General features: G+C 71.6%; 50 protein-coding genes (2 of these 50 cut by a window edge). 26 read left to right on the top strand and 24 right to left on the bottom strand.

Features of this window, described 5'->3' with window-relative positions:
• The 4 genes from IE94_RS0121305 to IE94_RS0121290 all read left to right on the top strand — a co-directional run.
• Positions 1-1,414, top strand: the 3' portion of a protein-coding gene (locus tag IE94_RS0121305; protein ID WP_030186710.1) for a helix-turn-helix transcriptional regulator. Its footprint begins 1,379 nt before the window's first position; the window shows 1,414 of its 2,793 coding nt (coding positions 1,380-2,793); the start codon falls outside the window, past its left edge; the stop codon is at positions 1,412-1,414.
• A gap of 303 nt (positions 1,415-1,717) precedes the next feature.
• On the top strand, positions 1,718-2,794 hold the full coding sequence (locus IE94_RS0121300; RefSeq protein WP_030186708.1) for an alpha/beta fold hydrolase: 1,077 nt from the start codon (positions 1,718-1,720) through the stop codon (positions 2,792-2,794).
• A 94-nt stretch (positions 2,795-2,888) separates the two neighbouring features.
• Positions 2,889-3,674 carry a creatininase family protein gene (locus IE94_RS0121295; protein ID WP_030186704.1) on the top strand — a complete coding sequence of 262 codons (786 nt, stop codon included), beginning with the start codon at positions 2,889-2,891 and terminating at the stop codon, positions 3,672-3,674.
• Between the two features lie 214 nt (positions 3,675-3,888).
• Positions 3,889-4,740, top strand: a complete 852-nt coding sequence (locus IE94_RS0121290; protein ID WP_030186703.1) for an alpha/beta fold hydrolase — start codon at positions 3,889-3,891, stop codon at positions 4,738-4,740.
• A gap of 121 nt (positions 4,741-4,861) precedes the next feature.
• On the opposite strand, the gene IE94_RS41165 is transcribed toward IE94_RS0121290, so the two are convergent.
• A complete protein-coding gene (locus IE94_RS41165; protein WP_245235294.1) occupies positions 4,862-5,392 on the bottom strand; it encodes a hypothetical protein in 531 nt (176 codons plus the stop codon).
• A 175-nt stretch (positions 5,393-5,567) separates the two neighbouring features.
• The gene (locus tag IE94_RS0121280) at positions 5,568-5,954 is read right to left on the bottom strand and encodes a hypothetical protein (protein WP_030186699.1); all 387 of its coding nucleotides are present in this window, start codon (positions 5,952-5,954) and stop codon (positions 5,568-5,570) included.
• A 180-nt stretch (positions 5,955-6,134) separates the two neighbouring features.
• Between IE94_RS0121280 and IE94_RS0121275 the strand changes: the two genes are divergently transcribed.
• Positions 6,135-6,713 carry a TetR/AcrR family transcriptional regulator gene (locus tag IE94_RS0121275; protein ID WP_030186697.1) on the top strand — a complete coding sequence of 193 codons (579 nt, stop codon included), beginning with the start codon at positions 6,135-6,137 and terminating at the stop codon, positions 6,711-6,713.
• A 56-nt stretch (positions 6,714-6,769) separates the two neighbouring features.
• Here IE94_RS0121275 and IE94_RS0121270 read toward each other — a convergent pair whose 3' ends face one another.
• The 3 genes from IE94_RS0121270 to IE94_RS0121260 all read right to left on the bottom strand — a co-directional run bounded on the left by IE94_RS0121270 (position 6,770) and on the right by IE94_RS0121260 (position 10,157).
• Complete coding sequence (locus IE94_RS0121270; protein ID WP_030186693.1) at positions 6,770-7,657, bottom strand: Bax inhibitor-1/YccA family membrane protein; 888 nt, start codon at positions 7,655-7,657, stop codon at positions 6,770-6,772.
• Between the two features lie 166 nt (positions 7,658-7,823).
• Positions 7,824-8,462, bottom strand: coding sequence for a peptide deformylase (locus IE94_RS0121265; RefSeq protein ID WP_030186691.1), 639 nt, complete (start codon positions 8,460-8,462; stop codon positions 7,824-7,826).
• A 297-nt stretch (positions 8,463-8,759) separates the two neighbouring features.
• Positions 8,760-10,157, bottom strand: a complete 1,398-nt coding sequence (locus IE94_RS0121260) for an FAD-binding oxidoreductase (protein ID WP_037923121.1) — start codon at positions 10,155-10,157, stop codon at positions 8,760-8,762.
• Positions 10,158-10,639: 482 nt separating this feature from the next.
• On the opposite strand from IE94_RS0121260, the gene IE94_RS0121255 reads away from it, so the two are divergent.
• Together IE94_RS0121255 and IE94_RS0121250 are read left to right on the top strand one after the other, a co-directional pair.
• Positions 10,640-13,426 carry an ATP-binding protein gene (locus IE94_RS0121255; RefSeq protein WP_030186689.1) on the top strand — a complete coding sequence of 929 codons (2,787 nt, stop codon included), beginning with the start codon at positions 10,640-10,642 and terminating at the stop codon, positions 13,424-13,426.
• Between the two features lie 122 nt (positions 13,427-13,548).
• Positions 13,549-14,025, top strand: a complete 477-nt coding sequence (locus tag IE94_RS0121250; protein ID WP_030186688.1) for an SRPBCC family protein — start codon at positions 13,549-13,551, stop codon at positions 14,023-14,025.
• A gap of 110 nt (positions 14,026-14,135) precedes the next feature.
• On the opposite strand, the gene IE94_RS0121245 is transcribed toward IE94_RS0121250, so the two are convergent.
• Positions 14,136-15,725: an MDR family MFS transporter gene (locus tag IE94_RS0121245; RefSeq protein ID WP_483414646.1), complete on the bottom strand. Its 1,590-nt coding sequence runs from the start codon at positions 15,723-15,725 to the stop codon at positions 14,136-14,138.
• Between the two features lie 190 nt (positions 15,726-15,915).
• On the opposite strand from IE94_RS0121245, the gene IE94_RS0121240 reads away from it, so the two are divergent.
• A complete protein-coding gene (locus IE94_RS0121240; protein WP_030186682.1) occupies positions 15,916-16,404 on the top strand; it encodes a TetR family transcriptional regulator in 489 nt (162 codons plus the stop codon).
• A 115-nt stretch (positions 16,405-16,519) separates the two neighbouring features.
• On the opposite strand, the gene IE94_RS0121235 is transcribed toward IE94_RS0121240, so the two are convergent.
• From IE94_RS0121235 to IE94_RS0121215, 5 genes are all read right to left on the bottom strand, one after another.
• Positions 16,520-17,437 carry a TIGR03619 family F420-dependent LLM class oxidoreductase gene (locus tag IE94_RS0121235; RefSeq protein ID WP_030186680.1) on the bottom strand — a complete coding sequence of 306 codons (918 nt, stop codon included), beginning with the start codon at positions 17,435-17,437 and terminating at the stop codon, positions 16,520-16,522.
• 10 nt (positions 17,438-17,447) lie between these two features.
• Positions 17,448-18,098, bottom strand: a complete 651-nt coding sequence (locus IE94_RS0121230; protein ID WP_030186679.1) for an HAD-IA family hydrolase — start codon at positions 18,096-18,098, stop codon at positions 17,448-17,450.
• 309 nt (positions 18,099-18,407) lie between these two features.
• On the bottom strand, positions 18,408-19,244 hold the full coding sequence (locus IE94_RS0121225; protein WP_030186677.1) for a prephenate dehydratase: 837 nt from the start codon (positions 19,242-19,244) through the stop codon (positions 18,408-18,410).
• On the bottom strand, positions 19,219-20,211 hold the full coding sequence (locus tag IE94_RS0121220; RefSeq protein ID WP_030186676.1) for a hypothetical protein: 993 nt from the start codon (positions 20,209-20,211) through the stop codon (positions 19,219-19,221). The genes IE94_RS0121225 and IE94_RS0121220 overlap by 26 nt, the downstream gene beginning before the upstream one ends.
• Positions 20,212-20,213: 2 nt before the next feature.
• A complete protein-coding gene (locus IE94_RS0121215) occupies positions 20,214-21,185 on the bottom strand; it encodes a 2-hydroxyacid dehydrogenase (protein ID WP_030186674.1) in 972 nt (323 codons plus the stop codon).
• A gap of 188 nt (positions 21,186-21,373) precedes the next feature.
• Here IE94_RS0121215 and IE94_RS0121210 point away from each other — a divergent pair, with 188 nt between their 5' ends.
• Positions 21,374-22,792: an FAD-binding oxidoreductase gene (locus IE94_RS0121210; protein WP_030186672.1), complete on the top strand. Its 1,419-nt coding sequence runs from the start codon at positions 21,374-21,376 to the stop codon at positions 22,790-22,792.
• Positions 22,793-22,846: 54 nt separating this feature from the next.
• A complete protein-coding gene (locus IE94_RS0121205; protein ID WP_030186670.1) occupies positions 22,847-23,431 on the top strand; it encodes a TetR/AcrR family transcriptional regulator in 585 nt (194 codons plus the stop codon).
• A 40-nt stretch (positions 23,432-23,471) separates the two neighbouring features.
• On the opposite strand, the gene IE94_RS35880 is transcribed toward IE94_RS0121205, so the two are convergent.
• Positions 23,472-23,756 (bottom strand): WhiB family transcriptional regulator, encoded by a 285-nt coding sequence (locus IE94_RS35880; protein WP_037923116.1) that lies wholly within the window; start codon positions 23,754-23,756, stop codon positions 23,472-23,474.
• A gap of 452 nt (positions 23,757-24,208) precedes the next feature.
• Here IE94_RS35880 and IE94_RS0121195 point away from each other — a divergent pair, with 452 nt between their 5' ends.
• Positions 24,209-26,956, top strand: a complete 2,748-nt coding sequence (locus tag IE94_RS0121195; protein WP_030186665.1) for a helix-turn-helix transcriptional regulator — start codon at positions 24,209-24,211, stop codon at positions 26,954-26,956.
• A gap of 19 nt (positions 26,957-26,975) precedes the next feature.
• Here IE94_RS0121195 and IE94_RS0121190 read toward each other — a convergent pair whose 3' ends face one another.
• The gene (locus IE94_RS0121190; protein WP_030186663.1) at positions 26,976-27,782 is read right to left on the bottom strand and encodes an alpha/beta hydrolase; all 807 of its coding nucleotides are present in this window, start codon (positions 27,780-27,782) and stop codon (positions 26,976-26,978) included.
• A gap of 291 nt (positions 27,783-28,073) precedes the next feature.
• On the opposite strand from IE94_RS0121190, the gene IE94_RS0121185 reads away from it, so the two are divergent.
• A complete protein-coding gene (locus tag IE94_RS0121185; RefSeq protein WP_051777583.1) occupies positions 28,074-28,499 on the top strand; it encodes an SsgA family sporulation/cell division regulator in 426 nt (141 codons plus the stop codon).
• A gap of 3 nt (positions 28,500-28,502) precedes the next feature.
• Here the strand turns inward: IE94_RS0121185 and IE94_RS0121180 are convergent, their stop codons facing one another.
• Together IE94_RS0121180 and IE94_RS0121175 are read right to left on the bottom strand one after the other, a co-directional pair.
• On the bottom strand, positions 28,503-29,519 hold the full coding sequence (locus tag IE94_RS0121180) for a M28 family peptidase (RefSeq protein ID WP_245235293.1): 1,017 nt from the start codon (positions 29,517-29,519) through the stop codon (positions 28,503-28,505).
• A gap of 195 nt (positions 29,520-29,714) precedes the next feature.
• Positions 29,715-30,164 carry an acyl-CoA thioesterase gene (locus IE94_RS0121175; protein WP_051777582.1) on the bottom strand — a complete coding sequence of 150 codons (450 nt, stop codon included), beginning with the start codon at positions 30,162-30,164 and terminating at the stop codon, positions 29,715-29,717.
• Positions 30,165-30,431: 267 nt separating this feature from the next.
• Here IE94_RS0121175 and IE94_RS0121170 point away from each other — a divergent pair, with 267 nt between their 5' ends.
• Positions 30,432-31,385 carry an RNA polymerase sigma factor gene (locus IE94_RS0121170; RefSeq protein WP_030186656.1) on the top strand — a complete coding sequence of 318 codons (954 nt, stop codon included), beginning with the start codon at positions 30,432-30,434 and terminating at the stop codon, positions 31,383-31,385.
• Positions 31,386-31,470: 85 nt separating this feature from the next.
• Entirely contained in the window at positions 31,471-32,394 is a 924-nt protein-coding gene (locus IE94_RS0121165; protein WP_030186654.1) for an alpha/beta fold hydrolase, read from the top strand.
• Between the two features lie 126 nt (positions 32,395-32,520).
• Here IE94_RS0121165 and IE94_RS0121160 read toward each other — a convergent pair whose 3' ends face one another.
• The 3 genes from IE94_RS0121160 to IE94_RS0121150 form a co-directional block, all read right to left on the bottom strand.
• Positions 32,521-32,904: a DUF6009 family protein gene (locus IE94_RS0121160; RefSeq protein WP_030186651.1), complete on the bottom strand. Its 384-nt coding sequence runs from the start codon at positions 32,902-32,904 to the stop codon at positions 32,521-32,523.
• 201 nt (positions 32,905-33,105) lie between these two features.
• Positions 33,106-34,728 carry a phage/plasmid primase, P4 family gene (locus tag IE94_RS0121155; protein ID WP_030186649.1) on the bottom strand — a complete coding sequence of 541 codons (1,623 nt, stop codon included), beginning with the start codon at positions 34,726-34,728 and terminating at the stop codon, positions 33,106-33,108.
• Positions 34,725-35,759 (bottom strand): bifunctional DNA primase/polymerase, encoded by a 1,035-nt coding sequence (locus tag IE94_RS0121150; RefSeq protein ID WP_030186647.1) that lies wholly within the window; start codon positions 35,757-35,759, stop codon positions 34,725-34,727. The genes IE94_RS0121155 and IE94_RS0121150 overlap by 4 nt, the downstream gene beginning before the upstream one ends.
• Before the next feature lie 1,057 nt (positions 35,760-36,816).
• Here IE94_RS0121150 and IE94_RS0121145 point away from each other — a divergent pair.
• The 8 genes from IE94_RS0121145 (at position 36,817) to IE94_RS0121110 (ending at position 43,431) form a co-directional block, all read left to right on the top strand.
• Positions 36,817-37,179, top strand: coding sequence for a DUF1304 domain-containing protein (locus IE94_RS0121145; protein ID WP_030186645.1), 363 nt, complete (start codon positions 36,817-36,819; stop codon positions 37,177-37,179).
• A gap of 454 nt (positions 37,180-37,633) precedes the next feature.
• Positions 37,634-38,899: a ParA family protein gene (locus IE94_RS0121140; protein WP_030186643.1), complete on the top strand. Its 1,266-nt coding sequence runs from the start codon at positions 37,634-37,636 to the stop codon at positions 38,897-38,899.
• Entirely contained in the window at positions 38,896-40,083 is a 1,188-nt protein-coding gene (locus tag IE94_RS0121135; protein ID WP_030186641.1) for a ParB/RepB/Spo0J family partition protein, read from the top strand. The genes IE94_RS0121140 and IE94_RS0121135 overlap by 4 nt, the downstream gene beginning before the upstream one ends.
• A gap of 586 nt (positions 40,084-40,669) precedes the next feature.
• Positions 40,670-41,122, top strand: a complete 453-nt coding sequence (locus tag IE94_RS0121130; protein WP_030186640.1) for a MarR family transcriptional regulator — start codon at positions 40,670-40,672, stop codon at positions 41,120-41,122.
• Positions 41,119-41,430 (top strand): cyclic nucleotide-binding domain-containing protein, encoded by a 312-nt coding sequence (locus IE94_RS0121125; RefSeq protein ID WP_030186638.1) that lies wholly within the window; start codon positions 41,119-41,121, stop codon positions 41,428-41,430. Before IE94_RS0121130 ends, IE94_RS0121125 begins: the two co-directional genes overlap by 4 nt.
• Before the next feature lie 467 nt (positions 41,431-41,897).
• Complete coding sequence (locus IE94_RS0121120; protein WP_030186636.1) at positions 41,898-42,530, top strand: peptide deformylase; 633 nt, start codon at positions 41,898-41,900, stop codon at positions 42,528-42,530.
• 174 nt (positions 42,531-42,704) lie between these two features.
• On the top strand, positions 42,705-43,133 hold the full coding sequence (locus IE94_RS0121115; RefSeq protein ID WP_030186635.1) for an Ohr family peroxiredoxin: 429 nt from the start codon (positions 42,705-42,707) through the stop codon (positions 43,131-43,133).
• A 103-nt stretch (positions 43,134-43,236) separates the two neighbouring features.
• On the top strand, positions 43,237-43,431 hold the full coding sequence (locus IE94_RS0121110; RefSeq protein WP_030186634.1) for a hypothetical protein: 195 nt from the start codon (positions 43,237-43,239) through the stop codon (positions 43,429-43,431).
• A 58-nt stretch (positions 43,432-43,489) separates the two neighbouring features.
• Here IE94_RS0121110 and IE94_RS0121105 read toward each other — a convergent pair whose 3' ends face one another.
• On the bottom strand, positions 43,490-44,413 hold the full coding sequence (locus tag IE94_RS0121105; RefSeq protein WP_209441077.1) for an SGNH/GDSL hydrolase family protein: 924 nt from the start codon (positions 44,411-44,413) through the stop codon (positions 43,490-43,492).
• A gap of 251 nt (positions 44,414-44,664) precedes the next feature.
• On the opposite strand from IE94_RS0121105, the gene IE94_RS0121100 reads away from it, so the two are divergent.
• The 3 genes from IE94_RS0121100 to IE94_RS0121090 all read left to right on the top strand — a co-directional run bounded on the left by IE94_RS0121100 (position 44,665) and on the right by IE94_RS0121090 (position 47,292).
• Positions 44,665-45,111: a VOC family protein gene (locus IE94_RS0121100; RefSeq protein ID WP_030186630.1), complete on the top strand. Its 447-nt coding sequence runs from the start codon at positions 44,665-44,667 to the stop codon at positions 45,109-45,111.
• A 127-nt stretch (positions 45,112-45,238) separates the two neighbouring features.
• Positions 45,239-46,687, top strand: coding sequence for a dihydrolipoyl dehydrogenase family protein (locus IE94_RS0121095; RefSeq protein ID WP_030186627.1), 1,449 nt, complete (start codon positions 45,239-45,241; stop codon positions 46,685-46,687).
• A complete protein-coding gene (locus tag IE94_RS0121090) occupies positions 46,684-47,292 on the top strand; it encodes a GPP34 family phosphoprotein (RefSeq protein WP_030186625.1) in 609 nt (202 codons plus the stop codon). Before IE94_RS0121095 ends, IE94_RS0121090 begins: the two co-directional genes overlap by 4 nt.
• A 211-nt stretch (positions 47,293-47,503) precedes the next feature.
• Here IE94_RS0121090 and IE94_RS0121085 read toward each other — a convergent pair whose 3' ends face one another.
• The 4 genes from IE94_RS0121085 to IE94_RS0121070 form a co-directional block, all read right to left on the bottom strand.
• A complete protein-coding gene (locus IE94_RS0121085; RefSeq protein ID WP_030186623.1) occupies positions 47,504-48,034 on the bottom strand; it encodes a hypothetical protein in 531 nt (176 codons plus the stop codon).
• A 260-nt stretch (positions 48,035-48,294) separates the two neighbouring features.
• A complete protein-coding gene (locus IE94_RS0121080; RefSeq protein ID WP_030186622.1) occupies positions 48,295-49,065 on the bottom strand; it encodes an MBL fold metallo-hydrolase in 771 nt (256 codons plus the stop codon).
• Positions 49,066-49,213: 148 nt separating this feature from the next.
• On the bottom strand, positions 49,214-49,816 hold the full coding sequence (locus IE94_RS0121075; protein ID WP_030186620.1) for a YbaB/EbfC family nucleoid-associated protein: 603 nt from the start codon (positions 49,814-49,816) through the stop codon (positions 49,214-49,216).
• A gap of 270 nt (positions 49,817-50,086) precedes the next feature.
• A complete protein-coding gene (locus IE94_RS0121070; protein ID WP_030186617.1) occupies positions 50,087-54,181 on the bottom strand; it encodes a discoidin domain-containing protein in 4,095 nt (1,364 codons plus the stop codon).
• Positions 54,182-54,770: 589 nt separating this feature from the next.
• Here IE94_RS0121070 and IE94_RS0121065 point away from each other — a divergent pair.
• Positions 54,771-55,268 carry a sigma-70 family RNA polymerase sigma factor gene (locus IE94_RS0121065; protein ID WP_037923111.1) on the top strand — a complete coding sequence of 166 codons (498 nt, stop codon included), beginning with the start codon at positions 54,771-54,773 and terminating at the stop codon, positions 55,266-55,268.
• An 81-nt stretch (positions 55,269-55,349) separates the two neighbouring features.
• On the opposite strand, the gene IE94_RS35875 is transcribed toward IE94_RS0121065, so the two are convergent.
• On the bottom strand, positions 55,350-56,483 hold the 3' portion of the coding sequence (locus IE94_RS35875; RefSeq protein ID WP_245235291.1) for an AfsR/SARP family transcriptional regulator. It continues 969 nt past the right edge of the window; only the last 1,134 of its 2,103 coding nucleotides appear in the window; its start codon lies off the right edge, out of view; it ends in the stop codon at positions 55,350-55,352.

The raw sequence follows: 56,483 nt of genomic DNA, 5'->3' as shown, positions 1-56,483 counted from the left end.
GTACCGGGCGCTGTTCGAGGACGGCGACGTGCGGCACACCCACCGTCAGGTGTCGGCGACCATCGCGTGTGTGCGCGCCCGTGCGCCGCGGGAATCCTCCGACGTGCTGGTCCGGCTGGTGAACCTGCTGCTCGCCATCGACCAGTACGCCGGGGACGCCGCCCAGTGGGAGGAGACCCGCTCCCTGCTCGACTCCCTCGGCGAGAGCCTGCCGCCGCGCTCCCACGTCTACGGCGACGCGTGGGGCGACGTGGTCCGGCACGGAGCAGGGGTGCGCGAACGGGTCGAGGCCGAGTTCGCGGGCCTGGCCGACCTGGACCCCTGGGACATCAGCCGCCTGGGGGTGGCCGCCTACCACGTGGACACCCTCAGCCAGTACCGCCAGCACCTCCAGCACACCGTGGACCGCCATTCCGAGACGGGCTTCGTGCGCACCAGCATGACGACGCTGCACCTGGTGATGCTGGACCAGATGGCGGTCGGCGAGTGGGAGGAGGCCGAGCGCACCGGACAGCGCGACCTCGAACTGACGACCTCCCACGGATACGCGCTGCTGGCACACCACACCCGGGCCTACCTCGGCCTGCTGGCCGCGCTGCGCGGCGACACCGACCGGGCCCGCGAGCTCCAGGCCGCCGTCGACGCCTGGGCCCGGCCCCGCGGCGTCGGCTTCCTCACCCAGATCGCCGACGCCATCGGCACCACCGCGGACCTGGCCGCCGGCGACTACGAGGCGGCCTACCTGCACGCCATCGGCATCACACCGCCCGGCGTCTTCGAACCGTACGCGCACCAGGCCTCGCGCACCCTCCTGGACCTCGTGGAGGCGGCCCTGCACACCGGCCGCACCGAACAGGCCCGCACCCACGCCCTCGCCGCCCGGGAGGCGGGCCTGCCCGGCATCTCGCCGCGGCTCGCGCTGCTGACCTACGGCGCCCTCGCCATGACCGCGACGGACCCCGGCGAGGCCGACCGCTACCACGAGCGGGCCGAGCAAGCGCCCTCCGCCGCCCGCTTCCCCTTCGAACTCGCCCGGATCCGCCTCGCCCACGGCATCCGCCTGCGTCACACCCGGGGGCCCAAGGAGGCCCGCCCGCTGCTCCTGCGGGCGGCGGAGGCGTTCGAGCGGCTCGGTGCGCTCCCCTGGGCGGAACGGGCCCAGGGGGAACTGCGGGCGTCCGGAGTGGCCGCCCGCGCCCCGTCGGCGCAGCCCGGCGAACTGACCTGGCAGGAGCGCCGGATCGCCGACCTCGCCGCGATCGGGCTGACCAACAAGGAGATCGGCGAGCGGATGCGCCTGTCGCCGCGCACGGTCAGCTCCCACCTGTACCGGGTCTTCCCCAAACTCGGCATCACCTCCCGGGCCGCCCTGCACGACGCGCTGGCGCGGCTGGAGGAAGACGGCGACAGGTGACGCGGTGAGCCGCGGGCCGGACGGCTGCCTCAGTCGAATGACCGAGACAGCCGCAGGCGGTCGATTTCGTCTCTCCTATCCGTTTCGTGCCGTCATTTGACTGATGTGTCCGCCGACCCCCGGGGCCAGAGTATGGGCGTCGGCCCCGCCCCATCCCGATCAGTTCCGTCACCTGTTGGACAGGTGACGCCCTTCTGTGCAAGGGTCACCGTGCCCCCGCGGCCCGGTACTCCCGTACGGCAGGTGTGAGCGGCACCGCGGGCACGAGCCGGTCACCGGACAACGCATGACGGAAGGTTTGACATGATCAACAGGCGTACTTTCAGCAAGGCCGTCGGGCTGGGCACCGGCGCGGCCGCGGTCTCGCTGGCGGGCCTGGGGACCGACGCGTTCGCCTCCACCGCCTCGCACGGGCGGCCGGGCGGCGGCTCGCAGGCTCCCACCGTCCCGGCCATCACGCCGGGCACCCACACCTCCTTCGAAAAGCTCAAGCAGGTCAAGGCGGGTGTCCTGAACGTCGGTTACGCCGAGGCCGGCCCCTCCCACGGCCCGGTGGTCCTGCTGCTGCACGGCTGGCCGTACGACATCCACAGCTACGTCGACGTCGCCCCGCTCCTCGCCGACCTGGGCTACCGCGTCATCGTCCCGTACCTGCGCGGACACGGCAGCACCACCTTCCTGTCCCACCGCACCCCGCGCACGGCCGAGCAGTCCGCCATCGCGCTGGACGTCATCGCCCTGATGGACGCCCTGAAGATCGAGAAGGCCGTGCTGGCCGGCTTCGACTGGGGCTCGCGCACCGCCGACATCATCGCCGCCCTGTGGCCGGAGCGGGTCACGTCCATGGTCTCCACCAGCGGTTACCTCATCACCAATCGCAAGGCGCAGGTCGCACCCGCCGCCCCGGGCGTCGAGCACACGTGGTGGTACCAGTGGTACTTCGCCACCCCCCGGGGCAAGGCGGCCATGGAGGACGAGGACAGCCGCCTCGCGCTGTGCCGCTACGTGTGGACCCTGGTCTCCCCCAACTGGGACTTCGACGACGCCACCTACAACCGCACCGCCGAGGCGTTCAAGAACCCGGACTACGCGGCCGTCGTGCTCTTCAACTACCGCTGGCGCATCGGCCTGGTCGACACGGACCACCGGTACGCGCGCCAGGAGAAGCTGCTCGCCGCCCAGCCCTCCATCCACGTCCCCACCGTCACCCTCGACGCCGCCCTCGATCCCTTCACTCCGCCGCCCGGCGACGGTTCGAGCTACCGCAACCACTTCACCGGCCCCTACGCGCACCGCACCATCGCGAACATCGGCCACAACCTGCCGCAGGAGGCGCCCACCGCCTTCGCCCAGGCCGTGGTCGACGCCGACCACCTCTGAGTCCGCACCCGCACCCCCACCCGCACCACCCCCACCAGCCACCGGCCCGGGGACCCTCGTCCGTCGGGCCGTTCACTCCCAGGAGGAGTCCCCGATGAGCGAAGTCCAGTGGAACCGTCTGACCGCCGCCGAACTGCGCGCACTCGCGGCCCGGGACGCGGTGGTGCTGCTGCCGGTGGGGGCCACCGAGCAGCACGGCCCCCACCTGCCCACCGGCGTGGACGACCTCCTGGCCGCGGAGGTGTGCCGGCGCACGGCCCTGCGCGCGGCGGAGCACACCGCCACGGTGGTCGCGCCGTCGGTCCCGACCGGCCTGTCGGAGCATCACATGCCGTTCGGGGGGACCCTCACCCTCAGCCTGGCCACCCTGCACGCGCTGCTGCGGGACATCTGCCGGTCCGCGATCCGGGTCGGCTTCTCCCGCATCCTCATCGTCAACGGACACGGCGGCAACATGACCGCCCTGAACGCCCTGACGACCGAGCTGACCCTGGAACTCGCGACGCCGATCGCCTTCGCCAGCTACTTCGGCGCGGGACGGGCGGTCGTGCGCGACACCCTGGAGACCCAGGACGGCCTCATGCACGCCTGCGAGGGCGAGACGTCCATGATGATGGCCGCCCATCCCGACCTGATCCGCGCCGAGCACCTGCCCGAGGCGCACGGACCGCGGATCACCCTGCCCGCCGAGTCCGACGACCCGCTGTACATGGCGGTGACCTTCGACCGGATCACCGCGTCCGGCGTGGCCGGCGACGCCCGTTCGGCGAGCCGGGAGAAGGGCGAGCGGATGCTGGACGGCTGCGCCCAGGCGCTCGCCGACATCATCGCGGGCAACCCCTGGGCCAGGAAGGACGACGAGGCCCGGACCCGGCCGTGAGCCGGGCAGCACAGGGCACGACGCCCCCGGTCAGCGGCGTGTCCGCCGACCGGGGGGCTGCTCATGGAACACACATCGTGAAACACACACCGACTCGCGTCACCCCCTTGACAGGTGACGCAGCATCTGGCAGATTCGTCACCAGTCAAAGCGGTGACTTCGCCGGTGGAACCGGCTCGACACCGCTACTGGAACATGTGGAAGGAACAGAACCGTGGTGAGCATCAAGGGTGGACGCAAGCGAGTGGTGACGGGTGCGGTCTCGACGCTCACGGCGGGGCTCGCGCTCGGCGCGTTCGCCCTGAGCGGCACCGCCAACAGCGCCCCCGAGACCGTCGATTCGGCCCGGCACACCAAGCCGACCGTCGTCCTGGAGCACGGAGCCTTCGCCGACGGCTCCAGCTGGAACGGCGTCATCGAAGAACTGCGCGCCGACGGCTACCCCGTCGTCGCCGCCGCCAACCCGCTGCGCGGCCCGGCCTCCGACGCCGCGGCCCTGCGCACGGTCCTCGACCACATCAAGGGCCCGAAGATCCTCGTCGGCCACTCCTACGGCGGCAACGTCATCAGCGAGGCCGCCGCCGGCGACGACTCGGTCAAGGCCCTGGTCTACGTCGCCGCCTTCCTGCCGGCGCCCGGCGAGAGCGCCCTGGAGCTGACCAACAAGTACCCGGGCTCGACCCTCCCCGACGCCCTCGACCCGGTCACCTACACCCAGGCCGACGGCTCCACCGCCACCGACCTGTACATCCAGCAGGACAAGTTCCGCCACCAGTTCGCCGCCGACGTCCCGGCCCAGCAGGCCGCCCTCATGGCCGCCGCGCAGCGCCCGGTCGCCCAGTCGGCCCTGGAGGAGAAGGCCACGACGGCCGCCTGGAAGAACAAGCCCACCTGGGACATCGTCACCACCCGCGACCTGAACATCCCCGCGGCCGTGCAGCGCTTCATGGCCAAGCGCGCCCACGCCCACACCACCGAGGTCGCCGCCTCCCACTCGGTCGCCGTCTCCCACCCCCACCTGGTGGCCGGCGTCATCGAGCGCGCCGCCCACGCCACCGTCCGCTGACACCGGCTGCACCACGCACTTCGTCCGCGCACCGCCCCTTTGGGGGGTGGTACGCGGACGAAGTGCGTGGTGCGCCAGGTGGGGTGGACGGGGTCTTCTCGACCGACGTCCCGCGCCGGGGTCAGTCGGCCAGGCGGTCCAGGACCGCGGTCGCCAGGTGCAGCGCGGCGTGCAGTTCCGTCACCTCCGCGACGGTCGGCCGGACGACACCGGACCACTCACCGTCCAGACCGGGCCAGACGGCCAGCAGCACCTGCGCACCGGCGAGCCCCAGACGGGCGGTGACGTCCGCCCGGCCGTCGGCGGTGCGGGTCCAGGACAGCAGGACCCGGCCCGGCGGGACGCGGAACGGTCCGGCCGGCACCCAGGTGGCCATGACCCGGCCGCACGTCACCGCGACGAGCGCGCCGCGGACTCCGTCCGGCATGGGGCCGCGGGTCAGCAGGGCCAGGGCGACGGGTGTGCGACGGCCGCCGTCGGAGTCCCGTACCAGGGACAGGACGGGGGGCCGGTCCGCCTCACCGGCCCCGGCCCGCCGCCCGGCCGGGGCCGACCGGGTCGACGACTGCCTGATCGGCGACTGCCTGATCGACGACGGTCCGGCCGGCGAACGGTCATGGTCCGGTCGGCCGCACCCGGGATGTCTCGTCATGCTGTCCCCCTGTTCTTGCGTCAACGGTGCGAGCTTCGTGCCGCCGAGTCTTCCGCCCACGGCACGCGCACACATCCGTCATCTGACTGGCACAGTGGGACACGTCGGGACACGTCGGGCGACGGCGCACCGACATGACGACGTGGGGACATGGCGGTGTGGAGACGTGGCGCGGTCAGTGCCGGTCGCCGTCCGCGGCCCCGGACCGTGCCGCCCGCTCCAGCAGCCGCACCGCCTCGGCCAGGACGGACTCGGCCTCCGGCACCGGCTCCTCGGCCACCTCGCACGACTGCGTGAGCAGCCGGGCCAGCCGCCCCTCCCCCGTGTACGTCAGGGCGAGGCTTCCCTCCCACAGGGCCTCGCGCAGCCGGGGCGGGGTGAAGTGTCCGTCCCCGGCGCAGGCCAGCAGCAGGCGGGCCGCCAGCGTCCGCTCCAGCGGTCCCAGAACCCACCTGCCCCCGTCCAGGTCCCCGGCGAGGTCCGCCGTCAGCGCGGTGAGCCGCCCCACGGCCGAGAGGTGCCCTGCGGCAAAGGTGTGAGTGGCGACCGATCCCAGAGGCATAGGTGTGAGTATTCCTTCAGACAAGTGACGGGGGGAGTACGTCCGCGGGAACGGCGGACGGTGTAAGTTCGAGAATGATACGTGTCTCGACGTGTGTCCCTGCCGGGCCTCGCCCGGCCGCGAGGACCGTGTGACACATGGTCCGGCGGTGTCACGCCGGAGAGGAAAACCGGAGCATCAATGAGATCGGACGCCCAAGGCAACCGGCTGCGCATCCTCGAAGCGGCGGCCGAGGTGCTCGCCGCGCCGGGTGACGCCTCCCTGAAGTCCATCGCGCGCCGGGCGGGCGTGGGCCAGGGGACGCTCTACCGGCATTTCCCGAGCAGGGAGTGCTTGGTCCTGGAGGTGTACCAGGACGAGGTGGAAAGCCTCGTGAACGCCGTACCCGCGCTCCTGGGCCATCTGCCCCCGCATCGCGCGCTGCGCACCTGGCTGGAGCGTCTGCTGGAGGTGGGCCGGTCCTTCCCCGAGTTCGCGAACGTCATGAACCTGGTCACGAGCGCGCCCGCGAAGCCCTGCGGCGAGGCGTACCGTCCACTTCTCGACGCCCTGTCGACGCTGGTGCGCCTCAACGAGGCGGCCGGAACCATCCTCGCGGGTACGACGGCCGACGACGTGCTCTTGCTGCTCGGTCCGCTGTGGCACGTCGGCGCCGGGGCCGAGGACCCGGTCAGGTCGGGCCGGCTGTTCGAGACGGTGCTGCGGGGACTGTGCCCGTCCGCTGCCGCGGCGGAGCTGCCGACGGGCACGGCGGGGTGATCCCCGACGGCCGTGAGGGCCCGTGAGGGCCGTCGGGATCGGTCCGGCCCGGTGGTTCAGTAGACGTCGTCGCCCTGGTAGAGGGTGAGCAGCCGCACGGTCTCGACGTAGAGCCACACCATGGTCAGGGTCAGGCCGAACGCGGCGGGCCAGGCCTGGTCGCGGGACGCGCCGTAGGTGACGCCGTTCTCCACCTGCTTGAGGTGCAGGGGCAGGAAGGAGGCGCCGAGGGCGACGCCCACCAGGGCCATGAAGAGGCCGAGGCCGAAGGGGCGCAGGCCCAGGCCGTCCAGCCCCATGACGGGGTACAGCATCCAGTCGGCCAGCGCGAGCAGGCCGAGGCCCAGCAGCGCGGCGCCGATGAAGGCACGGAAGCGGTGGCTGACCCGGATCCAGTGCAGCGCCTGTGCGAAGAGCACCCCGGCGCCGGCCGCGATCGTGCCGAGGACGGTCTGGACGAGGAGGCCGGGCGACAGGTGGCTGAAGGCGGTCCCGGAGAGCGTGCCGAGGAACAGGCCCTGGGCGGCGGCGAAGGCGAGGGTCAGGGTCGCGGACGGCTTGTTCCTGCGGTACTGCGTGATCACCAGCACCGCCGTGAGGACCGCCGCCGCGGCGACGATGCCCCAGGACCAGGCCGTACCGATCCGGGCGGGCGGCAGCACCGTCCAGGACAGGACCGCCACGAGGGCGGTGGTGCCCAGGGCGGTGGCCGCGCGGGGCAGCACGGTGTCCATGGTCAACAGGTCACCGACGTACAGCGGCGGCACGGGGCGCGCGGCGTCGTCCTGCTCCCGTTCCGTGCCGGCACCGATGCGGTCGAGGACGACGGCGAGGCCGGTCCGCGGGTCCCTGACCGCCGTCTTCTGCCCACCGCGCCGGGTGAACTGCGGCCGGGAAAGTATCGGGTTGCTGCTCTTCAGCGTCTGCTGTTCGACCAGTGCCACGCCAGTTCCTCTTCTCCGTGTCGGACGTACCGGCGTTCGTGGGTGTCCCGATGCGGACCGTGTCGCCGGAGGTATCGGCTCGTCCCAGCCTGCCCGGCCGGACGAGCCCGGTGCATCAGTCACTTGACGGTGGGACGGGGAGGCGTTTCCGGGGCCGCGGCGGCAGTCACACCACGGGGAACCCCAGGGCCGCGGCGGCCGTTTCGGGGCCCGGCTGCGACCAGCGCTCGGCGACGGCCGCGTTGGACGACAGCGACCGCAGCTCGGCCACGTCCAGATAGAGGGTGCCGCGCAGATGGTCCGTCTCGTGCTGCACGATCCGGGCCGGCCAGCCGGTCACCACCTCGTCGATCGCGGCGCCCTGTTCGTCGAGCCCGCGCAGCCGGACCCGGGCGTGCCGGGCCACCACGGCCTGCCAGCCGGACACGCTCAGGCAGCCCTCGAAGAACGCGGCCCGCTCCTCGCCCTCGGGTTCGTAGGCGGGGTTGACCAGCACCCGGAACGGCAGCGGGACGCGCCCGCGCGCCTCCAGCGCCTCCTGCGGGCCGCGGGCCGCGTCCTCCACGACCGCGATGCTCAGCGGGACGCCGACCTGGGGGGCGGCCAGCCCGACACCCGGCGCCGCCAGCATCGTCTCGCGCATCCTGGTCACCAACCGGCCGAGCAGCGCGTCGCCGAGCTGTCCGTCGTACGGTTGCGCGACGGCCCGCAGCACCGGGTCGCCCGCGGCGACGATCGGTAGGGGGCCGTCGGCCGCCAGCAGTTCCTCGACCCGCACGGACAGCGACATAGGTTTCTCGCTCATGTGACCAGCTTGCCAGCAAATCGCGACACATGTGGAGTGAAGTGTGTCCCTTCCCCCCTCTCGCGACCGCGGGCGCGGGTGTGGAAGCGGGCGCGGGCAGTCCCGGGCTCCCTTGGGCACGACGCTCGCTCCCCACAGCGAAGTCGGCCCGGGAGCCCGGGAGTCGACGGCCCGTGGAGCAGCGCCGCGGGGTCCGCCGTCGGCCCCGCCGCGCCCGGGACACGGCGGGGACCTGCTGTCACCCACACGTGCGAACCAGGTCCAATGGTTCACCCGGGTCCCGGGACGGACCGGCGCTCACGCCCCCGCGGGCACGATGTTGTGGTTGAACCGGAAGACGTTGCCCGGGTCGTAGGTCCTCTTCACCGCGGCGAGCCGGTCGTAGCGCTCCGGCCCGTACACCTGGCGCACGCCCTCGGCGTCGGTCGCCTCGTCCGGGGAGAGGAAGTTCACCATGTTGCGCCGCGCCGTCCAGGGCGACAGCCCGTCCATGACCCGCTCCAGCTCGCCCCTGAGCCGGGGCGCCTCGTCCGGGGCCCCCACCGCGAACCCGAAGACCACGTACGGCAGGCCCCGGCTCGACACCGCGTTGGGCACCGCCGCCTCCCGGTCGAAGGCACCGCCGAGCGCGCGGATCTCGATGTTGGCGAGGGTGCAGCCCGACTCCGCGCCCGTCAGGTCGACGAACGCCTCGACGGCCTTCTCGTCGAACCCCTCCAGGCAGACGCTGCGGTCGAAGTACGGCATCGGGTCCACCGGGTCCTGGTGGATCTCCCCGATGGCGGTGAACGGCTTCTCCCCCACCAGGTCGATCAGCGCCGGCGCGGCCGCCCTCAGCGGTGCCAGCAGCTCCGCCCCGTCCTCGGCCGAGCCCAGGTAGCCGATCCGCAGGTGGACCACGAAGGCGCCGCGCAGCGGCTCGGGCAGCATCGGCACGTCGGGCAGGCGCTGGACGCCGACGGAGGACGTCATGTCCTCCCCCACGCCGGGCAGCCAGGCACGCCAGGCCCGGAGCACGTCGGCCAGGTGCTCGCCCGCGAAGTAGATGCCGCCGCCGTAGAAGCGGGTGACCGGGAAGACGTCGAACTCGATCTCGGTGACGACGCCGAAGTTCCCCTTGCCGCCGCGCACCGCCCAGAACAGGTCGGGGTCGCTCTCGGCGGTCACACGGCGCGGTTCGCCGTCCGCGGTGACCAGGTTCACGCGGCGCACGTGGTCGGCGGCGTAGCCCAGGCTCCGGCCCAGCAGCGGGCTCTGACCGCCGCCGAGGGTGTATCCGACGACACCGACGTTCGGCGCCGAGCCCACGATGGGGGCCAGTCCGTGCTCCGCGGCACGCGGCACCACGTCGGTCCACCGCACGCCGGGCCCGACCCGTACGCTGCGCTCGCCCGCGTCGACGACGAGGTCCCGCATCCGCTCGACCGTGATCAGCAGCGCGCCTTCGGCGGCCGAGGTCACCTGGTGGGCCGCGGACTTCACCGCGACGCCCAGCCCGTGCCGCCCGGCGAACCGGACGGCCTCCACGACATCCTGCTCACTCGTCGCCCCGACGACCACGGCGGGCCGGAAGCCGCACGTCAGGTTGTAGGTGGCGCATTCCGGCCCGTACTCCTCGTCCCCCGGCTCCAGCACCGGCCCGGTGACGGAGCGTCGTAGGGCGGCCACGTCCTGCGGCGTCAGCCTTCCGTCCACCTGGTCAAGCCTGTCCACACTCACGTTGTCACGACCTCACTCGCACATGTTTCTCGCCGCCCGTCGCGTACCACGGGTGCGGCGCACTCCGATGCTTCTGACACGAGCGGGACCTACTCCGTCGTTCACGACGGGCCGCATGCGCAGGTGTGACATGTGTGTCGCTCGGCCGTGGGGGCAGACGTGCCGGTGACCGGACAGGGGGGCGAGAGCGGGGCTCCGGCCCCCCGACCCGGTCCGACCGGACCTGCTCACCCGCTCGGCCGGACCTATTACGCCGTAATAGGTCCTCGCCGCGCGCATCCGCTCCCGGTACGGTACGAACCGGCGAAAACGATTCCGGCCGGACTGGCAAGGGCGGAATCTGGACGTCCTTCGTTCCGTGGTGGTTGCATGGGGCGCACGGAGCCGGGTGCGGGCGCACGCAGCCAGGTCGGCGCGGTGGACCGGACCCCGGTACGTGGGCCCTTGGAGGCAGTGCGATGAGTGACCTGGACGCGGCGGGCTGCCCGGCCGCGCCCCGGCTGGTCGGACGGGAGGAGGACCTCGCGTTCATCCAGTCCTTCCTCACCGACTCGCAGGTCCAGGGGGCGGCACTGCTGCTCCAGGGCGAGGCCGGGGTGGGCAAGACCGCGGTCCTGGAGTCGGTGGCCAGGGGTGCCGCGGACCAGGGCATCCGGGTGCTGCGCGCGAACGGCGTGCAGTTCGAGGCGGACATCGGTTACGCCGGCCTCAATCAGCTCCTCGTGCCCCTCTTCGACGAATTCGACGTCCTGGACTCCGTCCATCGCGATGCCCTGCGCGTCGCCGTCGGCATCGGCAGCGGTCCGGTGCCGGACCGTCTGCTGACCTCGACCGCGGTCCTGCTGCTGCTGCGGACGATCTCCGCCCGGACGCCGCTGCTGATCGTCGTCGACGACCTGCCGTGGCTGGACCGGGCGACCAACGCCGTGCTCGGCTTCGTCGCCCGGCGGCTCGTCGGCAGCCGGATCGGCTTCCTCGCCGCCTCCCGCGAGGGCGCGGGCAGCTTCTTCGAGTCCAGCGGCCTGACCGAGCACCGGCTCGAACCGCTGAGCGACATCTCCTCCGCGGAGCTGCTCGCCCAGGCCCACCCCGACGTCTCCCCCGCCGTACGGCGCCGGATCGCCTCCGAGGCGCGCGGCAATCCGCTGGCCCTGGTGGAGCTGCCGCGGGCGCTCTCCGCCGAGCAGCGCACGACTCTCGCGGCGATCCCCTCGGTACTGCCCCTGAGCGAGCGGCTCCAGGCCCTGTTCGCCTCCCGGGTGGCCGGCCTCACCGACCGCTGCCGGGAGCTGCTGCTGATCGCCGCCCTGGAGGGCACCGGTGACCTGGCCTCGATCGAGGCCGCCGGGGCCGGCCGGGCCGTCGTCGACGATCTCGTCCCCGCCGAGCAGGACCGGCTGGTCACGATCTCCGCCGACAACCGCCGGCTGTCCTTCCGGCATCCCCTGATCGGTTCGGCGGTGGTGGAGCTGGCGACCGCGGCGGACCGCAGACGGGCCCACGAGGCGCTCGCCGAGGTGCTGGAGGACCAGCCGGAGCGCCGGGCCTGGCACCTGGGCGAGGCCGCCGTGGGCCCGGACGAGACGGTCGCGGCCCTGCTGGAGGAGGCCGCGCACCGCCGGCTGCGGCGCGGGGACGCGCTCGGCGCGGTGACGGCGCTGACCCGGGCGGCGGGACTCAGCCCCGCGCCCGCCGACGAGAGCCGACGGCTGGCCGAGGCGGCCTACATCGGCGTGGACTCCGGCGGGGAGCTGGAGGACGCCTCCCGGCTGCTCGCCCGGCTGGCCCACCCGGAGACCGGCGAGGAGTCCCTGCACGCGGCGGCCGCGTCGGCGTTCCTGCTGATCAACAAGGACGGGGACATCGACACCGCGTACCGGCTGCTGGTCGGCGCGATCGAGTCGGGGGAACACGGCTGGGACGCCGCGGACGCCGCGCTCGTGGAGGCGCTGCACCTGCTGGTCCTGCTGTGCTGGTACGGCGGCGATCCGCGACTGTGGCAGCCGTTGCTGAGGTTCCTGGACCGGCTGACCCCCGAGACGCCCGATCTGCTGTGGGTGGTCGTACGCACCTTCGCCGACCCGGCGCGCACCGGGCCCGAGGCGCTGCCCCGGCTCGCGAAGCTGACCGCCACCGTGGGAGACGACCCGACCCGGGTGATCCGGGTGGGCACCGCCTCGGTCTTCGCGGACCGGCTCGGCGACTTCCGGTGGGCCACCCGGCGCGTGATCGAGCAGGGCCGGGCCGGCACGGCACCCGTCCGCCGTCATCTGGGCGCGCTGATGCACCTCGGACTGGACTACTTCCACCTGGGACGGTGGCAGGACGCCGCGGATCTGGCCGAGGAGGGCCTGGCCCTGTGCGAGGACCACGACTACCGGTTCTTCGCCTGGTACTTCCAGTACATCCTGGCGTCCGTGGCCGCGGTGCGCGGCGACGCGGAGACCAGTGACGCGCTGACCGAGGAGATCGTGCGGTGGGCGACCCCCCGCGGTGCCTTCGGCGCACGGTTCTTCGCCACCCACGCCAGGGCGCTCACGGCCCTGGGACGGGGCGACTACCAGACGGCCTACCGGCACTCGTGCACGCTGAACGAGCCGGGCACCGTGGCCCCGTACCTCCCGATCGCCATGTGGGGCGCGCTGGACCTGGTCGAGGCGGCGGTGCGGACCGGCCGGGAGAAGGAGGCCGCCGCCCACGCGGCCGCGATGCGCGACTCCGCGATGGCCGCGCTGTCGCCCCGGCTGGAGCTGTCCGTGCTGACCGCCGAGGCCCTGACCGCACCCGGTGAGGAGTCCGTCGTCCTCTTCGAGCGGGCGCTGGCCCTGCCCGGCCCGGAGCGCTGGCCGTTCGACGCGGCGCGGGTCCGTCTCCTGCACGGTGAGCGGCTGCGGCGGCTGCGGGCCACCTCGGAGGCCCGGGAGCAGCTGGCGCAGGCGCTGAAGGGCTTCCAGCAGCTCGGGGCGCGGCCCTGGGTGACGCGTACGGCGGCCGAGCTGAGGGCGAGCGGGCAGTCCGCACCGGACGCCGCCCGGCCGAGGGTCGCCGCGCTGACCGCGCAGGAGTTGCAGATCGCCGCCCTCGCGGCGACCGGTCTGACCAACAAGCAGATCGCCGAGCGGCTGTTCCTGTCGCACCGCACCATCGGCACGCACCTGTACCAGATCTACCCCAAGCTGGGCATCACCTCGCGGGCCGCCCTGCGGGACGCCCTCTCCGCTCTCGAGGACTCCAAGGACGTCTGACGGCGACCAGTCATTTGACGTATGTCCCGCTCCCCGATCCCGCGCACAGTGGACGCGGGGCCGCCCTGCCCCGCTCGGCACCAGGGGTGAGCACCCGTTCAGCACCACGAGAGGGGAGCCGGATGCACGGCGCCTCGGACAGTCATCCGGACATCCACTGGCCGTCCGGCTACTCGCCCGACCACGCGCACAGTTTCTGTCAGGCGCAGGTCGTCGTGCACGCCCCGCCCGCCACCGCGTTCGGTCTGCTCACCGACGTGGCCCGGTGGCCCCAGTGGGCGGCCGGGGTGACCGAGTCGCGTCCGGGTGCGCTGGAGGGGACCTTCCGGGTGCGCTTCCACGAGCAGGCGTTCGAGGTGTTCCTCGGGGAGCGGGCGGAGCCCCACCGGCTCGGCTGGTCGGTGGTGGGTGCGGGAGTGCAGGTCTACCAGGCCTGGCTGCTCACCGAGGTGGCGGGCGGCACCCATGTGGTGAGCGAGAACGTCGTACGCGGCCCGGCCGCCCGAGCCCTCGACGTGCGCTCACCCCAGTGGGCACGCCGGCTGCACGCCCTGTGGCTGGCGCAGCTCAAGCGGCTGTCGGAGAGCACCGCCGGATAGCCCGGACAGCCCCGGAGAGCCATCCGCCTTCCGCCTTCCGCCACGGCGGCACACACGCCGACGGCCGGCCCCGTCGCGGGGCCGGCCGGTCGCGGTGGTGGCGCGGTCGCTCAGACGGCCGCGGCGTTCTCCTCGGAGGCCGGGGCACGGGAGGTGCCCTGGTCGGCGGGGGCGGCGGCGCGCCCGCCCTTTCCATCTTCTCCGTCCGTTCCGGGCTTGCCGGACGGCTTGAGGAAGAGGGCGAGGACGATGCCGAGGGCGAGGGCCGGGGCGATCCACAGGTATCCGGCGGCGGTGGCGTGGGCGAAGGCGTCCAGCGCGGTGTCCCGCAGCGCGGCGGGCAGGTGCCCGACGGTGTCGGGCCGAGCGGCGTCGAAACCGCCGTCGGTCGGCAGGTCGCGGACCCGGTCGGCGAAGCCCGCGTTGAGCAGGGTGCCGAAGACCGCGACTCCGAAGGCGGCGCCGATGGAGCGGGAGAAGGTGACGACGGCGCTCGCGGCCCCGATGTCGGCGACCGGGACGCTGTTCTGGACGGTGGTCATGACGACCATGGGCACCATGCCGATGCCGATCCCGGTGATCAGGAAGTAGGCGCCGAGTGCGAGGGTGCCTGGTCCGTTGCCGATGGTGGCCAGCAGGAGCAGACCGGCGAGGTTGGCGGCCAGGCCGCTCAGCAGGATCGTCCTCAGCCTCTCGACGTGGGCGGCCCAGCGGCCGGCCAGGGACTGGCTGACGACCAGTCCGGCGACCAGCGGCAGCAGGTGGATGCCGGAGAGGGTGGCCGAGACTCCGTGGACGATCTGGAGGTAGGTCGGCAGGTAGACCAGGACGGAGAACATCGCGGCGTTGGCGAGGAAGGCGATCAGCGAGGAGAACACCACGGTGCGCGAGCCGAGCATGGCCGGCGGCAGCACCGGCGCGGCGGCCCGGCGCTCGACGGGGATGAGTGCGGCGGCGAGGGCGACGGTGGCGACGATCAGGCCGACGATGGACGGCGAGCCCCAGCCCCAGCGCTCACCGAAGGACGTGACGAGCACCAGGCCGGTGGCGATGGAGGCCAGCAGGGTGGCACCCGCGTAGTCGATGCGGGCCTTGGCCCCGCGGGCCGCTGCGGGCAGGGCGCGGGCGGCGAGGGCGAGGGCCACGATGCCGACCGGCAGGTTGATCAGGAAGGCCCAGCGCCACGAGAGCTGGTCGGTGAAGACACCGCCGAGCAGCGGACCGACGATGCTGGCGACGCCGTAGACCGAGCCGAACATGCCCTGGTACCGGCCGCGTTCGGCCGGGGCGACGATGTCACCGACGAGGCCGAAGGTCAGCACGATCATGCCGCCGCCGCCGATGCCCTGGAGCACCCGGGCGCCGATCAGTTCGGGGAGGTTCTGCGCCAGGCCGCAGGCGACGGAGGCGATCAGGAAGACCGAGGTGGAGGCGAGGTAGAGCCGCTTGCGGCCGTACACGTCGCCGAGCTTGCCCCACAGCGGCGTGACGGCCGTCGAGGCGAGCAGGTACGCGGCGCTGACCCAGGCGATGTCGTCGAACCCGTTGAGGTCCTGCGCTATCCGGGGCAGCGCGGTGGAAACGATCGTCTGGTCCAGGGCCGCGAGCAGTACCGCGAGGATCAGCGCGCTCATCGCGGCGGCGACTCCCCCTCCCCCGGGTGCCGCGGTCTTCGCGGCGGGTGACTTCGACAACGACATCGACGTGCCTTCTTTCTCATCCTACTGTCACTATCCGAGTTATCTGCCACTTCAATGTAGCATTTCCTGCCGAGTGATTCACCTTGGAGAGGCGCTAGAAGGTCTCAGGGGTCACATCACGCATAGACTCAAGGGCGTGAGAGCCGACGCAGCACGCAACCTGGAAGCCGTTCTGACCACCGGAGCGCGCATGCTCGCCGCCGATCCCGGCGCCAGCATCGCGAGCATCGCCGCCGAGGCGGGCGTGGACCGGCGCACCGTCTACCGGCGCTTCGCCTCGCGCGAGGACCTGCTCGCCGCGATCTACGCCGCACGCCTGGCGGCCATCGAGGCGGCCATCGAGGACGCCCGGCTGCGCGAGGCACCCGTCGCCGTCGCCCTGCACCGCTACGTCGAGAACATCATCACCGTGAACCGCACCTGGCCCGTCGACCTCACCCGCATGCTCGCCGACGAGGAGGTACGCGCCCGCCGCGACGCCAGCGCCCACGAGGTCGACGTCTTCCTCGACCGCGCCGTCAGCGAAGGAGTCCTGCGCCCCGGGCTCCCCCTGGGGTGGGCGAGCGCCCTGCTGCCCCAGCTCATGCACCTGGTGACCCGGCAGCTGCCCGAGCTGAGCCCCGGCCGGGCGGCGGACGTCGTCGTCGACACCCTGCTGCACGGCGTCGGGGCACCCTGAGGCAAGGGCGCCGAAGGAGAAGGACTCACCGAAAAGAAAGGATTCATGGGTCCGCCGTCTTGACGGCGGACCCATGAGTCCTTGTCGAGGCCCGTGCTCCCGGGCCGGATACCGGTCAGCCCCGGCGGACGCCCTCGATGAAGCGGCCGGCCAGGTCGACCCGTTCGGCCACGGTGGCGGGGGTCTGGCCGAAGTCCACGAACAGCTCGTGGACACCCGCCTCGGCGGCGGCCCGGGCGTAGTCGATGTACTGCCCGAGCGTGCCCGCCCACGGCATGCGCTCGGCGTCGGTCGTCGTGTCGGTCAGCTCCGGATTGACGCGCAGCGCCATACGCAGGGTGGACGGATCGCGGTCCGCCTCGACCGCCTCCTTGAGGACCACGTCCCACATGCCGAGGAGCTGCGGCAGCGGCAGCGCCACGGGCAGCCAGCCGTCGAGCAGGCGGCCGATCCGCCGCAGCCCGCTGGGCGTGAACGCCGCGAGCATGACGGGCGGTGCGGGCTGCCGGGCCGGCTTGAGCCCCACCACCGTCTCCGGGATCGTGAACAGCGCGCCCTCGTGGGAGAAGACGTCGTTGGCCCAGTAGTCCCGCAGGATCTGCAGCGTCTCGTCGAGCCGGGCGCCCCGGCCCTTCCAGGGCACGGAGACCGCGGTGTACTCCTCGGGCATCCAGCCCAGGCCGAGGCCCACGACCAGGCGTCCCTGACTGAGCACGTCGAGGGTGGTCAGCGAACGGGCCAGCATGATCGGCGGCTGCCACAGTCCGTTGAGCGTGCTGGTGCCCAGCTGGACACGGGTCGTGTGGGACGCGGCGAACGTCAGGGCGACCAGTGGGTCCATGTGGTTCTCGTAGATCCGCGGCATCTGCCCGTCACCGCTCGGGTAGGGCGCTCCCGGAACGAGCGGGGCGAGGACGCGGTCGCCCGTCCACAGGGAGTCGTACCCCATCTCCTCCGCGGTGCGGCTCACCCGCAGGATGCCTTCCGGGTTGGCGTCGGGACCGAAGGTCGGCAGGGCCAGGCCGAGTTTCATGGGTGTCTCCTCATACGGTGTTCCGGTCCCGGTCCCTGCCCGTCAGCGGAGTACCGAGCAGGTCTTCCAGGGCGGCGACCGTCCGGGCGGGGTCCACGGCGTGGACGGTGGCGAAGCCCAGTTCCGCGGCGGGCGGCAGGTGCTGCTCGGTGTCGTCGACGAACACGCACTCCCCGGCCGTGAGACCGAGCCGGTCCAGCGCGAGCCGGAAGATCTCCGGTTCGGGCTTGCGCATCCCGTGGACCTCCGACAGCACCACGGCGTCGTAGTGTTCCTCCACCTCGTAGCCGTCGTAGAGGTTCCACGGGGCCAGGCCGACGGAGTTGGACAGGAGGGCGACCTTCACCCCCGCCCGGCGCGCGGCCGCGGCAGCGGCGATCACCAGGGGCTCGGGGCGCAGATCGGCGAAGATCCGGCCCATCAGGTTCTCCGGGTCGATGCCGAGGAGCCGGCCGGCCGCCTCGTTCCACTGGACCTGGGTGAGCGCGCCGCGCTCCAGTTCCTCGGTGACCCGGATCCCCTCCGGGTTCAGGTAGAGACCGGTGAGCAGCGTCCCCTCGGCGAGTCCCGCGCGTTTCTCGAAGGCCAGCGCGGCGGGCACCAGGGGGGTCGTCAGCACACCGCCGAAGTCGAGGACGAGGCCCTTGCGGTACTGGGTCATATACACACTTTAGGAGGCCGGTCACACTCCCCCCGCACCGGGGCATGTGTTTTGCCGATCCCGCATCAGGACGGCCATCGAAGCACATGTTCGAGGACCGCGAGGGACAGGTGTGAACCTGTCGGCGGGGTGGGAACGTTGTCAGGATGAGGGGTTCCCCGCCGCCCTGGCGACGGTGGCGGGAACCCGCTCGCCCCTGCCCCGCCGGTCACGACGGTCAGGGCGGTCAGGGGGAGCGGAACCGCGGTCCGGGGAACGGCCCTTCCCCGGACCGCACCGCCTCCCGCGCACCACTCCCGTGCCCCCCGGTCAGCCCTTCAACCGGTGCGGATGGGCGGGGTAGACGCCCAGGACGCGCACCTCGGAGGAGAAGAAGCGCAGTTCCTCCAGGGCCAGGGCGACCCGCTGCTCGTCGGGGTGGCCCTCGGCCTCGACGTAGAAGCGGCTGGCGTTGAGTCCCGCGCCGATCTGATAGCTCTCGATCTTGGTGAGGTTGACCCCGCCGGTGGCGAAGCCGCCGAGCGCCTTGTAGAGCGCGCTCGGGATGTTGCGCACGCTGAAGAACAGGCTCGTCATGGTCGGCTGCCCGGGGTCCGGGGCGGGGGCGGCCTGCCGGGACAGGACGACGAACCGCGTGGTGTTCTCCGGGTCGTCCTCCACGCCGGCGCGCAGGACGTCGAGACCGTGCAGGCCGGCCGCGGCGGGCGGCGCCAGCGCCGCGTGCCGCACGTCGCCCAGCTCGGCCACCTCGCGCGCCGCCCCCGCGGTGTCGTCGCAGACCAGGGTCCGCCAGCCGCCCTCCCGCAGCAGCTTGCGGCACTGGCCGAGCGCGTGCACGTGGCTGCGGACGCACTCCACCTGGTCCAAGGTGGCCCCCGCGACACCCATCAGGTCGAAGCGGATGGCGAGGAAGTACTCGCCGACGATGTACAGCCCGGACTCCGGCAGCAGGTGGTGCACGTCGGCGACGCGCCCGGCCGCGGAGTTGTCCACCGGGATCACGGCGAGGTCGGCGTCGCCGAGCGCCACGGCGTCCAGGGCCTGCTCGAAGCCGGTACAGGGCAGTTCCAGGGCGTCCGGGTACAGGGCGCGCGCGGCGGTCGCCGAGTTGGAACCGGGTTCACCCTGATATGCGACGGTCGTCACCGCGTTCAGCCTTCCTGAGGGACATCCTGTCGTGGGGCGGCAGCAGCTCCGTTGCGTACCGCGCCTGCTGAAGTATCGGTGAACTCGCCTCCAGCACGCTCACCAGGGGTCGCCTCCCGGTGTCGCGGTCGTCCAGCAGGACGTGGTCGTAGGCCGCCGCGAGGACGTGGTGGACGGTGTCGGCGAGCCGCCGCACCCGTACGGCGAGCCGCTCCCGCAGGGCCGGGGGGAGCCCCTCGCGTGCGGTGGGCGCACCATGCAGGGTCGCCGTCAGGGCCAGCCGCTCGTCGTGCAGGGCGGCGGCCAGCTCGGCCGCGACGAGGGGTGCGGGGCCCGCCTCGGCCCGCAGGCCGGGGCCGGGCGTCCGCACCCGCGCGTCCTGGCCGGCCAGCACGTCGGTCATCCGCCGGGCCGCGCCCAGGGCCAGCGCGGCGACGGCCGTCCAGAGGAACGCGGCGTCCTGGGCCCGCAGCGGTGTGCCCGCCGTGTACGTGGCCAGCCCCGTCGGTACCCGTACACCCTCCAGCCGGAGCACCGTGGGACCCGGGCCGTCGAGGCCGCCCCCCGTGTCGGGGGACCGGCCCTCGAACGTCCTGGCGGGCAGCACGAAGAGGTCGGGGCAGTCGTCGCCGCCGGATGCGGCACCGACGCTCGCCTGCGCCCCGCACCCGTGGCCGGTAAAGGCGAGCGGCAGCGCCAGCCAGGGCCCCGGCGCCTCGCCGGGCGGCAGGTGCCACACGCCGGACAGGTCGAAGCCGCCGGGTGCCGGCCGGACCGCCGCCGCCCCCGGCAGTCCGAGTCCCGGGGCGGCGGCCGTCAGGGGGGCGGCCCAGTTCCAGGCGCCGGTGAAGGCCCGCCAGGCCGCGGCGGGGTCGGCGTGGCCGCGGGGTTCCATGACCGCGAGCACGCGCCCGAGGCCGGTGCCGGGTCCCGGCTCGCTCGGCGGGTCGCCCTGGGTGGCCGCCATGGCTAGGCCGCCCGTTCGCCGGAGGAGCCCTGGGCCGTCGTCAGGACGACGTTCTCCAGTTCCTCGCCGCGGTGGTAGCGGTTCAGCTGCCGCCGCACGAAGTCCAGGCTGGCCGGGCCGAACGCGTCGGTGAACGCCGCCACGTGCGGAGTGACCAGCGCGCCGGGCAGATGCCACAGGGGGTGGCCGGAGGGCAGGGGCTCGGGGTCGGTGACGTCGAGGGCCACCCGCAGCTTCCCCGCGCGTACCCGGCGCACCAGCGCCCTGGTGTCGACGAGTTCGCCGCGCGCGACGTTGACGAGCATCGCCCCGTCCTTCAGCAGGGCCAGGGCACCCGCGTCGAACATGCCGCGGGTGCGCTCGGTCAGCGGCGCGCACACGATGACCGCGTCCGCCGTGGGCAGCAGCGCGGGCAGCTCGGCCGTCCCGTGCACCCGTCCCGCGGGCGTGGTGCGGGCCGTGCGCGCCACCAGGACCGTCTCGCACCTGAACGCGCCGAGCCGGGCCGCGACGGCCGCGCCGACGGCTCCGTAGCCGATCACCAGGACGCGCTTGCCGACCAGGGTGCCGCGGAACTCGGGGCGCCACCTGCCCGCGGCCTGCTGGGCCGCGAACCGGTCCAGACCCCGGCACAGGGACAGCAGCAGGGCGACCGCCAGTTCGGCGGTGGCCTCGCGGTGCACGCCGCGTCCGGTGCTCAGGCGGATCCCGGCCGGCATCTCGTCCAGCAGCGGCAGCATGTGGTCGTAGCCGGAGCTGAGGATCTGGACCACCTCGACACCGCGCATCCGCGGCAGCACGGGGGCGAGCAGGCGTTCGGCGCCCGGCACGGGCGGTGCCACGAGGAAGTCGACGTCACCGGGGTCGCCGGGCAGCGTGCCCGATCCGTCCCAGGTGGCGTACGACAGCCCGTCGGGCAGCCCCGGGACCTGGCCCGGCCGGTAGGGCAGCCAGACGGTCTTGCGGTCCTTCATGTGTCTCAGCTTCTTCCCGCTCCGTCACCCACCCCACGGCGACGGTGTGCGCGTCGCCCAGGGCGACGTCCGACTCGTTCGCCAACCGGAATGGACGGAGGTGTCTCGGCCGGAGAACCATGTGAGTCACCCGAGTCTACACACTCACACGTGTGAACCAGCTGTCGAACTCGTCACGTGTAGGGGGCATGAACCCCTCGGACAGCACCACCGGCCGCCCGGACCGGTCGCACGCACTCTCCGCGCTCCGCAACGCCGTCAGCGGCGCTGTTCTCACCCCCGACGACCCGGCGTACGAGGCGGAGTGCACCGGGCACAACCTGCTCCACGTGGCCCGGCCGGCGGTCGTCGTCGGGGCCGTGGCCGTCGAGGACGTGGTGGCCGCCGTGCGCTTCGCCCGGTCCCAGGACATGCCGGTGGCCGTGCGCAACGCGGGTCACCAGACGGTCCTGCCCGAGGGCCCCGGCGAGTGGCTGCTGATCACCACGGGCCGCATGGACGACGTATGTGTCGACCCCCGGGCGCGGACGGCGACCGTCGGCGCGGGCGCCCGCTGGCGCAAGGTCGTCGACGCGTCGGCGAAGCACGGTCTGGCACCGCTCGCGGGCTCGGCGCCCGGCGTCGGTGTCCTCGGCTACACCCTCGGCGGCGGCATCGGGCCGCTGCTGAGCCGCTCCCACGGCTACGCCGCCGACCACGTGCGCCGCATGGACATGGTGACCGCCGACGGAGAGGTGCTCCGGGTGACACCGCAGAGCGACCCGGAGCTGTTCTGGGCCCTGCTGGGCTGCAAGGGCAACTTCGGTGTGGTCGTCTCCATGGAGTTCGCGCTCTTCCCGGTGACCCGGTTCTACGGCGGCGGCCTGTACTTCCGCGGTGAGGACACCGCCCAGGTGCTGGCCGTGTGGCGTGAGTGGCTGACGACGCTGGACGAGGACACCACCACGTCGGTCGCCGTCCAGCGGCTGCCCGAGGTGCCGGACCTGCCCGACGTGCTGCGCGGCTCATTCGTCCTGCACGTGCGCGTCGGCCACCAGGGGCCCGCCTCCCGCGGCGAGGTCCTGGTCGCGCCCCTGCGCCGCGCCGCCGTGTGCCTGTTGGACACCCTCGCGGAGCGCCCGGTCACCGAGGTGGGCGAGATCCACGTCGACCCGGTGCGGCCCGCTCCCGTGTCCGGGACGAGCGTGGGCCTGCGGGAGTTCTCCGCCGCCACGGCCGAGGCGTTCACCGCGCTCACCGACGCCGACTCCGGCTGCCCGCTGGCCAGCGTCGAGATCCGGGCCCTCGGCGGTGCTCTGGACCGGCAGCCGCCGGTGCCCAACGCGGTGCCCTCCCGGGGCCTGCCGTTCGTCTCCTTCGCCTTCGGCGTCGCCGAGGGTGAACGCGCCGAGCCCGCGCAGAAGTACCTGGCCGCCTACGCCGAGGGCATGTCCCCCTGGGCGGACCGCCGCGACATCGTGAACTTCCTCTCCCCCGAGTCGGCTTTCGACGAGGCGGAGATGCGCCGCGTCTTCGGCGAGGAACGGTACACACGGCTCGCGGCCGTCAAGCGCCGGTTGGACCCCGGCAACGTCTTCCGGCTCAACCACAACGTGCTGCCCGGGTGAGCCCGGCCCGGACCACACGCTCCGGGTGCCCGGCACACAGGGGACAATGAGCGCATGGATCCGGCACAGACGACCTCCCAGGAGCCCGGGCGGGACGACGCCCCCCGCAGACGGGCCGACGCCCGCCGCAACCACGACCGGGTCTTCGCGGCGGCCCTGGAGGTCTTCGCGGAGACGGGACTGCAGGGGACCGTGCCGCAGGTGGCCGAGCGGGCCGAGGTGGGAAAGGCCACCGTGTACCGCAGCTACCCCACCAAGGAGGACCTGGTGGCGGCCGTCGTCCGGCACCGGATGGGAGAGCTGGAACAGGTCACCGGGCCCGTCGTGCCGGAGGTCGCACCGGCGCGCGCCTTCGACGCCTTCGTCCTCGCGCTCTTCGGGCACCTCGCCCAGGACCGGCTGCTGTCGCAGGCTCTCGCGGACCTGCGGTCCACGCCGTACACGGGGCCGCTGCTCGACCGGCTGACGGCGCTGATGGAGGAGGCCAAGGCCGCCGGGGCGGTCCGTCGCGACGCGGACCGGCAGGATCTGCGCGTGGTGCTGTGCGGCATCGCCCTGCAACTGGTGAACCTCGACGAGCGGAACCCGGACGTGTGGCGCCGCTACGGCGAGCTGACCCTCTTGGTGCTGCGCCCCTGAACACACGCCGGCAGGCCTGCCCGCCGACGGACGGGCCGGGTCAGTGTGCCGCCCTGACCTGGTCCCGGCCCTCGTCCGCCTGGAGCGTCGCGAAGTAGCGGGCCCAGGACTTCACCCCGGGACGTCGGCGCAGCAGCGCCCGGCGCTCGCGTTCGGTCATCGCGCCCCACACGCCGTACTCCACGCGGTGGTCGAGTGCGTACGCCAGGCATTCGAGTCGGACCGGGCAGCCGGTGCACACGGCCTTGACCCGGTTCTGTTCCGCCCCTTCGACGAACATCTGCTCGGGCTGCTCCCGGCACCGGCCCTGCGTCACCCAGTCCATCCCGCCTCGCCTCCACGGCGGTGCACCGCCGCCTCGACATACCGTGCGCCACTGCAACACGTATGACACTAGCTCACATGTTTGCACGGTGCTGACCGGCCGCGACTCCCCGGGCGGCAGTGTTCGGCGGACCGGCCGTCGCCCCCAGGCAGGTACCCGGGAGCCCTGGAAAGCCCCACAAGAAACTTTTCGGCCATACTTGGTGACGTGACCCCTTGTCGGGAATTAGGCTCTTGCTCCGGGTGGGAGGGACAGTGACGTACTGACCACGGGTTCCGTGGGCGGTGACGTCGTCGGCGCCGGCGGACGCGGAGAGGACCGCGATGGCCGGTCGGCGTCCGCATCCCCTCTCCCCCTGTGCCCGGCGCGATCCGTGTGCACGGACGTGGGCACGTCCGTACCGGGCTGGGTGACGAAGGGAGCGGGGCACGGTGGAGTCGGACTTCGGGGCCATGTTCGGCCGCGGTGACGAGCTGAGGGCGCTGTCGGAATTCGTCACGGCGCCCGGCGGGCGGGCCCTCGTCCTGCGGGGCGACACGGGAGTGGGCAAGAGCGCCCTGCTGGAACACGTCGCCGACCTCGCGACGCAGGAGAAGCAGCGGGTGATCCGGGCGGCCGGCGTCGAGGCCGAGTCGGAGCTGCCCTTTGCCGGCCTGCACCAGTTCCTGTACCCGCTGCTGCCGTACATCGACCGGCTGGACGAGGTGCACCGGCAGGTCTTCGACGTCGTCTTCGGCCGCAGCACGGGAGCACCCCCGTCGGTCATGACCCTCGGCATCGCCGTGCTGGACCTGCTCTCCCTCGCGGCCTCGCAGAAGTCCCTGCTGCTGGTGCTCGACGACGGACAGTGGCTGGACGGCTCCAGCACCGAGGTGTGCGGCTTCGTGGGCCGACGGCTGACCGGCAGTTCGGTCAAGCTCGTCGTCGTCCTGCGTTCCGACGTCCCCTCGGGCTTCGACACCGCCGCGCTGCCGGAACTGCCGGTGACCACGCTGTCGGAGGAGGCCAGCGAGCAACTGCTGGACGCCCGCCACCCGGAGCTGGATCCCAAGATCCGCCGTCTGGTCCTGGACGAGGCCCGGGGCAACCCGCTGGCCCTGCTGGAACTGCCGCCGTACATACGCGCAAACCGGACCGCCCGAAGTGCCGGCGAGGTGTTCGGCTACACCGGCATCCCGCTCCCCCAGCGTCTTCAGCAGGTGTACGGCGCCCGCATCGAGTCGCTCGGCCCCGCCGTCCGCGCTCAGCTGCTGCGCGGCGCCCTGGACGGCGTCGGGGCCGGTACCGCGTCCGGTACCACGACCAACACCACGCGCTACCGGATGCTGGAGGCCGACGAGGCCGCGGACCGCGGTCTGCTGGACATCGATCCGCTGACCGGCGACTTCGTCTTCCGGCACCCTCTGGTGCGCTCGACCGTGGTCCAGACGGCGACCCCCAACGAGCGGCGCGCGGCCCACGCCGCGCTCGCCCGCGTGCACCGCGACAACCTGGAGCGGCGGGCCACGCACCTGGCCGCCTCGGCCGTCGACCCCGACGAGGAGATCGCGGCGGCGCTGGAGGCCGCGGCGGACTCCGCCATCCGACGGGGCGGGGCGCTCGCGGCGATCGCCTGGCTGACCCGCGCCGCGGAGCTGAGCGAATCGCCCGCGGAACGCTCCCGGCGACTGGGCAGCGCGGCCTACATCGCCGGACACTCCGGCCAGCTGGACCAGGCGCAGCGGCTGGTCAGCTCCGACACCGCGTCCGGCCTCGCGGACTCCCCGGACTCGGTGGTCGCCACGGGCTATGTCGCGCTCTTCGAGGACGGGGACGTGCGGTCCTCGCACTCCCAGGTCCTCACGGCGGTCGAGACGCTGCGCGACCGCGGCCTCGACCACGCGGACGAGGTGCTGGTGCGCCTGGTGGACCTGCTGCTGGCCATCAGCCAGTACGCGAGCGACGCGGGCGCCTGGGAGCGGGTGCACAAGCTGCTGGACTCCCTGGGCGACCTGGTGCCCACGCACTCCCGCATCTACCAGGACGCCTGGGGCGACGTGGTGCTTCGCGGCGTCGGGGTGCACGAGCGGGTGGAGCGCGCCTTCGCCGCCCTGGCGGACCTGGAGCCGTGGCACGTCACCCGGCTCGGGGTGGCCGCCTACCACGTGGACACCCTCAGCCAGTACCGCCCGCACCTGCGGCGGGCCGTGGACCGTGAGGTGGAGACCGGGGCGGCGGCCAACGCCATGACGATGCTGCACCTGATCATGCTGGACCAGATCGCGGTCGGCGAGTGGGACGAGGCCGAGCGCACCGGACAGCGCTGCCTGGAGCTGACGACGGCGCACCGGCACGCCCTGTTCGCCCAGCACACCCGCGCCTATCTGGGGCTGCTGGCCGCGCTGCGCGGCGACACCGACCGGGCCCGCGAGCTCCAGGCCGCCGTCGACGCCTGGGCCCGCCCCCGCGGCGTCGGCTTCCTCACCCAGATCGCCGACGCCATCGGCACCACCGCCGCCCTCTCCGACGGCGACTACGAGGCGGCCTACCTGCACGCCATCGGCATCACACCGCCCGGCACCTTCACCCCCTACGCCCACCAGGCCCCCCGTACCCTCCTGGACCTCGTGGAGGCGGCCCTGCACACCGGCCGCACCGAACAGGCCCGCACTCACGCCCTCGCCGCCCAGGATGCGGGCCTGCCGGACGTCTCCCCCCGCCTCGCCCTCACCACCCACGGCGCCCTCGCCATGACCGCGACGGACCCCGCCGAGGCCGACCGCCACTACCACCTGGCCGAAAGCCACCCCGCCTCCGCCCGCTTCCCCTACGAGCTGGCCCGCATCCGCCTGGCCCACGGCATCCGCCAGCGCCACACCCAGGGCCGCAAGGCCGCCCGGCACTCCCTGACCCTCGCCGCCGACACCTTCGAACGGCTCGGCGCACCTGCCTGGGCCGAGCGGGCACACGCGGAACTGCGCACCGCTGGCGCGCCCGCCGCGACGTCCTCGGCCCACCTGGCGGCGCTGACCTGGCAGGAGCGCAGGATCGCGGATCTCGCGGCCGGCGGACTGACCAACAAGGAGATCGGCGAGCGGATGCACCTGTCGCCGCGCACGGTCAGCTCCCACCTGTACCGGGTCTTCCCCAAGCTCCGCATCACCTCCCGCGCCGCCCTGCGGGACGCCCTGGGCAGGCTCTCCGACGACCAGCACACCTGAGCACCGCCGAACGCCCCGCTCAGCCCTCCTCCACCAGCCCGCGCACGCCCCGCTCCTCGAGCCAACCGAGCACGTAGTCGGCGACGAACCGCCATCCGCCGTCGATGACCAGGGAGTGGGCACGGTCCGCGAACTGCTTCAGGTCGGTCACCGCCGTGGAGTCCCCGTACTGCTTGTAGACGCTGCGGCTCACGGAGTCCGGAACCAGCCGGTCCTCCTGCCCCGACACCAGCAGCAGCGGCCCGCGGGTCGCGTTGCCGGTGTCCGCCACGGCGAACGGGCTGCGCGCCGCGTAGGCACAGCCGAGGTCGGTGAGCAGCCGGCTCGGCGCGGGCATCGCGTAGCGCTCGAAGAGCCGGTCGGACTCCTCACGGGTCATGGTGTTGGCGACCACCTGGTGGAAGATCTCCGGCGACAGCGACACCGGCGGGGCCTCGCCGACGGCCCGGCCGTGCTCTCCCAGCGGGACGGCCGCCCGGGGCAGGAGGACCTCGTTGATCGGGGCGGCGGCGATGGCGACCGCGGCCCGGCCGACATCGGCGCCGATGAGGCGCTGGGCGATGAGCCCACCCACGGAATGGCCGATGATCACCGGCGAGATATCGAACGATCGCACGATATCGGCGTAGTGGTCCGTCAGGGCGGCCAGATCGAGACCGGCGATCGGCCCGGGCGACGCGCGCGCGTCCCGCGCCCTGGTCGCCTCCCCGGGCCAACCGGGGGCGAAGGCGAGGAACCCCCGGCTGGCGAAACGCTCCGCCCATGCCTCCCAGGACAGCGCGTGCAGCCACGCACCATGGATGAAGACGACGGGAGTACGGTTCACGGCGGAATCCTCCGAGCAAGACGATCGCCCGGCACCGATACGCTCGGGCGACTGCTCCAGGATCGTCGAGCGGCCCGCCGCAGGCGACAGTCGAATGACTGAATGTCCGCCCACGCGCGGGCGGACGCCCAGAGCGGACCAAGACGGACAACGGTCCACATATCGCCCCACCGTGGTGCCGATCACCGTCATCACCGGCCGAGACGGACGGTCAACTTACCTATGTACGTCTGCGTCGCGGTGACCAGAGTGGAACCTGTCAGCATTCGCCGAGGGAAGGACCGACCCGACATGAGCCGCCTCACGCTGAGCCTGGACGTCGAACGCGTGCTGGACGTCTCCGTCCGGCAGACGGTCAGGGCTGAATTCTGCTTCAGCCCCCGCTCCCCCCTGGTCGTCTCCGTGGACCTGCTGGTGCAGGGCGGCCCGAAGGTCCGGTGGCGGATCGGGCGAGACCTCCTCCAGCAGGGTCTCTACTCGGTCAGCGGCCTCGGCGACATCCGGATGTGGCCCTCGCACCTGGGGGAACGGGACACCGCGTGGCTCCAGCTGTGCTCTGGCGACATGGCCGCGCTCTTCGAGCTGCCCGTGCAGCCGCTCGCCGAGTGGCTGGAGCACACCTACGAGGCGGTGCCCGCCGGCCAGGAGCTCGCCGGGGTCGACTGGGACGTCGCCAGCGTCGGCCTGCTCGCGGCCCGCGAGGCCCAGCACGACTGAGGATCACCCCCCACGTGGGGCGTCGGGCCAGGAACCGGCGGTCACCGCGGTGGCCTCGGTCACGGCGGCCAGTCGCTCGTAGTCCAGGGTTCCCGGCGTGTCCGTCGAGCGGTGGTAGTGCGGGTTACGGAAATTGGCGGTGTCCGTGAGCATGAGCGCGGGCACACCCCGGTTCCAGAACGGCGCGTGGTCGCTGCGGCCCAGGTGGTTCGCGGGCGGCACGGCCAGACCGATGAGCAGGCCGGCCAGGCCGTCGGGCCGCGGATCGCGCAGGGGCAGGCCGGTCAGCGCGGGGAACGCCGCGGCGGCGGCCCGCTTCCACGTCTCGGCCGCGGCGGCGGAGGAACGGCGGTGCACGACCAGGGTGAAGTCGCCCCGGTAGCCGGTGGCAGCGGTGGCGGCGGACGCTTCGGGGAAGAGCCGTCCGAAACCGGCGGGCAGCCGCTGGGCTCCCGGGCTGTCGTCGAAGTAACCCACCGACTCCAGACAGATCATGCCGCGCACCCCGCCGCCCCGGCTCAGCTCACGAGCCGCCTGGCGCGCACCGATCAGCCCGAGCTCCTCCATGTCGAACACGGCGAGGACCACACGGGGCGCGGTGGGTGCCGCGGCCAGCAGGCGTGCCGTCTCCAGCACCACGGCCACCCCCGAGGCGTTGTCGTCGGCACCCGGACTGCCGTCGACGCTGTCGAGGTGGGCGCCGACCACGACGACCGGCCCGTCGTCCGGGCCCGGCAGCCGGGCGAGCAGGTTCGCCCCGGACAGACGCCGGTGCAGGCGCGGTTTGAGGGCGAGCGCCCGGTGACCGTGCCGGTCCGTGGCGCCCAGCTGCCAGCGCGCGTCGAACGGCCGCCGCTCCACCAGCCAGCCCGCCGCCTCCAGTTCGTCCCGCACATAGCTCTCGGCCCGCCCCATCGCCCGGGGCGCTCGGCGCCGGCTGCGGGGCCCGGCGGCGAGGAACTCCACGTGCCGGCGCAGCCGTGCCGCGTCCGCACGCAGAGGCTGCCCGTCCCTGCTCAACGGCTCCTCCATTTTCTGGTGTTACCCGTGTTTCCCGTGAACCCGTCGCGGTCTCCGGCCCGTTGCCCTTAGTGGAGCCCCTGCGGCCAGGTTCTCAATGGCTGGCCGGCCGCAGGACAGGCGGTCGTCCTCGCACTCTTCCCCGATGCGAGGACGACCGCCCCACTCCCCCGCCGATCGTAGGCGGGCGCCGGGTCAGACCCTCGCCGGTTCGAGCCGCTCGCAGTCCTCTGCCCCGGCCCCCGCCAGCGCGTCCCGCAGACCGGGCGGCGGTGCGGTCATCCGCCGGGTCGCGAGGTCGATCCAGGTGCCGAGGGTCCGCACGACGGCGGCTTCCTCCCCGTTTCCCCTCACGAAGGTGTGCTCGAACCGCCAGCGTGCCCCGTCCGTGCTCAGGCCGACGACACGGGAGACGACAGTGACCACCTCGAGGGGACGGACCTCGCGCAGGTAGCGCACCTCCTCCCCCAGCGCCACCGCGCCGATCCCCGCCTTCATCAGGTCCCGTGGTGTCCAGCCGGACGCCACCAGGAACGCGAGGCGGGCCGTGGACGCGTACTCCAGATACCTGGTGTTGCGGAGATGGCCATTGAGGTCCAGATCGTCCCAGCGCACTTCGAAGGACTTCGTCACTTCCTCGGACATGTCGGGGACCCAGCCTCTCGTGCACGGCTCTCGGCCGCCGGTCAGTCTCTCCCTACACGAGTCGGGGCGGGTGAATGGTTCAGTCCAGGACGGCCCAGACGTGTGCGTGTCGTATCACGTATGAGCATTCACACCTTTCCGGCCGTTGCGCGGACTCCGGCGGACGCGGCAGAGTGGATCAACACATGTGAGCCCGGCCCCGTTTCGCGGGTTCGCGGCAGGCTCGTCGCTGCCCGTGGCCGTACCCCGTACGAAGGATGAACGCGCATGGCCAGGCCCGTGAGTGACCCCGGCCCGGCTGAGGACGCCGCGCTGACCTGGGCGGCCCAGGCGGGCGACGTGTCGGCCCTGGCCCTGCTACTGGAACGGCACCGTCCCGGGATGCGGGCCGTGGCGCTCAGCGTGCTGGGGCCGGGCCCGGACGTCGACGACGTCATGCAGGAGGCGGCACTGGTGGCGCTGCGGCGGATCGTGGACGTCCGCGATCCGCAGGCCGTGGGACCGTGGCTGCGCATGGTGGTGCGCAACGGCTGCCGGGCCCTGCTGCGCGCCTCCCACCGCCTGGAGCCCGTCGAGGAGGTACCCCTGCCGCCGTACTCGGTCACCCCCGAGCGGGTGCTGGAGAGTCACGCGCTGCGGGACTGGATCTGGGAAGCGGTCGAGACCCTCTCCCCCGCGCTGCGGCTGCCGGTCGTCCTGCGGTACTTCTCCACCGGCGTCACCTCGTACCAGCAGATCGCCGAGGCCTGCGCGGTCCCCGTCGGCACCGTCCGCAGCCGCCTGAGCCAGGCCCGCACCTCCCTGGCCCGGGCCCTGACCGCCACCGCGGCCACCGCGCACGAGGACACCGGCCTCCGCACGCGGGAGAGCTGGCAGGAGGCCCGCGCGACCCTGGCAGCCGCCGAGCGGGGGGAATTCGGCAAGGTCGTCAGGGACCGCTACTCCCCCACCGTGGCCCTGACGGTCGGCGGGAAGCACCTCGGTGGGCCCGACCTGCTCCTGAACGGCATGGACAGCGATCTCTCGGCGGGCGTCCGGCAGCGCCCGGTGCACGTCGTCGCCGGACGGTCCCTGATGGTGTGGGAGATGGAGCTGATCAACCCGGCGGACGATCCCGCACACTGTCCTCCCGGTGTCGCCTGGATCATGACCCTGGACGCCGGCCGGGTCGACCGCGTCCGCCTCCACCACGCGGCCCGCCCACCCGCGCCTCCCGAGTGACCCACGTCACAGCACTGCGACCGAACTTTCGGCCGCGCCGGACATCGTGTCGGTGTCAGACACCTGCTTGCCTCCGGAGGCACCGATGAACACACGGATCACCGACACCAGCACCGACCCCCTCTCCCCTGGCACCCACAGCTACCGACTGGCCGGGCTGGTACAGCGCTACCACGTCCACGGCACCGGCCCGGTGTGCGTCGTCCACTCCGGCGGCCCCGGCATCATCTGGGAGTACCTGCGGATACCGGCGCTCGAGGAACACCTCACGATGGTCTACGTCGAGCCCGTCGGCACCGCCCCGGACAGCCGCCTGCCCTCGCACCCGCACGGATACACGCGCGAGCGCTACAGCGGCTTCCTGGAGATCCTCATCGAGCGGCTCCGCGTGCCGAAGGTGCACCTGCTCGGGCACTCACACGGCGCGTTCGTCGCCGCCTACCACGCCCTGCACCGCTCCGGTCGGCTCGCGGGCGTGGTGCTGTACGAGGGCGCTCCCGTCACCGGCCCGGAGCACGGCGCGGAGGCGGGCCGCATGGTGCAGGCGTTCGCCGCGAAGCACGCCGGCCACCCGGGGCTGCCAGGCGTGCTCGCCGCGTTCGACGCGATGTCCGCGATGTCGAACGACGAGCAGACCGAGGCGGTCGCCAAGGGAGTGCTTCCCTCCTACTTCGCCGACTTCTGGGGCAACGAGGAACGTCTGGCCCCCATACGGGACGCGGTGCGGGCCGTGTACATCTCGGGCCTGGACGAGGACGGCACCCCCGACATGATCGACGACCGAACCGCACTCAAGGAACTGACCGTACCCACACTGGTGATCGTGGGGCGGCACGACGTGATCTGCGGCCCGCGCTGGGGCCTGGAACTGCATGATCTGATCCCCGACGCGCGCCTGCTGATCCTGGAGAACAGCGGCCACATGGGACACCTGGAGGAAACGCAGCTGTTCGCGGACGGGGTCCGCCGTTTCGTTCTCGACACCGCCCCCGCGGACTCTCCCGCATAGGACCGTCCCTTTCATGGCCGTCTGCCGCCGGATCGAAGGCCGGCGGCGGGCGGCGGGCGGCGGGCGGCCATGAACTCCGCACGAGGGACCACTCGTCGTAGTAACGGGGCCTTGTCGGAGGGCTGTTCAGGGGGCGGCCGCGGCGACGGCCACGGATCCGCTTTGTGACCGGGGCGTCTTCACTCCGGGCTTCTTCGGAGCGATGGTGCGCGGATCGACCGCCTCACCCGGCGCACCCTCCCGGTAGAGACCGTCGGGCAGGCTGTCCCGGTCGTGCGGCAGCAGGAAGAAAACGCGGCGCTTGTAGAGGCCGCTGTCCGGGTCCGGAGACGCGTTCTCGTCCAGCAGGGCGTACCCGACCATGCGGCCGTCCCGCGCGTAGGGCGGCTTCGTGTTGCGTCGCCTGGTCTTGTCCAGCGCCTGACGGACGTAGTCGAGTCCTTCGAGGTTCTCCAGCCACACCACCTCGGCCTCGTGGATGAGGTCGCTCTCGGTCAACAGCGAACTCATGGCTGCAGCCTCTCCTTCGTCGGCGTACTCCCCGCCTCTGGGACATGGCGGGACGTCTGTCCGTGTCGTTCCGGTCCACTCATCGCCGGGTCACGGGCCGGTCTGCGTGGACCGCCACGAGCGGCGCTCCTCCACCATCGTAGAACGCACGCCGACGGCGGAGTAGGCCACGTGATGGACAGAGCGGAGGCAGGACGGCCGTCACGGGCGCTCCAGCAGTGCGATGCCCGGATAGTACTTCCGACCGTTCGACTTGATCATGTCGGTCGGCGAGGCCACTCCGACCTCCTGGCGGACACGGTTGGCGAAGGCCCGGGGAGTCGCCGGCCTGATTCCCTCACCCGCATGGCACCAGGAGCTGTACTCCGAGTACAGCAGCCCCTGTTCCACCTTCAGGTCCTTGCCGCCCTCACCGCCACGCGTGCAGCACTCGGCCAGGAACCGCCCGATGTGGTCCTCCGTCGTCGCGTACGCGGTAGTGGCGATCCTGACCCGGTCCGGGCCCTCCAGCGGGTCCCGGGTGCGCAGATAGCGCCGTGCGCCCTCAATCAGCCAATGGAGGATGCCGGGACCCTCGTCACGGACCAGTTCGAAGGCCAGGTTGTCGATCCGACGGTGGGCAGGGACCGTACGCGTGAAGGGCAGCAGCCGGATGCGCCGCCAGAAGGCGAAGCCGCCCGTGGAGACCTCGGGGCGGTGATTGCCCAGCAGCCACAGGTGATGGGTCGGGGTGAACGAGAAGTAGTCCTGTCTCATCCGCCGGGCCTTGATCTTGTCGCCACCCGTCAGCAGCCGTACCCGCGCCTCGTCGAACTTGTCGTTCGGTTTCAGCTCGCTGCACACGATCAGTCGTCGCCCGTGCAGCTCGGTGAGTTCGGTGGAGTGCTCCGAGAAGGCGCCCCGGTCCATCAGGAAGCCCGGTGGAGCGGCGTCCGCGTAGTCGCCGAGGATCTGGATCATGATGTCGAGCAGGACGGACTTGCCGTTCTTGCCCTCGCCGTGCAGAAACGGCAGTACCTGGGCACCGACGTCGCCCGTGATCGAGTATCCGAGCATCAGGTGCAGGAAGTCGATCATCTCCCGGCCCTCGTCGTCGTCCCCGAATGTGTCGGCGAGGAAGCGGTGCCAGCGAGGGGTCTCCATGTTCTGCGGGGCGACGCTGGTGGCCCGGGAGTGGAAATCGCGGGTGGGGTCGGGCTTGCGCAGGTGTCCGCTGTTGAGGTCCACGACGCCGACCGGCGTGCACAGGGCGTACGGATCGCCGTCCAGCCGATCGGGGTCCACCGAGATGTCCGGCGACGCCTTGGCCTGCGTCAGGAGCGCCTTCAACCCGGTCGTGGACAGAGTGCGGCGCTTGTGCTGCGTCAGCTCGCGGTCGCTGTAGATCCCTCGCGGATCACTGGAGGGCATGTCCTCCGCCATCTCCCCCGCCGCCCACAGCGCGGCCTTCTCCCCTCCCCCGCGCTTCCACCGGTAACCGTCCCAGGAGAACCAGCCGAGCCCCTCCACGTGCCGGAACTGGTCCCGGTGCATCTGCACGAACAAACGTGCGTTGCCCCGGTCCGAGAGGGACGGAGGGAGCAACGTGTGAGGGCCGGAGAAGCCACCGAGTCCGGACACCTGGGGCACTGACGGCATGGACGGCACGGAGACGGACGCGGGGGCGCTCACCGGCCCCTGCGCGGGCAGACGGGGGTACTGCGGGGCGGAGACGGCAAAGGGCACCGCGTCGGGGACCGGGGCCTGGGCGGCCTCCAGGTCGAGCATCTGCTGAGCGGCGGCCTGCGGGTCAAAGCCCGGTGAGCCTTCGGCGCTGCTGCTCATGGACGTCCTTTGGGGTGGAGAGGGCGAACGGACCCTACGGCAAGGGCGTCGTCGACGATCTTTTCATTCCGTGACTGCTGCCAAGGACGGGCGTACTGGGCGACACGTACAAGTCGGTCACGAATGGCGGCGTGCTCAAGGTGTCCCGCTCCGACCAGACCACCGGCGGTGTAGGCGGCCCTGTTGAGTTTCTCGGTGAAACCCGTCCCCTCGGACTCCGAGGCACACTCCGCGACCAGTGCGATCAACGGATCGATGAGCCGGTCGGCGGCGGCAGCCCGCCGCCGACCCGTATCCAGCACGAAGGCGGGCGTGTTGATGTTCTCCCGCACGACACCGGTTTCGGCCCCGATCACATGGTGGGTGCGGCGCAACTCCCGACGGAGCCACTCCGGCAGCACCGCGGGACGCCTGGCCGTGCCCTCGGCACGGTAGACACCCGCGGGGGTTCGCGTCCCTGGAGCCACGATGTACCCGCCCTCGGCGCGGACGTCCACCTGCCAGGCGAGCGCCGTGTGCCGGCCGGACCCCACCGAACACCGGTATGCGATGTCGGGATCGGGGTTCCGATACCAGACGTGCAGCCCCCCGGAAGGGGTACGTACACGCAGAGTGCTCTCGTCCTGGGCCGGGGAGAGCTCCCGTCGGTAGGCGGCGAGCAGGGCCAACGTGTCGAAACCTGAGGCGAGGCCGTCGAGCTGCACCTGCGCGGGGATCTCGATCCCCGGCAGCAACTGGCCCCGGTCGGGCACGGACGCCTGGTGAGCGTCGACGTCGATGACGACGAGCCCCGCGGGACCGCAGGCCACCCCCACACCTGCGGCGGGCGTCTCCGCCCACCAGCGCTCGATGCGCTCCGTATCGCGGGTGGCGGCGTGGAAGCCGTGACAGGGGCGTCCTGCGGGCAGGCAGGGGCAGGACGCCACTTCATGTCTGCGCGCCCTACACACGGAACAGTTTCGGACAGGTGTCTTCCGTCCCGGGGCCAGAGGATGGACCGGCCAGCCCTGGGCAGCACACCACTGCGCCACGGCGCGCGACGAACCTGCGGCGCCGGAGGCCGGACCCGCGGGGCTCTCACGTTCGCGCGGCACGGAAATCGTCCTTGTCACTTCAGCCTGCCCGATCACTTCACACACCTGACGTGGGAGGGAGTCCCTGTCAGGGACCGAAGGGACCCTGATGCGAGAAGAGTGTAAGGCTCACCTTCGGAAAAATGGGTCTGCCCGGACCCGCGTGCCGTTTCTATCAGCTCACTGGGTCCCTTGGGTCCCTCGCCCGCGCCGTCTCCTCCCACCCTAGGGGCTGGAGGGACCGAAAGGTCTGAGGGGGGATCCGGCCAGGAGCCAGGGGCTGGGAGAGCTGGCCCTCCAGGGACCAAGGGGCTCAGGGACCCAACCCACAGGGGCTGGATTTTCGCCCGTCCCTGCCCTTCTCAGAGAGATCATTGCAGGTCAGAGACTTGCAGTCATTTTAGGCAGGGACTGGAGGGACTTAACTCCGCCATTATGAGCTGTACTTGTATATGTGGTTCGTATGCGCGCGCGTGTACGAATACATGTCTTGTCTACGTCATAATTGCAGCTTTCGGTCCCTACAGTCCCTTCCTTGAGCACCAAAAACCCTCTGACCTGCGAAAACACCAGGGTCTGAAGGCCAGGGACCAAAGAACCGCAGTCCCTCCGGTCCCCACGTCCAGCCCCTGGGAGGCCTTCAGTCCCTCGGGACGGCTCATCCCTCGTTACGCCCGGCCCCCTCCCCCGCTCACCTATTACGGCGTAATAGCTGAAACCCCGCAGCAGACCCCTCTCCGGCGTCAACGGGTCCTGGTGGGCCCTGCGCCCCGTACGGGGCCGTGCGCGTTCGCGCACGATTCCCGGGGCCTTCACCCAACGGATGGGGGGTGCCGAGTTCGGGCGGAAGTGGTTCGTCATCCACGGGCGTTGGTCGCGCGTGATCGGCGGCTGGCGGCACTCACCCCGCCTGCGGCGCTGGAGTTGGCCGTACACCTATTACGCCGTAATAGGTCCACCGCCCGTCTCCCCCGTTGGGCACGACGGGCGAAGGCGGTGTGTGATCCTGTCGCGCATGTCAATCATCGCAACTGTCGTGGTGCTACTGATCGCTGCCCTGCACGTCTACATCCTGGTCCTGGAGATGTTCCTGTGGACCGGTCCGAAGGCCAGGGCCTCCTTCGGGACCAGCGCCGAGTTCGCCTCCGCGACGAAGGCGCTCGCTGCCAACCAAGGGCTGTACAACGGCTTCCTCGCCGCCGGTCTGGTCTGGGGTGCAGTGGCCTCTGATCCGGTGGGCTTCCAGGTGAAGGTGTTCTTTCTGGTGTGCGTCGCCGTGGCCGGTGCGTACGGCGCCGCCACGGCCAGCCGCAAGATCGTCTTCGTCCAGACAGTCCCCGCCCTCGTAGGGCTGGCGCTGGTACTGGCAAGCCGATAGGGAGGCCCAACGGGATGCTGGCGAGGGTGAGGTACCGGCCAGCAGCGTCGTGAAACGGCTGCACGGTCTGCTGACCCAGATCCCCAGCTGCTGGAGCGGGCGCTGGGCCGCGGTTGCAGCAGCTGACATCTGACCGTCCTCACGCTATGGGAACGTTCCGGCTCCCCGGCCCAGAGCCGCAAGGCTGGCCGACGCCGACTGGTCCCCCTGCTGCGGGAGCGGTCGGAACCTATTACGCCGTAATAGGTTCCGACCGGAAGCTACTTGTGCTGCCCGGCCGGGGATCGCCCCTCCGGTGCCCTGGGCAAGGGCTCCCCAGCAGCGGGACGGGGTGCCGTGAACCTGGCCGACCTATTACGCCGTAATAGGTCCTGAGCGAGCACTTCCTCAGGAAAAACGAGCTAACTAACGTGTCGACGTATCAAGTGCCCTAGTGCGTTAGTAAGGTAGCGCCATGAGTATGCCAGCCACCTCCAACGACCGGGCCAAGGTCGTGTCCAAGCTGCCGGGATGGCTCCGGCAGAACCTCAAAGTCAGAACAGCCCAACTCGGCATCGAGATTCAGACCGCCGTTGAGCAGGGCATCACCGCCTGGCTGGACCTGGCGTCCACCACGACGTCCGTCGACACCGCCGGAGCCGAGTCCTTCTCCACCTTCCTGCCGCAAGGGCAGTGGGAGGAGTTCCGGAGGATCGCGGAGGATCGGCGGGTTTCCCTGACCCAGGGACTGGCCCAGTCCGTTCAGCTGTGGCTGGACACCCATCCCGCCCCCGATGTCCAGCGCCCTGAGATCACCCGCCGCGTGGTCGTCTGCAACCAGAAGGGCGGGGTGGGCAAGACCGCCATCACCGCGGGCGTCGGGGAGGCACTGGCCGAGGACTCCAACCGTCTGTTCCCGGTGCGCGTCGCCAAGGCCTTGGCCACTGCGCTCCGCGCAAGCGAGTCCCCCGACAACGTCCCTGGCGCCGCTTATGACCCCCTCGACGTCGAGAAGCTGCCCGGCCACGGCCTCCGAGTCCTCCTGGTGGACTTCGACCCGCAGAGCCACCTCACCAACCAACTCGGCGCCGCCCCGCTGGCGATGAACGGCGACAGCCTCACCAATCACATGGCAGGCGACCCGAAGGGCGACCTTCGCGACCTGATCGTCCCCGTCGACGAAGAGAACTTCGGAGGGCGGCTCCACCTGCTGCCCTCCTGTCACGACGCCTTCCTCCTGGACGTCCGACTGTCCGCGGTACGCGCCCGCGAAGCGGCTCTCGAGCGAGCCCTTCTTCCCCTCGAAGCCGATTACGACGTCATCATCGTCGACTGCCCGCCCAGCCTCGGCCTCAGCATGGACGCCGCCGCGTACTACGGACGCCGCCGCGAGGGCGAGGGGCCCGGCCAGTCGGGAGCACTCATCGTGGTCCAGGCCGAGGACAGTTCCGCCGACGCCTACGACCTGCTGACGAACCAGATGGAGGACCTGCGCAGCGACCTGGCCCTCGACATCGACTACCTGGGCATCGTCGTCAACCTCTATGACAGTCGCCGTGGCTACATCGCCACATCGTCGCTTCAGGGATGGGTCGACATAAAGGATCCCAAGGTCGTGGGCCTCATTAGCGATCTCAAGGAACAGAAGGAAGCCGTCCGCATGAAACAGCCGTTGCTCAGCTACGCGCCCTCCTCGCAGCAGGCCGTCGCGATGCGCGCGCTGGCCCGGGAGATCTCATGAGCAAGGCCGACCAGTTGGGGAGTGGACGCTTCGGGGGAGGTGCCCGTCCCGTCAGTGCGCGACGCGCCGCCATCGGAGCAGCCACCGGCGTCCCGACCGAAGGTGTGGCGCCCCCGAGCCGCCTCCCGGTCATCCGGATCAGTCCCAACCCCGACAACCCGCGCACCAGTCTGGGCGACCTCACCGAACTTGTCGGCAGCCTCAAGGAACACGGCCAGAAGCAGGCCATCACCGTCATGAACCGTGATGCCTACATCAAGGCCAACCCCTCACGCACCGGCGATCTCGAGCCCGACACCACCCACGTCGTCGTGGACGGCAGCAGTCGCCTGGCCGCCGCCCGGGAAGCGGGCCTCACTCATCTCAACGTCATGGTCGACGACGAGCAGGGGAGTGACAGTGAGGCCATTCTCGAATCCGCGCTTGTCGCGAACATCCACCGCAACGACCTCGACCCCCTCGACGAGGCCCGTGCACTGCAACGCCTTCTCACTCTTTACGGCTCGCAGGTCAAGCTGGCCAAGCGTCTGAGCAAGTCGCAGGGCTGGGTCTCGCAGCGGCTCGCGCTGCTCAACCTGACTCCCGAACTCCAGGACGCGGTGGGCGACGAACCCGTTGAGCTGCTGCGGTCGGTTGCCAAGGCCCCGCACGAGCGTCAGCAGGCCGTCCTGGAAGAGCTCAAAGCCGAGCGGGCCCGCAAGGATGCCGAGCGCCGACCGCTTCAGACCCGCCAGCCAGCCATGAAGGGTGAGGATTCCCAGAGCTCCGCTCTGGACGAGGAACCGGGAAAGGACGAGACCGACAACGAAGCGGTGCGGTCGACGCCGAAGGAGCCTTCGACGTCTCAGGCGTCGCAGCCGTCTCAGGCGTCCTCGGTGTCCCCGGTGCCCTCGACTCCAGGCCCGAGTCGGAGTGTGCCGCCGACCCGTTCGGCGCTCGTGGAGCAGGCAGCGCCACCCTCGCCGTCCTCTCCGGCCGCTCTCGCCGCCCCAGCCGAGCCCGTCGAGGAGCCGAGCGAGCGCCTGGCCGACATCCCCACGGGCCGTCGCCTTCCTTACGAAGACGGCACCTTCATCGCCATGCACCTCATCCGCAAGATGAGCGAGACCGAGTTCGACAAAATGCTCGACATCCTCAACAAGCACTACCACCAGCGCACCGAAAGGCGTACCACCGCTCACTGATGACGACGCGTCTGTGGCCGGCACGAGACCTCCTCGTGCCGGCCACAGACGCGTCGGGCGGAAAAGCGAATGGCGTGGCCGGTCCGGGTGGATGGCTGAGCGAGGCACACGCGCGCCACGGTGCCCAGGTACCGGTACGTCGTGGCTGACTTTCGGTGGTGCGGGTCAGAGAGGGCGGCGGGGGAGAGGGGGCATCGAACGGTGGGGGAGTGGGCCGGTGGGAGAGCCGGAGTACGGCCTGTTGGACAAGATAAGAGAGCGACATCGCCAAACCGGCTCTGACCTGCGGAAACAGCTACTTCGACCCAGTTCCTGGGAACTGCCAGGCAGTTCCTGGAGACTGCCACCACGTCCACAGGATCGTGGTACCACGATCCTGGAACAGCGGTAGATTGACGTCACGTACATGTCTCCGGCCCCTGAAGAGCCCGCTCGACGGCGACGGACAGCTGTCCCCAGAGGCATGGGACACGGCCTGTGGGCGTAGTTGATTGCCTTGCTGCTCATGTACGTTAGGTTCATGAGGGGCGGCTCCAGGAGCGCCCCAAGGGAACACTGCGGCCATGACCCATGCACGGAGGTCCTGTTGGGAGTAGTACGCAGACTGGTCGACGCCGATACCGGTGAGCCCGTTCCCTACGTGCCGTACGCCTTCTCCGGTCGGCACACCCAGGTGGACAAGGCCAGGGTCGAGGCCATCACGGAGTCCAAGTCGTTCACGCCCAGCCAGAAGTTCCTCGTCCTGTGGTGGATCGGTGTTTCACCGGAAGGAATGGAGCCGCTGCGGGCCACGGGGGCCGACATCGGTCAGCGAGTAGGCATGTCGACCGACGCGGTGGGGAAGATCAACAGAAAGCTGACCAAGCACCGCATCCTGGTGGTCCGTGGCCGTATCGGAAACTACAACCTGTACCGGATCAGCCCGTACATCGCTTTTCACGGAACGGGCTTGGAACAGCGTGAAGCGGTGAAAGCATGTAATCCGCCGGACATCCCGGGCTTCGACGAGAACACCCCAGCGCGGTGGGAGGCAAAGTGACCAGTGACATCAAGCAGCAGAACCTCAAGTTGCTGGAGGCCACGGCCGGGATGACCGCCAACCAGCGGCTCGTCGTCATGCTCTACGCGCTGCACCCGACGGATCGCTCAGGTGCGGTGCTGGAGACGGCGGCTCAGCTGGCCCAGCTGGTGGGCATGGCCCCTCCGGTCTTCTCGCGCACGCGCAAGCAGGTGATCGAGCTGGGATGGCTGGAGGAGACCGAGAAGATCGGACATATCAAGTACTACCGGCTGACCCCCGGCCGACTGGGGGAGCGGGTCGTCGTCCCACTGCGGCGGGCGACCTGAGACTGACCTGGCGCCTCAAGGGACCGACCCCCGCAAGGGACCCCTCCTCAAGGGAGGGTCTCTCAGGCTTACCAGATGTACGTCACGTCAATGAGAGGCGTTCCGTGGGACGCCACGACTGACGCCCGGGCAATGGCACAGATCGCCCGGGCGAGGTCATTGTGCCGACATCGGCACCATATTCGAACTGTTCGATTCTTCGCTCAGAACGATTTTCCCGAGCGCCGACTACTCAGGGCCGAGTCGATTTCCGCCCTCTGGCGCTCTCTCCGCTTCCGCTGAGGAGCGTCCGGCGCCGTCGATGCGCGCTTCCCGTACCGCTCCATATGCGTGCTAGAGCATACGTGCTCGGTACGATCATGTCGAGATATGTGTCTATGGCAACATTGCTCGGGTATCTTCGTCATGTTTCTGCGCCGCCTTTCCGGTAGCGAGAAACATTGCAACTCGACGACGAAAGGCCAGACATGGCAAGCAGTCGACTCGCTGACCAAGTCGCTGAGCTCCTCGACAAGCCGGGGCCGTTGAGCGTGATGCAGGCCGGTGATCCCGTGCTCCGGCAGCAGGCGGTCGCGTACGACGGGCAGTTGGACGACGACCTGCTCGGCCGGCTGATCGTCCGGATGCGCGAGACGATGGAGAGCATCAACAGCGCGGTCGGGCTGGCGGCGCCTCAGATCGGGCTTTCGCTCGGGCTCGCCGTGCTGGCCACTCCCGAGGCGCTCGCGGATAGGCTGATCAAGCGCGGTCAGCAGCCCGTACCGTTCACGGTCCTGATCAATCCGTCGTACCAGGCCGTGGGCCGACGGCGGGTGGGGGGATACGAGGGGTGCCTGAGCGTGCCGGGCTGGCAGGCCGTGGTGGCGCGTCCGGGCCGGATCAAGGTGACCCGCCAGGACGAGGCCGGGCAGCAGCTGGTGGAGGAGTACGAGGGGATCGGGGCGCGGATCGTGCAGCACGAGACCGACCACCTGGAGGGAAGGCTCTACCTCGACGGCGCCGAACTGCGTTCCTTCTCCACCACTGAGCAGGTGGTGGAGCGTTGGGGCGCTACCGGGCCCGGGGCCGCCGCCGAACAGCTCGGTTTCGCACTGCCGTAGGGAGCCGGGTGTGTCGGGCCGAGGATCCGGCGCACATCCAACACATAACCGCCTTGACGGGTGACGCAGATGGCTGCCATGATTACGTCACCACCTCAACCGGTGATGGCGCGGAAGTGCCGGTCGGGAGGTGTCGTCAAACCTTTCGTGAACCGGAATCAGGGAGCACCAGTCATGGCAGTCACCTACACCGCCGTTGTCGACGTCGACGGAGAGGGCCGCAACGGCGGTCGCGTGACCTCCGCCGACGGTCTGCTGACGACCAGCCTCGCGATCCCCAAGGAGCTGGGCGGCGCGGGCAACGCGACCAACCCCGAGCAGCTCCTCGCGGCCGGGTGGGCGGCTTGCTTCCTCGGCGCCCTGCGCCGCGCCGCAGCCGAGCGCAAGGTCCGGCTGACCAGCACCAACATCACGGCGGAGATCACCCTCACCCACGGTGACGACGGGGAGTTCTCCCTCTCCGCGGTCCTCAGCCCCGTCCTCGGCGGCGTCGACCAGGCCACCGCCCAGCAGCTCGCCGAGGCCGCGCACCAGATCTGCCCGTACTCCAAGGCCACGCGCGGCAACGTGCCCGTCAGCATCAACGCCGCCGCCGCTGCCTGATCCCCCCCCTGAACGCGGGTCCCGCACCACTCCACGCCCCCGGGTGCGGGACCCGCTTCCTTCTCCGGTCGGCCCACACCGCCACGGAGAGCAAGGACAGCGCATGGCCCTCAGGAGACACCCACGTCGTGCCGGAGGCCGAGTCACCGCCGGCGCGGCCGAGCGGTCCGCCGGGAAAGCTCCGCAGACCATCGCGGCCGCCGAGGAGCCGGACCGGCCCACCGCCGTCCAGGTGTGGCACTGGACGGAGAGCGTGGTGCTCGGGGGATACGGCCCGTCCGTGTCGAGCTTCCTCTGACGGACGGGCCGCATCGGACCATGCGGACCTGATCATCCGCGGGCACCACGCCTAAGCGTCAGTGGCGGCCGTGTCGTGCGAGGGCCGCCTTGACCGCACCCGCCATCGCGCTCTCGCCCGTGGCGTTGGGGTGCACCGGAGCCGCCGGTGTCTCCGGCGCGAAGGTCTCGATCCAGCGCTCGCCGGTCGGCTTGCACAGGTCGTGGCCGACGGTCGGCGTGTACGTGTTCACGTACTGCGCTCCGCCGTGCCGCGCCTGACGGGCCAGCATCGAGTTCAGCTCCTTCTCCTTGTCGCGCAGCCAGGCGAAGTCGCCCATGGCCAGCGGCACGGTCTTGCTGGTGCAGCCGACGCCGTCGTCCGGGAAGAGGTCGGGGTAGCCGACCACCACGACCCGGGCGTGCGGTGCACGCCGGTGGATGCTCCGCAGCACCTTGGCGACCTTCGGACCGGTGTCCGCGACGGCCTGCGTGATCTGGTCGTCGCCGGAGCCCGCGAAGTGGGTCCGGCACGGGCTGCCGGTCGGATCGGCCGAGGTGAGCTGGGCGCAGGTGCCCAGCACGGTGGAGAAGCCGATGTCATTGCCGCCGATGGTGATCGTGACCAGGTCGGTGCCCCGGTTCAGGGCGTCGAGCTGGGCCGGTACACCTTCGGTCTGCGAGGCCGTCATGTCGGCGGTGGTGGCCCCGGAGCAGGTGACGTCCGTCAGCGACGCGGACCGCGAACGCGCCACGAGCGAGGCGTAGTTGCTGTCGGAGCGCAGACAGGTCGCGTCCACCTGGGTGGGAACGAGCGGGGCGGAGGCGTACGAGTCGCCGAGGGCGACGTAGTCCACCGTGTGCCGGCTGGCCGGCACCGTGCTCGCCGCCGCCGATCCGGCCGGGGCGAGGGCCGCTCCGGCGGAGAGCAGCGCGGCACCCACCGTGAGCGCGCGTCCGGCGCGGGAGGCGGGGAGGAATCTTCTCAAGATCTGTCCTTCCATGATCGGGATCACGACGCCCTCCGCGGCGAGCGCGAAGGCCCGTCTACGGAGGGCACCACTCTTCACACGTATCCAAGGTCGGGCACGTACCGACGACCCGGGTAACGAATCGGTCACTCCGTCCGAGGCACCTGCTGAAGGTGCTGAGGCGGCTGACAAATCCCGACAACACCGTCAGGTGACTGATGCGGCACATGCCGACGGCGCCGGACAGTAGCACCACCATTCGAATCGAAAGCGGGAACATTTCTGTGGACATGAAGCTCGAAGTCGTCGTTCTGCCGGTCTCCGACGTGGACCGCGCCAAGGCCTTCTACGCCGAGCGGCTCGGCTGGCGTCTCGATGCCGATTTCCCGATCAACGAGGGCTACCGGATCGTGCAGGTCACCCCGCCCGGCTCCGAGTGCTCGGTCATCTTCGGGCGCGGCCTGACGGCCCAGGAGCCGGGCACGCTCCACGGCCTCCAGCTGACGGTCACCGACATCGTCGAGGCCCAGAAGGAACTGGAGTCGTACGGCGTGGAGCTCTCCGGACCGTTCCGCGACGAGACGGGCGCCTTCCACCACGCCGGTGACGCCCACCGCGTCCCCGGGCTCCACCCGGAGCGGGCCAGCTACGGGACCTTCGCCTCCTTCGCCGACCCCGACGGCAACGAGTGGTTCCTCCAGGAGGTCACCGAGCGCGCGCCCGGCCGCTGAGACCCGGTCCCGGCGCGGTTGACCTTCCCCCACCGCGCCGGGACCGCCCATCCCGGCGGGCTCTTCGTCCCGCCAGTCCCGTGACCCACCCCCCACCTCACCCCATCCCATCTCCAGGAGGCCACGCATGGCGACCGAGGACATCCGTACGTACGACGTCATCGTGATCGGTGCGGGACCGGTCGGCGAGAACGTCGCCGACCGCACCGCCGCGGCGGGCCTGAGCACCCTCGTCGTGGAGAGCGAGCTGGTCGGCGGCGAATGCTCGTACTGGGCGTGCGAGCCCAGTAAGGCGCTGCTGCGTCCGGTCGTGCTGCGTGCCGACGCCGCGCACATCCCCGGGATCGACCCCGCCGTCCGCAACCCGCTCGACACCGAGGCCGTCCTCGCCCACCGCGACCGCATGTCCGCCGACTGGAACGACGACGGCCAGGTCGAATGGCTGAAGTCCGCCGGCATCGAACTGCTGCGTGGACACGGGCGCCTGGCGGGGGAGCGCGAGGTGTCCGTCGAGACCCCGGACGGCGAGACCGTACTGCTGCGTGCCCGGCACGCCGTCGCCGTGTGCACCGGCAGCAGCGCCGCGCTGCCCCCGCTGCCCGGCATCGAGGAGGTGAGGCCCTGGACCAGCCGGGAGGCGACCGCTGCCCGTACGGTCCCGCGCCGCCTCGCGATCGTCGGTGCGGGAGTGGTCGGCGTCGAGATGGCCACCGCCTGGCAGGGGCTGGGCAGCCGGGTGACCATGCTCGTCCGGGAAGACGGGCTGCTGCCCCGTATGGAGCCCTTCGCGGGCGAACTGGTCACCGAACGGCTGCGGGAGGCGGGAGCGGACGTCCGGTTCGGTGTCTCGGTCACCGCCGTGAGGCGGGAGCGGGACGGAGCGGCCGACGAAGTACGGATCACCCTGGCCGACGGAGATGAGGTCGTCGTCGACGAGGTCCTCTTCGCCACCGGCCGCGCGCCGCGCTCCGCGGACGTGGGGCTCGAAGCCGTGGGCCTGGAGCCGGGGGAGTGGCTCGCCACCGACGACAGCCTGACCGTCACCGACGTGCCCGGGAACTGGCTGTACGCCGTCGGTGACGTCAACCGGCGGGCGCTCTTCACCCACCAGGGCAAGTACCAGGCACGGATCGCCGGTGCCGTGATCGTCGCGCGGTCGCGCGGGGAGCGACCGGCGACCGGGCGCTGGGCACCGCACAGCGCCACGGCCGACGGCGAGGCCGTCCCGGGCGTCGTCTTCACCGACCCCGAGATCGCCACGGTGGGCCTGACGGCCGCCGAGGCCGAACGCGAGGGCCGCGACGTCGAGGTCGTCGACTACGAGCTCGGTCACCTGGCGGGCTCCCTGCAGTACCGCCCGGACTACCGGGGGAGGGCCCGCATCCTCGTCGACCGCAAGCGTGAGGTCGTCGTCGGCGCCACGTTCGCCGGGCCGGGCGTCGGCGAACTGCTGTACTCGGCCACCGTGGCGATAGCCGGGGAGGTTCCCGTGGAGCGCCTCTGGCACGCCGTACCGGCCTTCCCCACGATCAGCGAGGTGTGGCTGCGCCTGCTGGAGACCAGGAGGGACGCATGAGCACCGCGCGCGAACTCACACTCATCACCCTGGCATTGCCGCCCGGCCGGGCCGTGGAACAGGGCGATCTCTCCCTCGCGCTCGCGGGTGCCGAAGCGGCCGACCTGCTCGCGGACGGGCGGCTGTCCCTCGACGGCGACCGCATGGTCCCGGGCGAGGGGGCGGCCTCGGACGCACCGCTGCTGGAGGAGGCGTTCGCCGCGCTCGTCCGGCTCCAGCCCCGTGAAACCGTCGAGCAATGGCTGTGGCGCCGCGGCGAGGGACTCGCCGAGGCCTACGCGGCGGACCTGCACCGAGCCGGTCTCCTCGTCCGCCCGCACGGCCGCGGACTGCGGCTGCGGTCGGCGCCCGTCGAGCCGGCCGACTCGCCGCAGTACCGGCACGCGCGGGAGCGCCTGGCCTCCGGTGATCCGGTACTCGCCGGTCTGATGGTCCTCCTCACGGCCGGTGAGGCCACCCCGGAGACCGACGGCGCGTTGCTGGCCCCGGACGACGCGGTGAACACGGTGCTGGCCGCCGTCGGGGACGCGGTGACGGACCTCGAGGCCGCCCGGCTGCGCCGGGACGTCGAGGAAGCCGCGTTCGACAACATCTGGCGGGCCTGACCACCCGTCCCGCGTCCACCCGCTCCACGCACCCGCTCCACGCACCCGACCCGTCCCACGACCACCGGTCGTGGGACGGGTCGGGTGCGTGGAGCCGGAAAAAGCGGCTTCCGGGAACGACGAGCGGCGGCCCGCCCGGCGGCGGACCGCGTCGCCCCGTGGCACATACCGCGGCGGGCTCGTCCCGCCGCGGGCGGGACGAGCCGACGGATCAGGCGCCCGCCTCCGACTGGCTGAGGGTGTACATCACGGACCGCTGCTGCTTGTGGCGCTGGATCCGTCCCTTGGCCACCAGGGACTCCAACGTGTTCCGCACCACCTGCGGCGTCGGGTTGCGGTCCGGGTGCTTCTCCAGAAGCTCGTCGCGGAGTTCCTTCGCCAGGCGCGGCCCGTCGTGTCCGCCGAGCAGTTCCAGCAGCAGGTCCCCGAGCAGGGGTCGGCGCGGCTTCCCCTTCGCGCCACCCTTCGCCCGGTCACCGGCCGCAGAGGTTCCTGCCGTACCCGTCCGCTTCGCCCTCGCAACGACCGGCTCGTCCTGCAACTGCTCGGGCAGCCGGGACGGGTCCGCAAACCCTTCGTAGCGCTGGGCGAGGCCCAAGATGTCCGTCAGCAGGGCCTCCTCCTGCTGCAACATAGTCATCTGGTCCGTCAGTTCCCGCTGGCGGCGGCGGTTCTCCTCCAGGTCCGACGCGGCTTGGTCCACCAAGCGCGACCGGAGGGGGGCGGTTGACTGGCTGGTCACAACCGTTTCACTCCCTCGATATGGATAGTGCTGCGCATAGTACCCACGGGTCGGGGCCTGTGCAGATAAGTGTCGACGCCTGACGGTACGCCGGGCATGTTCACCTTTCACGATAAGCGCAGATGTGACGGTGTATGCGGGGAAGTGACAGTTTTGGCGCCGTTCACGTCCGCAGGGGTCACCCCGCACTCAGGTTCCTTTTAACCAGAATGCCCGGCAAGTGTGCCGCCGAACCCTGGGCGACGGCCGTACTCCGAAGATCAGGTGTGGCTGAGAACGTGCTCCCGGGCGGTTCGGGCGGCCTTTTCGGCCGGGCCGTGGTGCACCGGTCCGTGACCGGGGAGCAGGACATCGGCGTCCAGGCACTCGATCACCGACAGGGAGTCGAGGGCCCCGGGGCGGTCGCCGTGGAACATGTCGGGCAGCAGCTGCGGTCCCTGGATCCGCGACGTGGGGTGCGCGGTCACCAGGGCGTCGCCCGTGACCAGGATCCCCTGGTCAGGCAGCAGATAGGCGCAGTGGCCGCGGGTGTGCCCGGGGGTGTGCACGGGAACGGGACGGCCGGGCAGGTCGAGCGCGCCCGGGGAGGGGAAGGCCCCCGGGTGCGTGACCGGAACGTGGGAGGTTCCGCCGGCGCGCAGCGCGTGCACGGCCCACGGGACCACACCGGGCCGCCATGCCTGCGCCAGGATCTGCCCCACGGACACCTGGTCGAGGAAGTCGCGGCGGGCGTGCGGCACCTCTTCCTGGTGCATCAGGACCGGGACGTCGTACTCGGAACGCAGGTGCTCGGCCGCGCCGATGTGATCGTTGTGCGCGTGTGTGACCAGGACGGCCGCCACCGACCGCGGCTCCATCCCCACAGCCTCCAGCGAGGCCAGGACCGCGTCGCGGTCGCCGGGATAGCCGGTGTCGATGAGGGTGCAGACGTCGCCCTCTTTGACAATCACCCAGTTGGTGTTGCTGCCGGTCACCGAGTAGACGTCGTCGCTGACGCGGACGACGGCGTCCCCACTCAGAGCGTTGGGCATGGTGGTGCGGCTCCTCCCGTCGCGGCCGGGACCGGGCGGGCACGACCCCGCCGGCGGACTCCCGGAACACATACCCATACTGCCACGTGTGTGAGAAACGTAAATACGTGTGGCTGAATATCTATGTCACAGCGATCGTCCGGTCCCGCTACGTGGCCTCGCAGCCGCATGCCGGGGACGACCGGTGCTCGACGACGGCGAGGCACACCGCGGCCCGCAGGGCCATCACCGCTTCCCGCAGTTCGAACGGCGGCGGGTGACCGGCGGCGCACCGCGCACGGGGACGGCTCGGTCCCCACAGCGGTTCCTGCGGCCGCGACCCCGCCGGCTCGGTGAGTTCCGCCCGGGCCTCCCGCACGAAACCGCGCCAGCACACGGCCGGGGCGTCGCGGACCGGTCCGGGGGACGCAGGTGCTCTCGACGCGGCCGCCTCCACGGCCTCCGGCAACCGGCGGGAGGCGGTCGCCACCACCGCGGTGGTGCGAGCCACGACCTCCGAGCGCGCCGTCGCCAGGGCCACCATGACGCTCTCGCCCAGCTGTCCGGGCGTCATCTCACGGAACCGCCGGCCGACGAACCGTATCCCCGCCATGCGGCCCTCGGCGTTCACCGTGACCTCCACCACGCCGTCCCCGGACCGTGCGGTCACCGACAGCGCCCGGATCTGCTCCCGGGCCCGGCTCAGTACCCCGTGCTGTTCGGCGAAGTCGTCGAGGGCCGCCTCCAGACGTCTTCCTCCTGGCCTGTCCATCGTCCTCCTGTGCCTGGCCGCCCGGGGGCGGCATGACTTCGAGGCGACCGGGGCGGACGCGTGCGTCGGCGGACACACGTCCTGGCACCGGCTCGCCCCGTGCTCCTTGCGACACGGCCTTTGCGGCGTCCGTCGTGCACAAGGGACACGAGAAGCCCGCACGGTTGGTTCACGCACCGGCTCTCGCGGACAGGCGGCGTGGGCGAAACACGAGAGCCCGCGCCCACCCGAAGGTGGACGCGGGCTCCGCGTCCGGTCGGACCGTGCCGCTCAGCCGCGCACCGTCACCGGGGGAGTGTTGTACCCCTCCACCCGCAGCCTCGTGCGGCCCGACGGCTGGGCGGAGGCGGGCCAGGAAAGGGCCACCGTGCGGGTCTCACCGGGCAGCAGCCACAGGTAGTTGTCGTCGTAGAGCGTCGGCAGGATCCGGGCGCCGTCCTGGTCCAGCAGGGAGAGCCGGACCATCGCGGCGACCGCCGTCCCGCGGTTGCGGACCGTGGCCGTCGCCCGGCGCCGCTCGCCCTCGCGCGACACGGGGGACAGCGAGGCCGACAGCCTGGCCCGGACCTGGTCCAGGCCGCGCAGCGACTCGGGGGTGCGGGAACGCCAGTAGGTGTTGCGGGACAGCACCTCGCCCCGGGCTCCGGTGAGGGTCAGCCGCAGCAGGTGCAGGTCCGGCAGGTCGTCCCCGGGCGGCACGGTGAAGGCCTTGGCCGAGGCCGCCGGGGCGACGTCCAGCCGGGCCTGGCGGGCCGACGCGATCCGGCGCCCCGACAGGTCGTACGTCTCGGCGGTGACCCGTGTGTCCTTCAGCGCCGCTCGGCTGTGGTTGACCGCGATGACCTGCCAGTTCACCGGGTCGGCCTGCACGTGCAGCGGCTCGCAGGCGGTGCGGCAGCCGAAGTAGGCGCCGTTGACGTCGAAGTCGTAGTCGTACGTCTGCCAGACCGTGCTGTGCCACGCGGGGTGGGACATCCACAGCATCAGACCGCTGGCGTTGTCCCAGAGGTGGGCGTTCCACGCCTCGAACATGGCGCGGAAGTTCTCGTAGTTGACGAACTGCGCCTTGCGCGAGAAGTCGTCCAGGTCGCGGGCCGTGCCGAGCCGCTTCTCGATGGCGGCGCGGTAGTTCTGCGGGGCCTGGTTGCCGCGCTCGCTCCAGTCGTGGTGGTACCAGGCCTTGCCGATCGGCCACTCGGGCCCGTCCTCGCCGATCATGGCGCGCAGGCTCTCGGCGGTGGAGACGACCGGCATGCCGATCTCGGTGTGGAAGCCGAAGTCCTTGGTGCCGTACGTCGACGGGTCGAAGTACCGCTCCGGCTCGACATAGCCGTAGGGGCCGCCGCCGTTGACGATCCCCCCGGCGGAGTTGTTCTGGTAGAGGATGCCGGGAGCCTGGTCCTCCACCGCCCCGCGCATGCCCTGGTCGATCGCGGCCGGCGGGTTGCCCTCGTTGGCGCCGCACCATACCGCCACGCTCGGGTGGAGACGGTAGCGCAGCACGGTGTCGCGGGCGGCGGACACGAATGCCTCGTGGTCCGGCGGGTCCATGCTCCAGGCGTTGGGGAAGTCGTTCCACACCAGGATGCCGTGCCGGTCGCAGGCGGCGTAGAACTCCTCGCGGTTGCTGCTGGCGACCCAGTTGCGGATCATCGTGAAGTTCATCGCGCGGTGCATCCGCACGGCCGCGTCCATCCGCTCGGCGGGCATCCGGCGCAGCAGTTCGTCCCAGCCCCAGTTGCCGCCGCGCACCAGCACCCGCACGCCGTTCACACTGATCTTCAGCGGGTCCGGGGTGTTCGAGACGGTCGTGACGTCGCTCCAGGTCTCGCCGTCGTCGGAGGTCTGGACGGTGTACGTCTTCGGGTACGCCTGCTCCCACACGACCGCGACCCGGTCGAAGCGCCGAGGGGCGCCGAGATCGACCTGGATCCACTGGTGGTCCTCGTAGGCCGAGGACCAGCGGGTGCCGGGGTTGCCGTCGGTGGCGTGCTCGGCGGCGTGGCTGTCCTCCGCGCTGGAGGCGGTGGTCTTCTGGCGCAGGGCGAGGTCGGTGCCGGGCGCGGCGCTGTCCACGACCGCGAGGGCCCACAGCGAGTTGCCCCAGCTGGTGTTGCGTATCCCGCACGACAGCCGGACGTAACGGGCGGTACGCGCCTCGAAGTCGGTCACGCGCAGGCTGGCGTCGGCCGTGTTGAAGGGCAGCGGGACGGCCGTGTTGTCCACGGACGCGGCGTCGCTCCACTGCTCGCCGTCCTCGGAGACCTGGACGACGAAGGTCAGCGCGTACGCCTGCTCCCAGGTCAGGTCGACCCGGTCGAAGGACTGCGTCGAGCCGAGGTCGACGCGGATCCACTGGTCGTCGGCGAAGGCGGAGGACCAGCGGGTGCCGGCGTCGCCGTCGGTGGCGTTGGCCGGGCCGTGGCCGTCCTCGTCCTGGCTGGAGGCGGTGGCCGGGGCGTGCAGCGCGAGGTCGGTGCCGGGCCGGGCGGAGTCGAGCACCGACAGCGTCCACAGCGAGCTGCCCCAGCCCGTGGCCCGGCTCAGGCAGCGCACCCGCACGTACCGGGCGCGCCGGGCGCCGAGCGGGACGGTCTGCGTGTAGGCGTCGGAGGACGGCGTGAACTTCAGCGGGGTGTCGTACGCGTAGCCGAACTGCCGCATGCCGAAGCGGGTGGTGCGCCGGTCGCTCTCGGCGCCGCCGCTGCGCACCGTCAGGGTGAGGTCGTGCAGCGTGGGCTCGCCCAGGCCGTTGGGCCACCACAGGTCGGGGTTCTTCACGCGCAGCGCGGCGAACGCGCCGGGGGTGAAGACGACGTCGAGCGACGTGCCGGCCGGGACGGTGACCGTGCGCGAGACGCGGACGTCGCCGAAGGCGGCGGCGACGGTGGCCTCGTGGTCGCGGGCGTCGGCGTTGCGGACCGGGACGGTCACGGTCAGCTCGGCCACCGACAGGTCCGGCAGCGCGGGCAGCACGGTGTCCACGCGCGGGTCACCGATGACGAGGTGGCCGGTCGATCTCAGCCGTACGTGGTTCCAGATCCCGGCCGCCCGGTCGCGGACGGCCGGCATCCAGTCCCAGCCCGAGGAGGCGAGGTAGGTGGGGGAGTTGCGGTTCATGGTGTTGGCCCCGGCGTCCACCCACGCCTCGCCCGCGGGGCCCTTGTCGCCCGGGCTGCCGGGCACGGGCTGGGGGGCGATGCGCACCGCGAGGGCGTTGTCCCCCTCGGCCGCCAGGAAGTCGCTCACGTCGTGGGCGCAGCGGGCGAAGGGGGAGACCACCTCGCCGACCGTGTGTCCGTTGAGCCAGATCTCCGCCTTGTGGTTGACGCCGTCGAACTCCAGCCAGACGTGCCGCCCGGCGCCGGTCCGCAGGCCCTTGGGGAGCGCGAAGGCCCTGCGGTACCACCAGGAGTGCCGGGACAGCGCCTCGGGGACGCGCAGGTTGTTCAGACCGGCGACGGGGTCGGGCAGCTTGCCCTGCTCGACCAGGGAGGCCAGGACGGTGCCCGGGACGGTCGCGGGCAGCCAGCGGCTGGTGTCCACCCCCGACTTCGACAGGGCGGGGCCCTCGCCGCCTGCCCAGTCGTCCAGGGTGAGTGTCCAGCCGGACTCCAGCGGCACGGTGCCGTCGTCGGCGACGGTCAGGCGGGGAGCGGCGCCGTGGTGGGTGCCCCAGTCGGTCCAGCCGGTGGCCTCCGGGCGAGGGTGCGGGGCGGTGCCGTACACCTCGAAGCCGTTGAGGCCGAGCGGCAGGGGACTGGAGCGGCGGCGGGACGTCATCCGCACCCAGCGGGCCGTGACCGGCTTCGGCAGCGGGATGTCGACGGTGCCGCCGGTGCCCGCGGTGGTGCGGTAGACGCTGCTCCAGGCGGTGCGGTCGCGGGAGGTCTCGACCGTGAACTCCGTGGCGTAGCTGGAGAGGATCTCCTCACCGGTGGTGCCCGACCGCGGGTTGCCGCTGCTCGGCGGGGTGAACACCGGGTCGCTTGCGTCGGCCTCGAAGGTCAGCCGTACCCGGTCGACCCGGCAGTCCGCCTCCAGGTCGACCTCGATCCACTGGGGGTCGCCCGCCTCGGCCCGCCAGCCGGTGCCGCGCACGCCCCGCTCGGGCAGCGCGTCCGTCACGAACCCGGCGGGGGTGGGCGCGTAGTCCTGCGAGGAGGCCCGCACGGGCCGGTGGCCGGCCAGCTCGGCCGGCCCCGAGCCGGCCGAAGCGGCGGCGGACGGAGTGGCGGTGCGTACGGCGGCGCCGGCGGACGCGGGGAGCACCGCCCCGAGGCCGAACCCGGCCAGCAGGGTCGAGCCGCGGGTGACGACGGTCCGCCGGGACGGGCGGTGCGGTGGGCTCGGCTGATCGGCCATGGGCGGGTCGTCCAATCGCAGGCGGTGGCGTGGCGGAAACGAGGTGCGCTGCCGAGCCGCACGCTCTCCGCTCTGACAACGTTGCCATAGGCTGTGGCGACGAGTGCTCACCTGTCAAGATCCCGGACGGGATCGGTCCGACACCGACCGCCCCGTACGTTGTCGCGGCCCAAAGGGAGACCGACACACCTACCTCGCCGGCCGGACCCATGTCCGTCATTGGCGCAAACCTTGCACGTGTTCACACATGTGCTCAATGGTCGGCACCTCGGACGTGGTCAAGGCGGCTCGGCGTCCAGTGAGATACGCCTCACGAACTGTCCCTGTTTGGATCCTGTTAAGAGTGGGAAACCCCCCGGGGGAACAGCAAAGTGCCTGGTCAGGTGGGTCGATCTGAGTCCCGCCGAGCGATGCCATCTCACATGTGTCTGCCGGTCGGACACGCGGCACATCGGCGACACAAATGCGGCAGTTCACTGGCACTCGCCAACACCTACAGTGCGTGCGCGGGGGTTACATCCGGCCCCCGGTCGCCGCATGACTGAGAACCAGGATGGTTCAGAACACTATGGCTACGCCCCTCACGGCTATGTCCCGGTCCGAACTGCTCGGCACGATCATGAGGGAGTACCGGGACGGTCTCGTCTCGTACGCCGAGAAGATGCTGGGGGATCACGGGCTCGCCGAGGACATCGTGCAGGAAACCATCATCCGGGCCTGGCGGAACATCGACCGCTTGATCGGCATGGAGGGCTCTGTCCGAGGCTGGCTCTTCACCGTCACCCGGCACCTGGTCATCGACTGGGTGCGCAAGCCCCACGCCCGCAGAGAGTTCATCGGAGTCACCTACAACGACCCGGTCTGCGGCACCGACGCCACCGAGGCGGTGCACGACGCCCTGGTGACCAGGCCGCTGCTGGGCCGCCTCTCGCCCGAACACCGCGCGGTCCTGGTGCACATATACCTGTGCGACCGCAGCATCAAGGAGACCGCCTGCATCCTCGGAGTGCCGGCGGGCACCGTCAAGAGCCGCCAGCACAACGCGTTGCGCAAGCTGCGCGCGGTCGCCTGTCCCGAGGCCGCCTGAGCAGTGCCGGAGCATGTGCGACCGGCCGTGGCCACCCACGTGCACGGGTGCTCTCCCGCCACCCCGGGACGGCCGGTCGCCTCAGCGCGGCGTCACGCACATCTCCAGGGCCGAGGTGAGCTGCCGACGGAACGCCTCGCCTGTCGGACCGAGCGAACGGGCCAGCTCAGGCAACAGGTAGCGCTCCGCGACGATCCACTCGGCGGCGTCCGCGCGCCCGGCGAACCGCTGGGGGGTGACGCCGCGTCGCGCCGGAGGCAGAGTCACGCTGCCGCGGTGCGGCGCCAGCAGCGCGGTGGCGGACTCGGCGCTGTGCAGATAGTGCTCGAACATCCGGGCGAGCGCCTCGGACCGCGCGTCCGCCTCGTCCAGCAGCTCGCTCAGTTCCGTCGCGTAGGCGCGCAGCAGGTCGTGGCAGGTGTACCGACCGGCGACCAGCTCGACGAGCAGGTGATGGTCCATCAGCTCGGCCACGTCCTGCCGGGTCCGGCGCAGGTCGGTGGCGGCCAGGCTGGCGGCGGCCGGCACGGTGATGTCGCGGGAGGGATGCAGCCCCAGCAGCCGGAACAGCCGGGCGGCGCTGTCACCCAGGGCGGCGTACGAGCGGTGGAAGGCGTCGCGCGGGTCGGTGCGGGCGTCGTGGCCGGACAGCGCGGCCAAGCCCCCGACGGGGTCCTGGAGGGTGGCCGCGAGCGAGGTCAGGGTCAGCGAGGGCCGGGTCAGTGCCCGGGCGCCCGCGACGGCCAGGGCCAGCGGCAGTCCGCCGCACAGTTCCACGATCTCGGCGGCGGCGGCGGGCTCGGCGCGGGTGCGGTCCGCTCCCAGGCGCCGGTCGAGCAGTTCGAGGCCCTCCTCGCGGGTCATGGGGTCGAGGGTGACGATCCGGGCGTTGTCGGTGACGGCGAGGCCCTCCAGCCGCCGTCGGCTGGTGACGATCGCGAGGCAGCCCGGTGCCGCGGGCAGCAGCGGCCGTACCTGCTCGCAGTCGGCCGCGTCGTCCAGCACCAGCAGCAGCCGGCGTCCGGCCAGCGCGCTGCGGTACGCGGAGCCGAGGGCGGCGGCGCTCGGCCGCAGGGGCGCGCGGTCCACGGCGAGCGCGTCGAGGATTTCGGCGACGGCGGCGCTCGGCTCCAGCGGTGGCCGGGACGGGTGGTGGCCCCGCAGATCCACGTAGACGCGTCCGTCGGGGAAGTGGTCGGCCACCATGTGCCCCCA

It is taken from the genome of Streptomyces violaceorubidus (assembly GCF_000717995.1).
GTDB lineage: Bacteria > Actinomycetota > Actinomycetes > Streptomycetales > Streptomycetaceae > Streptomyces > Streptomyces violaceorubidus.
Note: the sequence above shows the minus strand (reverse complement) of the source record. Positions and strands in the feature narration are given on the sequence as shown.

Excerpts from the sequence above, each read along its gene's own strand:
- IE94_RS0121300 (WP_030186708.1), top strand. The coding sequence starts at position 1,718 with ATGATCAACAGGCGTACTTTCAGCAAGGCCGTCGGGCTGGGCACCGGC.
- IE94_RS0121295 (WP_030186704.1), top strand. The coding sequence starts at position 2,889 with ATGAGCGAAGTCCAGTGGAACCGTCTGACCGCCGCCGAACTGCGCGCA.
- IE94_RS41165 (WP_245235294.1), bottom strand. The coding sequence starts at position 5,392 with ATGACGAGACATCCCGGGTGCGGCCGACCGGACCATGACCGTTCGCCG.
- IE94_RS0121280 (WP_030186699.1), bottom strand. The coding sequence starts at position 5,954 with ATGCCTCTGGGATCGGTCGCCACTCACACCTTTGCCGCAGGGCACCTC.
- IE94_RS0121275 (WP_030186697.1), top strand. The coding sequence starts at position 6,135 with ATGAGATCGGACGCCCAAGGCAACCGGCTGCGCATCCTCGAAGCGGCG.
- IE94_RS0121265 (WP_030186691.1), bottom strand. The coding sequence starts at position 8,462 with ATGAGCGAGAAACCTATGTCGCTGTCCGTGCGGGTCGAGGAACTGCTG.
- IE94_RS0121255 (WP_030186689.1), top strand. The coding sequence starts at position 10,640 with ATGAGTGACCTGGACGCGGCGGGCTGCCCGGCCGCGCCCCGGCTGGTC.
- IE94_RS0121250 (WP_030186688.1), top strand. The coding sequence starts at position 13,549 with ATGCACGGCGCCTCGGACAGTCATCCGGACATCCACTGGCCGTCCGGC.
- IE94_RS0121245 (WP_483414646.1), bottom strand. The coding sequence starts at position 15,725 with ATGTCGTTGTCGAAGTCACCCGCCGCGAAGACCGCGGCACCCGGGGGA.
- IE94_RS0121240 (WP_030186682.1), top strand. The coding sequence starts at position 15,916 with ATGCTCGCCGCCGATCCCGGCGCCAGCATCGCGAGCATCGCCGCCGAG.
- IE94_RS0121235 (WP_030186680.1), bottom strand. The coding sequence starts at position 17,437 with ATGAAACTCGGCCTGGCCCTGCCGACCTTCGGTCCCGACGCCAACCCG.
- IE94_RS0121230 (WP_030186679.1), bottom strand. The coding sequence starts at position 18,098 with ATGACCCAGTACCGCAAGGGCCTCGTCCTCGACTTCGGCGGTGTGCTG.
- IE94_RS0121220 (WP_030186676.1), bottom strand. The coding sequence starts at position 20,211 with ATGGCGGCCACCCAGGGCGACCCGCCGAGCGAGCCGGGACCCGGCACC.
- IE94_RS0121215 (WP_030186674.1), bottom strand. The coding sequence starts at position 21,185 with ATGAAGGACCGCAAGACCGTCTGGCTGCCCTACCGGCCGGGCCAGGTC.
- IE94_RS0121210 (WP_030186672.1), top strand. The coding sequence starts at position 21,374 with ATGAACCCCTCGGACAGCACCACCGGCCGCCCGGACCGGTCGCACGCA.
- IE94_RS0121205 (WP_030186670.1), top strand. The coding sequence starts at position 22,847 with ATGGATCCGGCACAGACGACCTCCCAGGAGCCCGGGCGGGACGACGCC.
- IE94_RS35880 (WP_037923116.1), bottom strand. The coding sequence starts at position 23,756 with ATGGACTGGGTGACGCAGGGCCGGTGCCGGGAGCAGCCCGAGCAGATG.
- IE94_RS0121195 (WP_030186665.1), top strand. The coding sequence starts at position 24,209 with ATGTTCGGCCGCGGTGACGAGCTGAGGGCGCTGTCGGAATTCGTCACG.
- IE94_RS0121185 (WP_051777583.1), top strand. The coding sequence starts at position 28,074 with ATGAGCCGCCTCACGCTGAGCCTGGACGTCGAACGCGTGCTGGACGTC.
- IE94_RS0121175 (WP_051777582.1), bottom strand. The coding sequence starts at position 30,164 with ATGTCCGAGGAAGTGACGAAGTCCTTCGAAGTGCGCTGGGACGATCTG.
- IE94_RS0121170 (WP_030186656.1), top strand. The coding sequence starts at position 30,432 with ATGGCCAGGCCCGTGAGTGACCCCGGCCCGGCTGAGGACGCCGCGCTG.
- IE94_RS0121165 (WP_030186654.1), top strand. The coding sequence starts at position 31,471 with ATGAACACACGGATCACCGACACCAGCACCGACCCCCTCTCCCCTGGC.
- IE94_RS0121160 (WP_030186651.1), bottom strand. The coding sequence starts at position 32,904 with ATGAGTTCGCTGTTGACCGAGAGCGACCTCATCCACGAGGCCGAGGTG.
- IE94_RS0121155 (WP_030186649.1), bottom strand. The coding sequence starts at position 34,728 with ATGAGCAGCAGCGCCGAAGGCTCACCGGGCTTTGACCCGCAGGCCGCC.
- IE94_RS0121145 (WP_030186645.1), top strand. The coding sequence starts at position 36,817 with ATGTCAATCATCGCAACTGTCGTGGTGCTACTGATCGCTGCCCTGCAC.
- IE94_RS0121140 (WP_030186643.1), top strand. The coding sequence starts at position 37,634 with ATGAGTATGCCAGCCACCTCCAACGACCGGGCCAAGGTCGTGTCCAAG.
- IE94_RS0121135 (WP_030186641.1), top strand. The coding sequence starts at position 38,896 with ATGAGCAAGGCCGACCAGTTGGGGAGTGGACGCTTCGGGGGAGGTGCC.
- IE94_RS0121120 (WP_030186636.1), top strand. The coding sequence starts at position 41,898 with ATGGCAAGCAGTCGACTCGCTGACCAAGTCGCTGAGCTCCTCGACAAG.
- IE94_RS0121115 (WP_030186635.1), top strand. The coding sequence starts at position 42,705 with ATGGCAGTCACCTACACCGCCGTTGTCGACGTCGACGGAGAGGGCCGC.
- IE94_RS0121110 (WP_030186634.1), top strand. The coding sequence starts at position 43,237 with ATGGCCCTCAGGAGACACCCACGTCGTGCCGGAGGCCGAGTCACCGCC.
- IE94_RS0121105 (WP_209441077.1), bottom strand. The coding sequence starts at position 44,413 with ATGGAAGGACAGATCTTGAGAAGATTCCTCCCCGCCTCCCGCGCCGGA.
- IE94_RS0121095 (WP_030186627.1), top strand. The coding sequence starts at position 45,239 with ATGGCGACCGAGGACATCCGTACGTACGACGTCATCGTGATCGGTGCG.
- IE94_RS0121090 (WP_030186625.1), top strand. The coding sequence starts at position 46,684 with ATGAGCACCGCGCGCGAACTCACACTCATCACCCTGGCATTGCCGCCC.
- IE94_RS0121080 (WP_030186622.1), bottom strand. The coding sequence starts at position 49,065 with ATGCCCAACGCTCTGAGTGGGGACGCCGTCGTCCGCGTCAGCGACGAC.
- IE94_RS0121075 (WP_030186620.1), bottom strand. The coding sequence starts at position 49,816 with ATGGACAGGCCAGGAGGAAGACGTCTGGAGGCGGCCCTCGACGACTTC.
- IE94_RS0121070 (WP_030186617.1), bottom strand. The coding sequence starts at position 54,181 with ATGGCCGATCAGCCGAGCCCACCGCACCGCCCGTCCCGGCGGACCGTC.
- IE94_RS0121065 (WP_037923111.1), top strand. The coding sequence starts at position 54,771 with ATGTCCCGGTCCGAACTGCTCGGCACGATCATGAGGGAGTACCGGGAC.